At 72.8% G+C, this 43288-nt stretch carries 38 protein-coding genes and 1 rRNA gene (1 of these 39 cut by a window edge); 10 read left to right on the forward strand and 29 right to left on the reverse strand.

All coding sequences use genetic code 11. The features are described from left to right. Nucleotides 1–1162 carry the final stretch of an ABC transporter permease subunit gene (locus AB0B29_RS19200; RefSeq protein WP_362240921.1) on the forward strand. It extends 1772 nt beyond the left edge of the window, so only the last 1162 of its 2934 coding nucleotides appear in the window; the start codon falls outside the window, past its left edge; the stop codon is at nucleotides 1160–1162. Further along, nucleotides 1159–1800: an ATP-binding cassette domain-containing protein gene (locus AB0B29_RS19205; protein WP_362240923.1), complete on the forward strand. Its 642-nt coding sequence runs from the start codon at nucleotides 1159–1161 to the stop codon at nucleotides 1798–1800. The genes AB0B29_RS19200 and AB0B29_RS19205 overlap by 4 nt, the downstream gene beginning before the upstream one ends. A gap of 238 nt (nucleotides 1801–2038) precedes the next feature. Here the strand turns inward: AB0B29_RS19205 and AB0B29_RS19210 are convergent, their stop codons facing one another. After that, complete coding sequence (locus AB0B29_RS19210; RefSeq protein WP_362240926.1) at nucleotides 2039–2671, reverse strand: transglycosylase family protein; 633 nt, start codon at nucleotides 2669–2671, stop codon at nucleotides 2039–2041. Between the two features lie 543 nt (nucleotides 2672–3214). Here AB0B29_RS19210 and AB0B29_RS19215 point away from each other — a divergent pair. Together AB0B29_RS19215 and AB0B29_RS19220 are read left to right on the forward strand one after the other, a co-directional pair. Beyond that, nucleotides 3215–3997: a hypothetical protein gene (locus AB0B29_RS19215; protein WP_362240928.1), complete on the forward strand. Its 783-nt coding sequence runs from the start codon at nucleotides 3215–3217 to the stop codon at nucleotides 3995–3997. A gap of 85 nt (nucleotides 3998–4082) precedes the next feature. Continuing rightward, nucleotides 4083–4508 carry a hypothetical protein gene (locus tag AB0B29_RS19220; RefSeq protein ID WP_362240931.1) on the forward strand — a complete coding sequence of 142 codons (426 nt, stop codon included), beginning with the start codon at nucleotides 4083–4085 and terminating at the stop codon, nucleotides 4506–4508. A 61-nt stretch (nucleotides 4509–4569) separates the two neighbouring features. On the opposite strand, the gene der is transcribed toward AB0B29_RS19220, so the two are convergent. The 5 genes from der to aroH all read right to left on the reverse strand — a co-directional run bounded on the left by der (nucleotide 4570) and on the right by aroH (nucleotide 9177). Continuing rightward, a complete protein-coding gene (gene der / locus AB0B29_RS19225; protein WP_362240934.1) occupies nucleotides 4570–6063 on the reverse strand; it encodes a ribosome biogenesis GTPase Der in 1494 nt (497 codons plus the stop codon). Nucleotides 6064–6142: 79 nt separating this feature from the next. Continuing rightward, nucleotides 6143–6790 carry a lysophospholipid acyltransferase family protein gene (locus tag AB0B29_RS19230; protein ID WP_053672310.1) on the reverse strand — a complete coding sequence of 216 codons (648 nt, stop codon included), beginning with the start codon at nucleotides 6788–6790 and terminating at the stop codon, nucleotides 6143–6145. Next, nucleotides 6787–7467, reverse strand: coding sequence for a (d)CMP kinase (gene cmk, locus AB0B29_RS19235; RefSeq protein WP_362240937.1), 681 nt, complete (start codon nucleotides 7465–7467; stop codon nucleotides 6787–6789). Before cmk ends, AB0B29_RS19230 begins: the two co-directional genes overlap by 4 nt. Before the next feature lie 265 nt (nucleotides 7468–7732). Next, nucleotides 7733–8818, reverse strand: a complete 1086-nt coding sequence (locus AB0B29_RS19240; RefSeq protein WP_362240940.1) for a prephenate dehydrogenase — start codon at nucleotides 8816–8818, stop codon at nucleotides 7733–7735. Next, nucleotides 8815–9177, reverse strand: a complete 363-nt coding sequence (gene aroH / locus AB0B29_RS19245) for a chorismate mutase (protein WP_184844540.1) — start codon at nucleotides 9175–9177, stop codon at nucleotides 8815–8817. Before aroH ends, AB0B29_RS19240 begins: the two co-directional genes overlap by 4 nt. Nucleotides 9178–9355: 178 nt before the next feature. Between aroH and AB0B29_RS19250 the strand changes: the two genes are divergently transcribed. Next, a complete protein-coding gene (locus AB0B29_RS19250) occupies nucleotides 9356–9796 on the forward strand; it encodes a Rieske (2Fe-2S) protein (protein WP_362240942.1) in 441 nt (146 codons plus the stop codon). A 24-nt stretch (nucleotides 9797–9820) separates the two neighbouring features. On the opposite strand, the gene AB0B29_RS19255 is transcribed toward AB0B29_RS19250, so the two are convergent. The 11 genes from AB0B29_RS19255 to AB0B29_RS19305 form a co-directional block, all read right to left on the reverse strand. Next, nucleotides 9821–10840: an ADP-ribosylglycohydrolase family protein gene (locus AB0B29_RS19255; protein ID WP_362240944.1), complete on the reverse strand. Its 1020-nt coding sequence runs from the start codon at nucleotides 10838–10840 to the stop codon at nucleotides 9821–9823. Continuing rightward, complete coding sequence (locus AB0B29_RS19260) at nucleotides 10837–11556, reverse strand: NUDIX hydrolase (protein ID WP_362240946.1); 720 nt, start codon at nucleotides 11554–11556, stop codon at nucleotides 10837–10839. Before AB0B29_RS19260 ends, AB0B29_RS19255 begins: the two co-directional genes overlap by 4 nt. A 79-nt stretch (nucleotides 11557–11635) precedes the next feature. Beyond that, nucleotides 11636–12754, reverse strand: a complete 1119-nt coding sequence (locus AB0B29_RS19265) for a pseudouridine synthase (protein ID WP_362240948.1) — start codon at nucleotides 12752–12754, stop codon at nucleotides 11636–11638. After that, nucleotides 12754–13443 (reverse strand): SMC-Scp complex subunit ScpB, encoded by a 690-nt coding sequence (gene scpB, locus AB0B29_RS19270; protein WP_362240950.1) that lies wholly within the window; start codon nucleotides 13441–13443, stop codon nucleotides 12754–12756. Before scpB ends, AB0B29_RS19265 begins: the two co-directional genes overlap by 1 nt. Beyond that, entirely contained in the window at nucleotides 13440–14804 is a 1365-nt protein-coding gene (locus AB0B29_RS19275) for a segregation/condensation protein A (protein WP_436845861.1), read from the reverse strand. Before AB0B29_RS19275 ends, scpB begins: the two co-directional genes overlap by 4 nt. 18 nt (nucleotides 14805–14822) lie before the next feature. Continuing rightward, entirely contained in the window at nucleotides 14823–15407 is a 585-nt protein-coding gene (locus AB0B29_RS19280) for a hypothetical protein (protein WP_362240953.1), read from the reverse strand. Continuing rightward, on the reverse strand, nucleotides 15392–16519 hold the full coding sequence (locus AB0B29_RS19285) for a ParA family protein (protein ID WP_078625596.1): 1128 nt from the start codon (nucleotides 16517–16519) through the stop codon (nucleotides 15392–15394). The genes AB0B29_RS19280 and AB0B29_RS19285 overlap by 16 nt, the downstream gene beginning before the upstream one ends. A 425-nt stretch (nucleotides 16520–16944) precedes the next feature. Then, a complete protein-coding gene (gene ald / locus AB0B29_RS19290) occupies nucleotides 16945–18069 on the reverse strand; it encodes an alanine dehydrogenase (protein ID WP_362050869.1) in 1125 nt (374 codons plus the stop codon). A 138-nt stretch (nucleotides 18070–18207) separates the two neighbouring features. Next, nucleotides 18208–20247 (reverse strand): tetratricopeptide repeat protein, encoded by a 2040-nt coding sequence (locus tag AB0B29_RS19295; protein ID WP_362240955.1) that lies wholly within the window; start codon nucleotides 20245–20247, stop codon nucleotides 18208–18210. 273 nt (nucleotides 20248–20520) lie between these two features. Continuing rightward, entirely contained in the window at nucleotides 20521–21147 is a 627-nt protein-coding gene (locus tag AB0B29_RS19300; RefSeq protein ID WP_362240957.1) for an NUDIX hydrolase, read from the reverse strand. A 94-nt stretch (nucleotides 21148–21241) separates the two neighbouring features. Beyond that, the gene (locus tag AB0B29_RS19305) at nucleotides 21242–22900 is read right to left on the reverse strand and encodes a CTP synthase (RefSeq protein ID WP_362241040.1); all 1659 of its coding nucleotides are present in this window, start codon (nucleotides 22898–22900) and stop codon (nucleotides 21242–21244) included. 527 nt (nucleotides 22901–23427) lie between these two features. Between AB0B29_RS19305 and AB0B29_RS19310 the strand changes: the two genes are divergently transcribed. Continuing rightward, nucleotides 23428–25230, forward strand: coding sequence for a glycoside hydrolase family 15 protein (locus tag AB0B29_RS19310; RefSeq protein WP_362241043.1), 1803 nt, complete (start codon nucleotides 23428–23430; stop codon nucleotides 25228–25230). Between the two features lie 69 nt (nucleotides 25231–25299). Then, entirely contained in the window at nucleotides 25300–26682 is a 1383-nt protein-coding gene (locus AB0B29_RS19315) for an FAD-binding oxidoreductase (RefSeq protein ID WP_362240960.1), read from the forward strand. A gap of 211 nt (nucleotides 26683–26893) precedes the next feature. On the opposite strand, the gene AB0B29_RS19320 is transcribed toward AB0B29_RS19315, so the two are convergent. After that, nucleotides 26894–27850, reverse strand: a complete 957-nt coding sequence (locus tag AB0B29_RS19320) for an LLM class F420-dependent oxidoreductase (protein ID WP_362240963.1) — start codon at nucleotides 27848–27850, stop codon at nucleotides 26894–26896. Between the two features lie 125 nt (nucleotides 27851–27975). On the opposite strand from AB0B29_RS19320, the gene AB0B29_RS19325 reads away from it, so the two are divergent. Next, the gene (locus tag AB0B29_RS19325; RefSeq protein WP_362240966.1) at nucleotides 27976–29622 is read left to right on the forward strand and encodes a PucR family transcriptional regulator; all 1647 of its coding nucleotides are present in this window, start codon (nucleotides 27976–27978) and stop codon (nucleotides 29620–29622) included. Between the two features lie 102 nt (nucleotides 29623–29724). Here AB0B29_RS19325 and AB0B29_RS19330 read toward each other — a convergent pair whose 3' ends face one another. From AB0B29_RS19330 to AB0B29_RS19350, 5 genes are all read right to left on the reverse strand, one after another. Next, on the reverse strand, nucleotides 29725–30867 hold the full coding sequence (locus AB0B29_RS19330) for a glycosyltransferase family 4 protein (protein WP_362240969.1): 1143 nt from the start codon (nucleotides 30865–30867) through the stop codon (nucleotides 29725–29727). Between the two features lie 263 nt (nucleotides 30868–31130). Further along, complete coding sequence (gene recN / locus AB0B29_RS19335; RefSeq protein WP_362241045.1) at nucleotides 31131–32849, reverse strand: DNA repair protein RecN; 1719 nt, start codon at nucleotides 32847–32849, stop codon at nucleotides 31131–31133. Nucleotides 32850–33030: 181 nt separating this feature from the next. Further along, the gene (locus AB0B29_RS19340; RefSeq protein ID WP_053672290.1) at nucleotides 33031–33936 is read right to left on the reverse strand and encodes an NAD kinase; all 906 of its coding nucleotides are present in this window, start codon (nucleotides 33934–33936) and stop codon (nucleotides 33031–33033) included. Next, complete coding sequence (locus AB0B29_RS19345) at nucleotides 33933–34748, reverse strand: TlyA family RNA methyltransferase (protein WP_362240972.1); 816 nt, start codon at nucleotides 34746–34748, stop codon at nucleotides 33933–33935. The genes AB0B29_RS19340 and AB0B29_RS19345 overlap by 4 nt, the downstream gene beginning before the upstream one ends. A gap of 7 nt (nucleotides 34749–34755) precedes the next feature. Next, nucleotides 34756–35031: a hypothetical protein gene (locus AB0B29_RS19350; protein ID WP_362240975.1), complete on the reverse strand. Its 276-nt coding sequence runs from the start codon at nucleotides 35029–35031 to the stop codon at nucleotides 34756–34758. Nucleotides 35032–35073: 42 nt separating this feature from the next. Here AB0B29_RS19350 and AB0B29_RS19355 point away from each other — a divergent pair, with 42 nt between their 5' ends. Beyond that, entirely contained in the window at nucleotides 35074–35421 is a 348-nt protein-coding gene (locus AB0B29_RS19355) for a sterol-binding protein (protein WP_362240977.1), read from the forward strand. On the opposite strand, the gene AB0B29_RS19360 is transcribed toward AB0B29_RS19355, so the two are convergent. The 4 genes from AB0B29_RS19360 to AB0B29_RS19375 all read right to left on the reverse strand — a co-directional run bounded on the left by AB0B29_RS19360 (nucleotide 35405) and on the right by AB0B29_RS19375 (nucleotide 39565). Further along, nucleotides 35405–36328, reverse strand: coding sequence for an ABC transporter ATP-binding protein (locus tag AB0B29_RS19360; protein WP_362240980.1), 924 nt, complete (start codon nucleotides 36326–36328; stop codon nucleotides 35405–35407). The two genes, AB0B29_RS19355 and AB0B29_RS19360, sit on opposite strands and share 17 nt — an antisense overlap. Beyond that, nucleotides 36325–37362, reverse strand: a complete 1038-nt coding sequence (locus AB0B29_RS19365; RefSeq protein ID WP_362240983.1) for a FecCD family ABC transporter permease — start codon at nucleotides 37360–37362, stop codon at nucleotides 36325–36327. Before AB0B29_RS19365 ends, AB0B29_RS19360 begins: the two co-directional genes overlap by 4 nt. Beyond that, nucleotides 37359–38402 carry a FecCD family ABC transporter permease gene (locus tag AB0B29_RS19370; protein ID WP_362240986.1) on the reverse strand — a complete coding sequence of 348 codons (1044 nt, stop codon included), beginning with the start codon at nucleotides 38400–38402 and terminating at the stop codon, nucleotides 37359–37361. Before AB0B29_RS19370 ends, AB0B29_RS19365 begins: the two co-directional genes overlap by 4 nt. A gap of 131 nt (nucleotides 38403–38533) precedes the next feature. Beyond that, nucleotides 38534–39565, reverse strand: coding sequence for an HAD hydrolase-like protein (locus AB0B29_RS19375; protein ID WP_362240989.1), 1032 nt, complete (start codon nucleotides 39563–39565; stop codon nucleotides 38534–38536). A gap of 72 nt (nucleotides 39566–39637) precedes the next feature. On the opposite strand from AB0B29_RS19375, the gene AB0B29_RS19380 reads away from it, so the two are divergent. Continuing rightward, nucleotides 39638–40930 (forward strand): DUF1015 domain-containing protein, encoded by a 1293-nt coding sequence (locus tag AB0B29_RS19380; protein WP_362240992.1) that lies wholly within the window; start codon nucleotides 39638–39640, stop codon nucleotides 40928–40930. A 153-nt stretch (nucleotides 40931–41083) separates the two neighbouring features. Here the strand turns inward: AB0B29_RS19380 and AB0B29_RS19385 are convergent, their stop codons facing one another. Together AB0B29_RS19385 and rrf are read right to left on the reverse strand one after the other, a co-directional pair. Continuing rightward, entirely contained in the window at nucleotides 41084–41860 is a 777-nt protein-coding gene (locus tag AB0B29_RS19385) for a tetratricopeptide repeat protein (RefSeq protein ID WP_362241048.1), read from the reverse strand. Between the two features lie 1337 nt (nucleotides 41861–43197). Continuing rightward, nucleotides 43198–43288: ribosomal RNA gene (gene rrf, locus AB0B29_RS19390) — 5S ribosomal RNA — on the reverse strand; the annotation flags it as partial.

Here is a 43288-nt window from a genome sequence, read left to right on the forward strand (position 1 = left end):
GGCGGAACACCTGCGGCTGCGTCGCGCGCCGGCGCTGACGGAGGCGGGCCGGCGGGCCCGTGCGCTGCTGCACCCGGCGGAGGCACGGCCGGCACGGCCGGCTCCGGTGCCGAGGGGGGCGACGGGCGTGGCACGCAGCGGGGCGGGGGTGGGAGAAGCCGGCGTGCGCGATCGCCGAGACGGCGGACCCCGTCCGCAACGCCGCCCACCGGGCAGCGTCGTCCCCGGCCTGCCGAGCGCCGGCGGCACCCGGCCATCGGCTGTGCGGCCCGAGGCGACCCCGGGGCCGACTCGCGAGCCCTCCCCGGCCCCCCGGCCCACGGCGCCCCCCGAACCAACCGGCCAGATCGCGCAATCCCCCCGGCCCGAGACGGCCCCCGAGCCCTCCCGGGCCCCCCGTCGGCGCCGGGCGGTACCCGCCGGAGGCCCGCCCTCCATCGGCCCGACCGCCACGGCCCCCGCCGCCCCGCCCCTCCTCACCGCCCGTCACCTCCACGTCCGCTACGGCCACTTCACCGCCCTCGACGGGGTGGATCTGGCCCTCTCCCCCGGCCGGATCACCGCGGTCGTGGGGCCCAACGGGGCCGGGAAGAGCACCCTGTTCCACTGTCTGGCCGGGACGCTGCGGCCGGGTCGCGGGGCCGTGCGGCTCGACGGGCGGGACATCACCGCGCTGTCCGCCCAGGCCCGCACCCGCCTCGGTGTCGCACGGACCTTCCAGCAGCTGGCCGTCTTCCCCTCGCTGACCGTGGCCGAGAACGTCCGGGTGGGCGCCGAGCAGGGCCGGGTGGCCGACCCGAGCGCGGTCGAGCGCACCCTCAGGCTGTTCGGGCTCGACGGGCCGGTACGCGCCCGGCCCGCCGCCTCCCTGCCCACCGGGACGCTGCGCCGCGTCGAGCTGGCCCGGGTCCTCGCGGGCAGCCCACGTGTCCTCCTGCTGGACGAGCCCGCCGCCGGTCTCGACACCGCCGAAGTGGCGGCCCTGGCCCGGGTCCTGAAGGCCCTGGCCGCCGACGGCACCGCCCTCCTCGTCGTCGAGCACGACCTGGACCTGGTGGCCGGTCTCGCGGACGTCGTGCAGGTGATGTCCGCAGGCCGCATCGTCGCCTCGGGTCCGCCCGGGAACGTCCTGGACGTCCTGGAGCAGGGGGCCGGCCGATGACGACGCTCTCCCTGCGCCACGCACGCGTGCGCTACGGCCCCCTGGAGGCCCTGCACGGCATCACCCTCGCCGCTCACGGCCCGGGTCTCACCGTGCTGCTGGGCCGCAACGGATCCGGCCGCACCACTGCCCTCGACGCCCTGGCCGGCACGCTGCCCCTGTCGGGCGGCGCGGTGGTGTGGGACGGCACGGACGTGACCCGCGTCCCGGCGTACGAACGCGCCCGGCGCGGGTTGTGCCTGGTGCCGGAGCGGCAGGCCGTCTTCGGCTCGCTCACCGTGCGCGAGAACCTCGAACTCGCCGCGCGCGACCACGCCGTGGCCCTGGACGCCTACCCGCAGCTGCGGCCCCTGCTGGAGCGCAGGGCCGGCACCCTCTCCGGCGGCGAGCAGCGCATGCTCGCCCTCTCACGGGCGCTGCTCGCCCGCGCGCGCGTGGTGCTCGTCGACGAGCCCGCCCAGGGCATGTCCCCCGCGGTCGCGGCCCGGACGTACGCGCTGCTGGGCGCGCTCGACGCCTGTGTGGTGATCGCCGAGCAGCGGCTGCCGCCCGCCCTGCGGGGGCGGCCGGCCGTCGTCTACGAACTGCGTCGCGGGAGGGTCGTGTTCGCCGGGGAGGCGGGTGAGCTCACGGGCTGATACGCGACGCCCGCGTGCCAGACGTCGTGGGGCGGCGTACGGCCGGGCGGCCGGACGGGTCGGGCGAGTGGGCGGTCGGGCGAGTGGCATCGGGCCTGACCTCGTCCGGCCGGTCGGGCGGGTGGCATCGGGCAGAACCCCGTCCGGTCGGCCTGGGTGGCCGGACGGCAACACGCCTGAACCCCGTCCGGTCGGCCGACCGGACGGGGCCCGTGTCCCGGCGAGGGGGAGCAGCGGCTCAGAACCTGAGGCGCAGGCCGGGCACGATCACGTCGGGGTCCGCCCCGATGGCGGTCCTGTTGGCGGCGTAGAGGCGCTGCCAGGTGGTGCCCTGCCGGGCGGCGACGCCGCTCAGGGTGTCGCCCCGGCGGACGGTGTAGTCACCGCGGGAGGAGCCGCGGTCCGCGTGTTCCGCGGCGCGCGCGGGGGCCTTCGACGGCTTCGCCGCCGAGGGCTCGGTGGAGGTGACCGGGTCGGCGGCGGGTGCACCGCCGCTCGCCCCGGCGCGTGCCGAGCAGACGGGCCAGGCGCCCCATCCCTGGGCACGCTGGACCTTGGTGGCGACGGCGATCTGCTGGGACCTGCTCGCCCGGTCGGCGGTGGGCGCGTAGGCCGTGCCGCCGTAGGCGTTCCAGGTGGAGGGGGCGAACTGGAGTCCGCCGTGGTAGCCGTTGCCGGTGTTGATGTGCCAGTCGCCGCCGCTCTCGCACTGGGCGATGCGGTCCCACACTCCGCTGTCGGCAGCCGCGGCGTTTCCTGTCGCGGCCAGCAGTCCGAGGGGCGCGAGCAGTGCCGCCCCGGCGAGGACCGCCGTCGTACGAACCTGGTACTTCCGGGCGTCGGAGCGAGTGGTATCGGCACATTCGGACATGTAGGTCCCTTTCGAAACACCCGGGATCCCCCAAGGCGGAGCGCTGCTCCCGCGCCATGGGGCGCGAGGGTGGCGCTCACCCCGTCCACCGAAGCGGTGCCGTGCCCGGTTCCTGGGAACCGGGCGGCCGGTGGACGTACCCGAGCGGTGCTCGTTGCACACGGCGGAGGAATCTAAGGAGGTGGGCGGCCTGCATCAACCAGTCGCCCGTCCGGGCAGGCCAGTTCGCCGATACCTCGGGTAACGGCAATTTCCGGACACCCACTTCATTCGCGGATTTCCGGATTTGTCGACCAGCCACCCTCACGATCTGTGACCCACTTCACCCGACCAACGGCCTTTACAGTGCGGGTAGTTGACGGTGAGTGCGCGATTCCGCGCGAAGCGTGACTCCGTGCGCTGGATGGTTCGATTCCGTTCGCCCTGGGGCGTGACTCCCGCCACAGATCGCCCGTTGTCTTCTGCATGAGCCGGGACCTACCCGGACCACGGGCCGGGAGCCACCCGGCTTTGCCACACACCGCATCCCCGAGGGAGCCACCCGTGCCGCGCATGCTCGACGTCAGCGACGAGGTACGCGCCGAGATCGGCGACGAAGAAGCCGACCGCCTGCTCGCCGGAGAGACCGCCCCGGGCAGTTACGACTGCACGTCCTGCCGCACTCCGGGCGACTCCGCGCAGGAGCGCACCAGCACCGTCCTGTTCATCGGGGACGAGACCGCCGTCCTCGCCTTCGCCCACGCCGGCTGCCTGCCCTCGCAGGTCGTGCAGGTCACCGAGGAACAGCTGCGGGGCGCCGTGAAGTCCATCGCCGGCGACACGGTCGACCTGGAGCCCGACAAGGTGGTGCCCGAGCAGGCCGTGCTCGGCGTGACCAGCGGCCTCGTCCTGATCGGCGGGGAGCTGCACCCGGCCCTGGTGGTCGAGCCGACCGGGCCCATCGCCCGGCCCGGCGCGACCGGCGGCGGCGACGACTTCCTGCCGCTGCTCATCGAGCAGGGCTTCATGCCGCTGACCGAGCTGTCCGCCGTACCGCCGGTGCTGCACGGCTGGTCCGTGCTGCTCGCCGTGGGCCGGCTGCACGCGGTGCTCCAGCCGGGCGCGGCCGGCGGCCAGCCGGTGGCCTGGTGGCAGGCGCACCAGCCGCTCCAGGTGACCGAGGGGTGGCGGGCGGCCGCCAACAAGCACCAGCAGGTGCTGATGTTCGCCGCGCCGGCCGGCTCGATCGGCCGCCAGCCCCGCGAGGACCTGCTGCGGGACGCGCTGGACAAGGCGGCGGCGAACGGACAGCTGGTCGCCTCGGCGCTGCCGCTGGCCGGTACCTGAGCCGCGCGTCACCCGTCCACGCCGTCCACCTGCGAAAGCCGTACCCGGACCGCATCCCTTGACCCGCGGGGTCGTTTGGACATACGTGCACGCATACGACGTTCCCCGCCGCCAGTCCTTCTCGCCGATCCCGTCCGCGCGATCGGCTCAGGACTCCCCGTGCGGCCCATCGGCCACGCCGATCTACGACGCGCTCTACGCCGAGTACGTCAAGTCCTTCCGCGCACTGCCAGGCGACCGCAGCGGCGAGGAGAAGCTGGGCTTCACCGCCTTCGGGAACACCCCGCACGGTTCGGGCTCGTACGGAGGGACGTACGGCAGCTCGTACAGCGCCTACAGCGCGGGCGCCCAGAGCGCCCGCCACGCCGCCGGGCAGCAGCCACAGTGGCAGCGCGTCGGCACGTACGGCACCGGGACGTACGGCACGGGCACCCATGGCACCAGCGCGTACGGCACGGGGATGCACTACGTCCCGGCCGCCCTGCCGCCGGGACGGCGCGGCGGCAACTGAGCGAGCACCGGACACCGGAAAGGGCGGCCCCGTAGGGAGCCGCCCTTTCCGGTGCTTCGCGCTACTTCTTCTTGCCGCGCTTCTCGCGCACCCGCACGGAGATGTGGATCGGCGTCCCGTCGAAGCCGAACTCCTCGCGCAGGCGGCGCTCGATGAAGCGCCGGTAGCCCGCCTCGATGAAGCCGGAGGCGAACAGCACGAACCGCGGCGGCTTGGTACCCGCCTGCGTGCCGAACAGGATGCGCGGCTGCTTGCCGCCCCGGACCGGGTGCGGGTGGGCGGCGACCAGCTCACCGAGGAAGGCGTTCAGCCGTCCCGTCGGGACCCGGGTCTCCCAGCCCGCCAGGGCGGTCTCGATCGCCGGGACCAGCTTCTCCATGTGCCGGCCGGTGCGCGCCGAGACGTTGACCCGCGGCGCCCACGCCACCTGGCCGAGCTCGGTCTCGATCTCCCGCTCCAGGTAGTAGCGGCGCTCCTCGTCGAGGGTGTCCCACTTGTTGTACGCGAGGACGATCGCGCGGCCCGCCTCGACGGCCATGGTGACGATCCGCTGGTCCTGCACCGAGATGGACTCGGAGCCGTCGATCAGGATGACCGCGACCTCCGCCTTCTCGACGGCGGCGGCGGTGCGCAGCGAGGCGTAGTAGTCGGCGCCCTGCTGGAGGTGGACGCGCTTGCGGATGCCGGCCGTGTCGACGAACTTCCAGGTGACGCCGCCGAGTTCGATCAGCTCGTCGACCGGGTCGCGGGTGGTGCCCGCCAGCTCGTTGACGACGACGCGCTCCTCGCCCGCCACCTTGTTCAGCAGGGAGGACTTGCCGACGTTCGGGCGGCCGATGAGGGCGATACGCCGCGGGCCGCCGAGACCTCCCCCGCCGAAGGTCTGCCGCGGCGCGTCGGGGAGCACCTCCAGGACCTGGTCGAGCATGTCGCCGGTGCCGCGGCCGTGCAGCGCGGAGACCGGGTGCGGCTCCCCCAGGCCCAGCGACCACAGGTAGGCCGCGTCGGCCTCGCCGCTGGGGCCGTCCACCTTGTTGGCGCAGAGCACGACCGGCTTGCCGGCCTTGCGCAGCAGCCGGACGACGGCCTCGTCGGTGTCGGTGGCGCCGACCTTGGCGTCGACGACGAAGACGACCGCGTCGGCGGCCTCGATGGCGTACTCGGCCTGGGCGGCGACGGAGGCGTCGATGCCGAGGACGTCCTGCTCCCAGCCGCCGGTGTCGACGACCTTGAAGCGGCGGCCCGCCCACTCGGCCTCGTAGGTCACCCGGTCGCGGGTGACGCCGGGCTTGTCCTCGACGACCGCCTCACGGCGCCCGATGATGCGGTTCACCAGGGTCGACTTGCCGACATTCGGGCGGCCGACGACGGCGAGCACGGGAAGCGGGCCGTGACCCGCCTCCTCGATGGCGCCCTCGACGTCCTCGAGGTCGAAGCCCTCCTCCGCGGCGAGCTCCATGAACTCCGCGAACTCGGCGTCGCCGAGCGCCCCGTGGTCGTGCTCGTGGGCGCCCTCGGACGCGTCCGAGCCGTCGGGCTGGATGTGGTCGTTCATGAAGTCCGTACCTCGTCGTTCATTCGTGGTGGTCGGTGGAGTACCCGGTGGTCCGGGCTGATCCACTACTCAGTGTCGCCTAGCGCCTGGTGAGGTGCCTGGCGTTTTCCAGGTGGGCGGCCAGCTGCTTCTGGATGCGCCCGGTCGCCTCGTCCAGCGCCTTGCGGGTCCGGCGGCCGCTGCCGTCGCCCGCCTCGAAGGGCTCACCGAAGACGACGTCGACGCGGGAGCGCAGCGGCGGCAGCCCCTTTATCAACCGTCCCCGCCGCTCGGAACTTCCCAGCACGGCCACCGGCACGATCGGGGCGCCGCTGCGCACCGCGAAGTACGCGAGGCCGGCCCGCAGCGAGGCGAAGTCGCCCTCGCCCCGGGTGCCCTCCGGGAAGATGCCGAGCACGCCGCCGCTGTCCAGGACGCCCAGCGCGCGGGTGATCGCCGTGCGGTCGGTGGTGTCGCGGTCGACCTTGACCTGCCCGATGCCGAGCAGGAAGGGGTCCAGCGGACCGATGAAGGCTTCCTTCTTGATCAGGAAGTGCGTCGGCCGGGGCGCCACGCCCATGACCATGGGGCCGTCGATGTTGTGGGAGTGGTTGACCGCGAGGATCACCGGGCCGCTCGCGGGCACCCGCCAGGCGCCGAGCACGCGCGGCTTCCACAGCCCGTACATCAGGCCGACGCCGATGCGCCGCCCGACCTCGGCACCCCGCGCCGAAGGCAGCTCGGTCACTTTCCGGCCCGCTTCTCCTCGACGAGGGTGACGACGCACTCGATGACCTGGGCCAGCGTGAGCTCGGTGGTGTCCACCTCGACGGCGTCGTCCGCCTTGGCGAGCGGGGAGGTCTTGCGGCTGGAGTCGGCGGCGTCCCGCTTGATCAGGGCCTCACGGGTGCTGTGGACGTCGGAACCCTTCAGCTCACCGCTGCGGCGGGCGGCGCGGGCCTCCGGGGAGGCGGTGAGGAAGATCTTGAGGTCGGCGTCGGGCAGCACGGTCGTGCCGATGTCGCGGCCCTCGACGACGATGCCCTTCTGCGCGGCGGCGGCGATCGAGCGCTGCAGCTCGGTGATCCGGGCGCGCACCTCGGGCACCGCGCTGACCGCGCTGACCTTGGAGGAGACCTCCTGGGTGCGGATGGGAGCCGAGACGTCCACACCGTCGACCGTGATGGCGGGGCCCTCCGGGTCGGTGCCGGAGACGATCTCGGGCTTGCCCGCCACGGCGGCGATGGCGGACGGGTCGTCTATGTCGATGCCGTTGCTCACCATCCACCAGGTGATCGCCCGGTACTGGGCGCCGGTGTCCAGGTAGCTCAGCCCGAGCTGGGCCGCCACGGCCTTCGAGGTGCTCGACTTGCCGGTGCCGGCGGGGCCGTCGATGGCGACAATCACTGGCGTGGCGCTTTCCACAGTGGGGACCTTCCTGAACAGGGCTCGGCGGGGGTGAGGGCGCGAGTGCCCCGCACAAGGTTACTGGGTGCGGGTCACTCGTCCGGCCGCGCGTCCGGGACGGCCGCACAGAGCTGCCCACGGCGGCGCCCGCCCACATCCGGTCCGTGGCCGACCGCGGCGCCCAACCCCACCCAGCCCGTCCGGCGCTTGAGGACGTGGCCGTTCAGGCCGAAGCGGGGGGCCGGGGGCGGCAGCCCCCGGAACCGGCCCACCGACCGCACCCCTACTGCCGGAGAGCCCAACCCCGTTCCCGCAGCGCGGCACTCAGCACCGGGGCCGCCTTCGGCTCCACCATCAACTGCACCAGACCGGCCTGCTGCCCCGTCGCATGCTCGATGCGTACGTCCTCGATGTTGACGCCGGCCAGGCCCGCGTCGGCGAAGATCCGTGCCAGCTGCCCCGGCTGGTCGTCGATGAGCACGGCCACGACCTCGTAGGCCCGTGGCGCGGACCCGTGCTTGCCGGGGACGCGCACCTGGCCGGCGTTGCCGCGCCGCAGCAGGTCCTCGACCCCGCCGGCGCCCTCGCGACGCTTGTGGTCGTCGGACGACTGCAGGGCGCGCAGGGCCCGCACGGTCTCCTCCAGATCCGCGGCGACGTCCGTGAGCAGGTCGGCGACCGGCCCGGGGTTCGCGGAGAGGATGTCGATCCACATCCGGGGGTCGGAGGCGGCGATCCTCGTCACATCACGGATGCCCTGCCCGCACAGCCGCACGGCGGCCTCATCGGCGTGCTCCAGGCGCGCGGCGACCAGGCTGGAGACCAGGTGGGGCATGTGCGAGACGAGGGCGACGGCACGGTCGTGGGCGTCGGCGTCCATCACCACCGGCACGGCGCGGCAGTGCGAGACCAGCTCCAGGGCGAGGTTCAGCACCTCGGTGTCGGTGTCCCGGGTCGGGGTGAGCACCCAGGGGCGGCCCTCGAAGAGGTCGCCGGTAGCGGCCAGCGGGCCGGACTTCTCCCGGCCCGACATGGGATGCGAGCCGATGTAGGCGGACAGGTCGAGACCGCGTGCCTCCAGCTCACGGCGCGGCCCGCCCTTGACACTGGCGACGTCCAGGTAGCCGCGTCCCGCACCGCGCCGCAGCGCGTCGGTGAGCACGTCGGCCACGTGTGCGGGCGGGGCGGCGACGATCACGAGATCGACGGGCCCGTCCGGCGCCTCGTCCGTGCCGGCGCCGAGCGCGGCGGCCGTACGGGCCTGTTCGGGGTCCGGGTCGGCGAGGTGCACGCTGACGCCGCGCTGGGACAGGGCCAGGGCGGCGGAGGTGCCGATGAGGCCGGTGCCGATGACGAGTGCGGTCCTCACTGGGCGATGTCCTTGCGCAGGGCGGCCGCGGCGCCGAGGTAGACGTGGGCGATGCCGGCCCGGGGCCGGTCGGACTCGATGTGCGCGAGGACGCGGACGACTCGGGGCATGGCGCCCTCGATGTCCAGTTCCTGGGCGCAGATCAGCGGCACGTCGACGATGCCCAGCTTGCGGGCGGCCGCGGCCGGGAAGTCGCTGTGCAGATCGGGCGTGGCCGTGAACCAGATGCTGATCAGGTCGTCGGCGGCGAGATCGTTGCGCTCCAGGATCTCCGTGAGCAGGGCTCCGACCTGCTCGTCCATGTGCCCGGCCTCGTCCCGTTCCAGTTGGACGGCGCCCCGGACCGCTCGTACCGCCACGGCGATGCTCCTTGCTGACGTGCGTGTCGCTCTACGTCCGACCAGCCTAGTCAGCCCGCGCGACCCGGGTGCGCGTCGCCCGCCCGATGAGACGCCGGGGATGACACCTTTGGGTAAGTTCAGTGCCTAGATAACGAAAATTCCGATTTACCCCCTTCGACACGTTCGGAGTGACGACATGACCTACGAGACCACGCGCCGCGCGGTTCTCCTCGCGACCGGCGCCACGGGTGCGGCGGCACTCGTCGCGGCCTGCGGCGGGGGCGGCGACGACGGCGGTTCCGCGTCGACGGGCTCCCCCACCGGTCAGGACACGACGGGCGGCCCCGCCGGGCAGGTCCTGGCCAACCTCGACGAGATCCCGGTCGGCGGCGGCAAGATCTTCGCGGACGAGAAGGTCGTGGTGACCCAGCCGGAGCAGGGCCGGTTCAAGGCGTTCTCGGCGATCTGCACCCACCAGCGCTGCACGGTGGGGTCCGTCTCGGACGGCACGATCAACTGCCCCTGCCACGGCAGCAGATTCAAGATCGCCGACGGCGCGGTGGCCCACGGCCCGGCCACCCAGCCGCTGCCCGCCGAACAGATCACCGTGGAGGGGAACTCGATCCGCCTGGCCTGAGGGCCCGCGCCCGGCACCGGGCCGTCACGCGTCCCAGAGCGCCCCGAGGGTGAGCAGGTCGCTCCGGTACTCGACGCGGTCGGCCCACTCGGTGGGCCAGGCCTCCGCACCCAGGTACGCGCCCGCGAAGGCGCCCGTCAGGCAGGCGATCGAGTCCGAGTCGCCGGCGGTGCAGGCAGCGCGGCGCAGGGCCGTCACCGGCTCGTCGACGAAGAGCAGGAAGCACAACAGCCCGGTCACCAGGGCCTCCTCGGCGACCCAGCCCTCGCCAGTGGCCAGACACGGGTCGGTCTCCGGCGAGACGCTGCGCACGGCGTGCCGGAGGCGTTCGAGGACCTCCAGGCACTCGTCCCAGCCGCGGGCGATGAACTGCCCGGGGCTCGGGTCCCCTGCCCGCCGCCACAGGTCACCGAGCCAGCGCTCGTGGTAGTGACTGCGGTTCTCCAGGGCGTACGAGCGGAGCAGACCGATCAACCCGGTCGGCTCGGCGCCCTGCGCGAGCAGGCGAACGGCGTGTGCGGTGAGGTCGGACGCGGCGAGCGCGGTGGGGTGCCCGTGGGTGAGGGCGGACTGCAACTGGGCAGCCCCCGCGCGCTGTTCGTCACTGAGTCCGGGGACCAGGCCCAGGGGTGCGACGCGCATGTTGGCGCCGCAGCCCTTGGACTCGATCTGGCTGGCGTCCTGCCAGGGGCGGGATTCGTCCTTCAGCAGGTAGCAGGCCTTCATGCAGGTGCGGCCGGGAGCCCGGTTGTTCTCGGGGGACTGGTACCAGTCCACGAACTCCTCCCGCAGGGGCCGGGCCAGTCGCAGCGGGGTGAGCAGCCCCCGGTCCATCGCCGTCCGCACCGCCCGGCCGAGCGCCAGGGTCATCTGGGTGTCGTCCGAGACGAAGGCGCGCCTCGGCAGCTCCATCTGCCGCCACGGCCCGCACTTGGTGAGGATCGAGGGGACGTCGTTGAACTCGGTCGGAAAGCCCAGCGCATCCCCGAGCGCGAGACCCGTGAGCGCTCCGGTGGCTGCCTGCTTGTGGACGAGCGTGGTCATGCTGGGCGTCCTTCCCGGGTGGGCCGGAGGAGAGGTGGATGAAGGGCGGTGGCGGCTCCGGCGCGGTACAGCGCGGCGGGCTTGCCACGGCCGCCGGTCAGCCGCGCTGCGCCCGGGACGGCTTCGACGAAACCGGGGGTGGCGAGCACTTTGCGCCGGAAGTTGGGACGGTCGAGCTCGGTGCCCCACACGGTCTCGTAGACCTTCTGGAGCTCGCCGAGGGTGAACTCGGGCGGGCAGAAGGCGGTGGCGAGGCAGGTGTACTCGAACTTGGCGCCGACACGGTCGTGGGCGTCGGCCAGGATGCGGTCGTGGTCGAAGGCCAGCGGCCCCGCCGTACCGTAGGGCACCCAGCGGGCCTGCGCGGCGTCGCTGCCGCCGTGCGCCTCGGGTGCGTCGGGCAGCAGCGCCGCGAAGGCGACCGACACGACCCGCATCCGGGGGTCGCGGCCGGGCTCGCTGTAGGTCCGCAGCTGCTCCAAGTGCAGGCCGGACACGTCGGACAGGCCGGTCTCCTCGGCGAGTTCACGCCGGGCGGCCGTCTCCGCGGACTCGTCCGGCTGCACGAAACCGCCGGGCAGGGCCCAGCGCCCGGCGTACGGCTCCTGTCCGCGCTCGACGAGCAGCACGTGGAGCGCGCCGCCCCGGAGGGTGAACACCGCGAGGTCGACGGTCACCGCGAAGGGCTCGTGGGCGTACTTGTCGTAGCCGTCCATGACGAACACCCCCTTTTATAGTCAGCAAGACTATAAAAGGGGGTGCCGGTCGCTCACAAGCCCCGGAGAGAAGCGGTCTCTAGAGGTCGACCTCCTGCATCAGCATTCCGACCTCCGTGTTGGACAGCCGCCGCAGCCAGCCCGACTTCTGGTCGCCCAGGGTGATCGGCCCGAAGGCCACCCGGACCAGCTTGTCGACCGGGAAGCCGGCCTCGGCGAGCATCCGGCGCACGATGTGCTTGCGGCCCTCGTGGAGGGTGACCTCGACGAGGTAGTTCTTGCCGGTCTGCTGGACGACGCGGAAGTGGTCCGCGCGGGCGTAGCCGTCCTCCAGCTGGATGCCGTCCTTCAGCTGCTTGCCCAGGTCGCGCGGGATGGGGCCGACGATGTGCGCGAGGTAGGTCTTCTTCACGCCGTACTTCGGGTGCGTCAGCCGGTGGGCCAGCTCACCGTGGTTGGTGAGCAGGATGACACCCTCGGTCTCGGTGTCGAGCCGGCCGACGTGGAAGAGCCGGGTCTCGCGGTTGGTGACGTAGTCACCGAGGCACTGCCGGCCCTCCGGGTCCTCCATCGTCGACACCACACCGGCGGGCTTGTTCAGCGAGAAGAACTGGAAGCGCTGGGTGGCGACGGTCAGCCCGTCGACCTTGATCTCGTCCTTCTCCGGGTCGACACGTCGGCCCTGCTCCAGGACGATCTCGCCGTTGATCTCGACCCGGGCCTCCTCGATCAGCTCCTCGCAGGCACGGCGGGAGCCGAAGCCCGCGCGGGCGAGAACCTTCTGCAGCCGCTCGCCCTCCTGCTCGGCGCCGGGGAAGGTCTTGGGAAGCTTGACCTCCTTCTTCCCGGCGTACCGGTCGCGGTTGCGCTCCTCGACCTGCGCCTCGTACTCACGCGGGCGCGCCGGGGTCGAGCGGCCCTGCCGCTGGGGCTGCTTGGGTCCGCCCTTGGCACCGCCGCGGGCCGCGCCACCGCGCCCGGCCTTCGGGCCGTCCTTGGTCGCCCCGGGGCCCACGTCGTAGCGGCGCTCCTCCGGGCGCGGCTTCTTCGGACGGCCACTGCCCTGCTTGTCGTCGCGGTTGTTGCCGGCGCCGCGGAAGTTGCCGCGACCACCACCACTCCCGCCGCGGCCGCCGCTGTTGCCACCACGGCTCCCGCCGTTGTTTCCGCTGCTGTTCCTGCCGCTGCTGCTTCGCATCAAAGTTCCGTCTGGTCGTCTTCGTCGTCGGTACCCGGGGTGGCCGGGCGGCTGCCCGGCACGTCGTCGTCAGGCGCGTCCGGGTCGAACGACGGTACGCCTTCCTGGGTCTCGGCCTCGATCGCCTCCGCCTCCGGGAGGAAGGGCGCGAGCTCCGGGAGCTCGTCCAGACCGCGCAGGCCCATCCGCTCCAGGAAGTAGTTCGTCGTCCTGTACAGGATCGCACCTGTTTCGGGTTCCGTGCCCGCCTCCTCTATCAGTCCGCGCTGGAGGAGCGTGCGCATCACGCCGTCGCAGTTGACTCCGCGCACCGCCGAGACCCTGCTGCGGCTGACCGGCTGGCGGTAGGCGACGACGGCCAGGGTCTCCAGGGCGGCCTGGGTGAGGCGGGCCTGCTGGCCGTCCAGGACGAAGCGCTCGACGGCCGGCGCGAAGGCGGCCCGGGTGTAGAAGCGCCAGCCGTTCGCGACGTAGCGCAGCTCGAAACCGCGGCCCTGGGTGGTGTACTCGTCGGCCAGCTCGCGCAGGGCGTCCGCGACCTGGCGTCTCGGCCGCTCCAGTATCTTCGCGAGGTGCTCCTCGGTCGCGGGCTCGTCCACGACCATGAGGACGGCCTCCAGGGCGGGCTTGAGGTCGAGGCCGGCGACGGTGGGCGTCCCGGTCGGCAGGCCGGTCCTTGGCTCGCTCACGCGTTCTTCTCCTCCTTCGGCGGCTCGGGCGGCCGGTCGAACTCGTCGGTGACGGTCGGTGTCGCGTCCCCGTCGCCGCCGGTCCACCGCACGAGCAGGTCACCGAGCGCGGTCTCCTGCTCCAGGGCCACGGCCTTTTCGCGGTACAGCTCCAGCAGGGCGAGGAACCTCGCCACGACGGTCAGGGTGTCGCCGGTGTCCGCCACGAGATCCCGGAAGCGGGCCTCGCCGAGCTCTCTGAGCCGGGCCACGACGATCTGTGCCTGTTCCTGCACGCTGACCAGCGGGGCGTGGATGTGGTCCACGTAGACCTGCGGCTTGGGCCGCGGTTGCATCGCCTTCACGGCGAGCTTGGCGAAGCCCTCCGCGCCGATGCTGATGACGACGTCGGGCAGCAGCTCGGCGTGGTGCGCCTCGAGTCCGACGGTCCGGGGGTAGCGCCGGGCCTCGTCGTCGAGCCGCCCGCTGAAGATGTCGGCGATCTGTTTGTACGCCCGGTACTGCAGCAGCCGGGCGAACAGCAGGTCCCGCGCCTCGAGCAGCGCGAGATCACCCTCGTCCTCCACTTCTGCGGCGGGCAGCAGCCGCGCGGCCTTCAGGTCGAGCAGGGTGGCGGCGACGACCAGGAACTCGGTCGTCTCGTCCAGGTCCCAGTCCGGCCCCATCGCCCGGATGTACGCCATGAACTCGTCGGTCACCTTCGACAGCGCGACCTCGGTGACGTCCAGCTTGTGCCGCGAGATCAACTGCAACAGCAGATCGAAGGGCCCCTCGAAGTTGGCGAGCCGGACCGTGAAGACCCCGTCGTCGGCCGCCGCATCGGCGTCACCGGCAGGGGCCGGGGATCCCGGGACGGACGCGGAAGCCCCCTCGGGCCCAGCCACCTGCCCTGCGGGCGACGTCCCGGCACCGGTTCCACCCGACTCCCCCGCGACCACCGCTCGGGCCGCATCCGCGGGCTGCGCGAGGGGCTCGGCCAGGTCCGCAGGCCCGGGGGCCGTGGCTTTCATGGATCCGGCCCACCCGGTCACGGGCCCGGCACCGGAGAACGAGGAACTCGGCTCGACCACTGGGACGGCAGTCGCCGCATGCGGGACGCCCTCGCTCTCGGGCGACGCCCCGGTCGCGACCGTCTGCGTCCGAGACTCGGCGGGCGGAGCCGCCTCGTCGCCGTCCGCGACGGGCCGGGCCGCCTGTGTCCCGGTCCGCTCGACCGGCAGGGCCTCGGAGTCGGCCTCCTCCAGGGAGGTGGGCGACTCGACCTCTCTCGGCTCAGCCGGCGCAGCCGCCGGCCCCCTCCCCAGCGCGCGCCGGCGGCCGGCCGGGCCGCCGGGGGGAGGTGGGGAAGCGTTCGAGGTCATGGCCCCCGCAGGCTACCGCTACCGCCCGCGCAGTCGTCGTACGAGGATGCTGGCGTCCCCGCGGGTCTCCAGGTCGGCGAGGACCACCGCGACCGCCTCGCGGACGATGCGCCCGCGGTCCACGGCCAGACCGTGCTCGCCACGCAGGACGAGACGGGCGTGCTCGAGGTCCATGAGCTCCTCGGCCGAGACGTACACGGTGATCTTCTCGTCGTGCCGCTCACGGCCGCTGGGACGGCGCGAGGGGTTCCGCCCTCGCTTGCGGGGCGCGGCCGCTGCCGCACCGGCGGCAGAACCTTCCTGCGCCGCCTGCCGGCGGGCGGCGCCGGAGCGCTCGGCGCCCGCGGAACGGCTGTGGCCCTCCCCGGCCTCGGCCGGCTCCGCGTCCGCCGCGACATGTTCCGGGCCCTCGCCGTCACCGCCCTGCGCGGGCACCGCCTGCGGCGCGTCCTCTGCGGCGGCCGCCGCGTCGCCCTCCCCCGCCGGAGCGGGCACCCGGGCGTCGCCGCCTGCCTGACGCCTGGGCTGGGACGACTGAAGCGCCATCCCCCCTGTCGTACGGAAGAGTTCGTCGGCCCCCGGCAGACTCACTCGGCGTGACACCGGGCGAGCACCTCCCTGGCGAGCTGGCGGTAGGCGGCGGCACCGACGGAGTTGGAGGCGTACGTGGTGATCGGCTCACCGGCGACCGTGGTCTCCGGGAAGCGGACCGTGCGCCCGATGACCGTGTGGTAGACGTGGTCGTCGAACGCCTCGACCACACGCGCGAGCACCTCACGGCTGTGCACCGTGCGTGAGTCGTACATGGTGGCGAGGATGCCGTCGAGCTCCAGCTCCGGGTTGAGCCGTTCCTGGACCTTCTCGATGGTCTCCGTCAGCAGGGCCACGCCGCGCAGCGCGAAGAACTCGCACTCCAGCGGCACTATCACCTTGTGCGCGGCCGTCAGGGCGTTCACCGTGAGCAGGCCGAGCGAGGGCTGGCAGTCGATGACGATGAAGTCGTAGTCGGGCAGCAGCGGCTTCAGGGCGCGCTGCAGCGTCGACTCGCGGGCGACCTCGGAGACCAGCTGGACCTCGGCCGCCGACAGGTCGATGTTGCTGGGCAGCAGGTCCATGTTGGGAACCGCGGTCTTCAGCAGCACCTCGTCGGCCGCCATCCCCCGCTCCATGAGCAGGTTGTAGACGGTGAGGTCGAGTTCCATCGGGTTGACACCGAGTCCGACCGACAGCGCGCCCTGCGGGTCGAAGTCCACGAGCAGGACCCGGCGTCCGTACTCCGCGAGCGCGGCCCCCAGGTTGATGGTCGACGTGGTCTTGCCGACGCCGCCCTTCTGGTTGCACATCGCGATGATCTTCGCGGGCCCGTGCTCGGGCAGCGGGCCCGGGATCGGGAAGTACGGCAGCGGACGCCCGGTCGGACCGACGCGCTCGCGACGCTGTCGGGCGGCGTCGGGCGCGAGAGTGGCCGCGTACTCGGGGTCGGGCTCGTACTCCGCGTCGGGGTCGTAGAAGTGCCCCTCGGGCAGTTCGTCGTAGTCGGCGAAGTGGTTGTGGGGCGCGCCACTTCCGTCGCCGGCCATGGCGTTCACGTGATGGCCATCCATCTTCTGGTGTGCTGTGTGAGTCGCCTGCTGACTCTGGTGGGCTGCGAAGGTGCGCACAGCGACGGAGCCGACAGCCGCGAATCCCGCGGGCTCCTGGTCCCGTGCAGGCATTCCTGGTTGGCCACCCCCGGGAGTAAATGTCGACTCATTCACAAGTCGTCTTACCTCCTTGGTGACCAGGAAACTTCTAGACAGGTCAGCGTGGCACCATGCCGACAGCTGGCGACTCTATGGCGTGTCGGGCGTCCGCAGCAACACAATCCGCCGGACCCGGCCCGATGTGTCGGCAATGAAACATCCCGCTGTCAAGGGCGTACGGCCGTCGCACGGCAGGTTTCACCGGTGTGCGAATCGGTTGAAGGGTTACGTTCGAGGCGAGTTGCCCGAGAATCGCGAAGTGACCATACACACATCCGGCCGGACCTTGTCGGGCAAGGTCCGGCCGGGTGTGCGGCGTTGACGACACATGTTGACGTATCGCCTTTGCCGACTGGTTGGTTAGCCGACTTACCGGCCATCGGGTGCCGGTGGGCGGCTCAGCCGAGCAGCGAGGACAGCTCCACGTGCTCCACGCCGTGCGCCTCGGCGACCTCGCGGTAAACGACCTTGCCGTCATGGGTGTTGAGGCCCTTGGCCAGCGCCGGGTCGCGGCGCAGCGCCTCCGCCCAGCCATGGTTGGCCAGCTCGACGATGTACGGCAGCGTCGCGTTGGTCAGCGCGTAGGTGGAGGTGTTCGGCACCGCGCCGGGCATGTTGGCGACGCAGTAGAAGACCGAGTTGTGGACCCGGAAGGCCGGCTCGGCGTGGGTGGTCGGGCGGGAGTCCTCGAAGCAGCCGCCCTGGTCGATCGCGATGTCGACAAGGACACTTCCGGGCTTCATCCGCGAGACGAGCTCGTTGGTGACCAGCTTCGGAGCCTTGGCGCCGGGGATCAGCACGGCGCCGATGACGAGGTCGGCCTCCAGGCAGGCCTTCTCCAGCTCGAAGGCGTTGGAGACGACAGTCTGGATCTTCGTGCCGAAGACCTTGTCCGCCTCGCGGAGCTTGTTGATGTCCTTGTCGAGCAGGGTCACGTGGAAGCCCATGCCGATGGCGATCTGCGCGGCGTTCCAGCCGGAGACACCGCCGCCGATCACGACGGCACGGCCGGCCAGCACGCCGGGGACACCGCCGGGCAGCACACCGCGGCCACCGTTGGCGCGCATCAGGTGGTAGGCGCCGACCTGCGGGGCCAGCCGGCCCGCGACCTCGGACATGGGGGCGAGCAGCGGAAGCGCGCGGCTCGGCAGCTCGACGGTCTCGTAGGCGATGGCCGTGGTGCCGGACTCCAGGAGGGCGTCCGTGCACTCCTTGGAGGCGGCAAGGTGCAGGTAGGTGAAGAGCGTCTGGTCCTTGCGGAGGCGGTGGTACTCCTCGGCGATGGGCTCCTTGACCTTCAGCAGCAGGTCGGCGGCGGCCCACACCTCGTCGGCGGTGCCCAGGATCTGCGCACCCGCGGCGACGTACTCCTCGTTCGTGATCGAGGAGCCGACACCGGCGTCGCGCTCGATGACGACCTGGTGGCCGTGGCGCACCAGCTCGTGCACGCCGGCGGGGGTGATGGCCACCCGGAACTCGTTGTTCTTGACCTCGCGGGGGATGCCGACCTTCACGTCGATCACGGTCCTTGGCTCAGAGGGTATGGGGGGTCTTACTCAGACATACCCGGGCACGCGCGGGCACACCGGGAGAGACCGCAGGAGAACGTGCGGCAGAGCCAGTCTAATGAAGGTGTTCTCGCTGTCTAGCCTTTCATTGCATCAATCTTCAGCTGATGCGGTACGGATTTCGCAGGCGTCAGGCTCATTTTGAAGGTTTGAGTCGCCGAGAATCCCCTCGGCGGCGCCCCGGTGCAGCCCCGCCGACGCGGGATCACCCAGGCGTTCGAGGGTCTCGGCGACCCGCAGGTGCAGGGCCGCCTGCAGCCGCGGGTCCTCGGCGCGCCGCGCCCACTCCACGGCTTCCCGGCACGTACGCAGCGACTCCTCGGGGCGACCGGCGTACTCCTGGACCCGTGCCAGCTCGCCGAGGGCCCGGGCCTGGGCGGCCACGTCGCCGTTCTTGCGGTGCCCGGCGATCGCCGCGCGCCAGTTCCGCAGGGCCTCGCCGTAGCGGCCGGCGAGCGTGTGGGCGGCGGCGATGCGTCCGTAGAGCCGGGCGGCCTCGGCGCGCTCCCCCCGGGCGAGCCGCTCGACCAGGGCGCGGCCGAACCAGTCGGCGGCCCGGTCGAAGTCGCCGAGCTCCAGGTGCGCGCCGCCTACGGATTCCATCGCGCGGCCGGTCGCGTACGGGTCGTTCACCTCGCGCCCGGCGTCCAGCGCGGCCCGGTAGCGCGTCAGGGCATCGGCCGTGCGGCCGGTGCGGGCGTCCAGGTCGCCGAGGTTCAGCAGGGCGGCGGCCCGCTCGCGGGGCAGGTTCCGGCGCTCGGCGACGTCGAGGACCATGCCGTGGATCTCGTAGAGGTCGGGCGCGGCGGCCCGGGTGCCGATGTGCGCCGCCATCGCCCGGACCAGCTGGGACATCAGCCGCCGGGCCAGGGTGTCCAGCTCCCCGTCGGCGACCGCGAGCCGGGCCGAGGCCAGCAGGGCGGGCCGGGTCAGGCGCAGCCAGTCGGCGGCCGCTCGGGGGGTGGGGAAGCGCAGCGCGCGGGGCATGTCGAGGAGCTTCTGGCGGGCCTGCGGGCTGTCGGTCTCGGTGATCGCCCGGCAGGCCTGGAGCAGCCGGACGGTGCGCTCCAGCATGCGGGCGCGGGCCAGCTGGAGGTCGGCCGGGCGTTCGTGGTGCTCGGCGAGGATCCGCAGCTGCGGGTGCAGGCAGCCGGGCACCTCGTACTGGGGCAGCGGAGAGGCCACCGCGTGCAGGAAGCCCAGGGCGACGAAGTCGTCGAGGGTGGTGCGGGCGCTGTCGACCGAGCAGCCGACGAGCGCGGACGCGGTCTGCGGGTCGACGAGGCCGGCCGGGGCGAGGGCGAGCAGCCGCAGCATCCGGGCGGCGGTCGTGGGCAGGGCGGCATGCGCGAGCCGGAAGACCCGGGTCAGTGCGGTGCCCTCGGAGTCGTCGGCGCGCAGCTGCTTGGCCAGGTCGGAGACGGCCGCCTTGGGGCGGGCCGCGAGCCAGCCGCCCGCCAGCATCAGCGCGGCGGGCTGCCCCTGGCACTCCTCGGCGAGGCCCTCGGCGGCCCGGGGATCGACGGTGATGCGGACCGCGCCGGTGTGCCGGGTCAGCAGTTCCACGCCGGACTTGGCGTCCAGTCCGCCCAGGGTGCAGGGGCGGACGTCGGAGATGCCGGTCAGTGGGCCCTCGGAGACCGCGACGACGAGGCAGTCGGGGGTGTCGGGCAGCAGGGCGTCGACCTGCTCGGCGTCGGCCGCGTCGTCCAGCAGGAGCAGTGCCCGGCGGTCGGCCAGGACGGTGCGCAGGGCATGGGTGAGGTCGTCCTCGCAGGCCCCGGCCGGCGGCTGCTCGTCCAGGGCGGCCAGGAGGTCCCGGGCAGTGCGTCCGACGGGGACGGGGGTGCCGTCGGGTTCGGTGAGGCTCGCGCGCAGTACGCCGTCGGGGTAACGGTGTGCGACCTGCCGGACGAGTTCCCCGGCGAGTGCGGTGCGGCCCGATCCGGGCCGGCCGGCGATGAGCAGCACGCGTGCGCGGGGTGCCTTGCGACCGGCCAGGGTGTCCAGTCCGGCGCGCTCGATGTCGGCGCGCAGTTCCTTCAACTCCCGTGTGCGGCCGAGGAACTCGCTCGCCCCGGCAGCGGGCCCGGCCGGCCGCACGTCGCCTGTCTCCACGACCTGATCCGTCACGGGCCACACTCCCGTCCCACCGCACACGCAAGCCCGCCGGGACTCCGGCTCGGGCGTGTCCCAGAGCCTAGTTCACGCTCTGCTACGTCCCGGGCGGAGCACGGCGGGGACGGCGGATGCATCCCCCGATCGGATCAGCAGATCGTAGGACCGACAGCAGGAGGCCGCGCCCCGAAAGGGGCGCGGGGAACTGCGCAACAAGCCACAACGGCGCGGCACCCGACCGACGACCTCCGCGGCGCCGAGCCCCCTCACGGCACCCCAAACGAAGCGCTACGCCTGGAACGGCCGCGCCGGCCACGGCGCCTGAGCCGGACGCAGCGCGTCCAGCCCGTCACCGGACCGCGCGGCGACCAGGGACAGCACGCCCACGACGAGGCAGTTGTTGTGCAGCTCACCGGCCAGCGCACCCCGCACGAGGTCCTGGACCGGCACCCGGTCCAGTTCCATGTCGGCCTCTTCCTCCGCGACCGCGAACCGCTCACCCTCGGCCTCGGACAGGTCCCGCGCGAGGAAGATCCGCACGGCCTCGTCGCAGCCGCCGGGCGTGGTGTAGACGTCGGTCAGCACCCGCCAGTCCTCGGCCTTGACGTGCGCCTCCTCGTACAGCTCGCGCTGCGCGGCGTGCAGCGGGTTCTCCCCGGGCACGTCGAGCAGTCCGGCCGGGATCTCCCACAGCTTGTGGCGCACGGGGTGGCGGTACTGGCGCAGCACCAGCACCCGGTCGGCCTCGTCGAGGGCGAGGACGGCCACGGAGCCGGGGTGGACCTGGTAGTCACGGCCGACCACGGTGCCGTCGGGCATGACCACGTCGTCGGTGCGCACGGAGGTCTTGTTGCCCGTGAAGGGGGTCGCCGTCGCCCGGATCTCCCACTCCTCCGGGGTGTCCTTGATCGTCATGCCTGTCCTTCCACGTGCCGCACGACCTGCTGAAACGAAACCGGGGTGCACACCCTTTGAAGGGATGCACCCCGGCCACCGTACAACTGGTGTGTTACTTCGAAGTCTTCCGCTCGACCGAGGCCTTGACGAGCCCGGCGAACAGCGGGTGCGGACGCGTCGGCCGGGAGCGCAGCTCCGGGTGCGCCTGGGTCGCGACCAGGTACGGGTGGACGTCGCGCGGGTACTCGACGTACTCGACGAGCTTGCCGTCCGGGGAGGTGCCGGAGAACAGGATGCCCGCCTTCTTCTCCAGCTCGGCGCGGTAGGCGTTGTTCACCTCGTAGCGGTGCCGGTGCCGCTCCTCGACGTACTCCTTGCCGTCATACACCTCGCGCACGATCGAGCCCTCGGCCAGCTTCGCCGGGTACATGCCGAGCCGCATGGTGCCGCCCATGTCACCCTCGCCCGCGACGATGTCGAGCTGCTCGGCCATCGTGGAGATGACGGGGTGGCCGGTGGCCGGGTCGAACTCGGTGGAGTTGGCGTCGGTGATGTCGGCCAGGTTGCGCGCGGCCTCGATCACGATGCACTGCAGGCCGAGGCAGAGGCCGAGCAGCGGGATCTTGTTCTCGCGGGCGTACCTGATCGCGCCGACCTTGCCGAGCACACCACGGTCGCCGAAGCCGCCGGGGATGCAGATGCCGTCGACGTCGCCGAGCTGCTGGGCGGCACCGGCAGGGGTCTTGCAGTCGTCGGAAGTAACCCACTTGATCTTGACGCGGGCCCGGTTGGCGAAACCGCCGGCACGCAGCGCCTCGGTGACCGACAGGTAGGCGTCGGGCAGGTCGATGTACTTGCCGACCAGGGCGAGGGTGATCTCGTGGTCGGGATTGTGGACGCGGTCGAGCAGGTCGTCCCAGGTCGTCCAGTCGACGTCGCGGAACGGCAGGTCCAGCTTGCGGACGACGTAGGCGTCCAGACCCTCGCCGTGCACGGTCTTCGGGATGTCGTAGATCGAGCGGGCGTCGGGGCAGGCGACCACGGCGGCCTCGTCGACGTCGCACATCAGCGAGATCTTGCGCTTGATCGCGGTCGGTACCTCGCGGTCGCAGCGCAGCACGATCGCGTCCGGCTGGATACCGATGTTGCGCAGGGCCGCAACCGAGTGCTGGGTGGGCTTCGTCTTCAGCTCACCCGAGGGGCCGATGTACGGCAGGAGCGAGATGTGGACGACGAAGACGTTGTCACGGCCGACCTCGTGACGGACCTGGCGGACCGTCTCCAGGAACGGCAGCGACTCGATGTCGCCGACCGTGCCGCCGACCTCGGTGATCACGACGTCGACCTCGTCCGTCGCCATGCGGCGGATGCGGTGCTTGATCTCGTTGGTGATGTGCGGGATGACCTGCACCGTGTCACCCAGGTACTCGCCGCGCCGCTCCTTGGCGATCACGGTGTTGTAGACCTGGCCGGTGGTGACGTTCGCGGAGCCGTCGAGGTCGCGGTCGAGGAAGCGCTCGTAGTGGCCGATGTCCAGGTCGGTCTCGGCGCCGTCGTTGGTGACGAACACCTCACCGTGCTGGAAGGGGTTCATCGTGCCCGGGTCCACGTTCAGGTACGGGTCGAGCTTCTGCATCACGACGCGCAGGCCCCGGGCCTTGAGCAGCATGCCGAGGCTGGAGGCCGTCAGGCCCTTGCCGAGCGAGGAGGCGACACCCCCGGTGACGAAGATGTGCTTGGTCGTCGAATTACGAAATGCGGCGGGCGGCATGGCCAAGACGGGGCTCCCGTGGTCGCGGTCTGGGGGTGCGGTGCGGCTGCCCGCCGGAGATCTCCGGGGTGCCGTCGCTGCGGTTCGGGGGTTTCCTGTCGGGCAGGGGCCCACCGGTCCACGGGCTACCAGCGTATCAGCGCCGCGGGGCGATGGCTTCCGGCCACGCTCCGCGCACAACCCGACACGGAAGCGGCCACCGCCACGGGTCCCTCACCCGTTGCTCACTCGTTCGGCGTACCCACCTTGCCCGGACGAGCACCCGGATCATGGACGTGCGTCGTATCCTGCTCGGACACTCGCTGCCGAGCCCGTCCGGCCCCACGGCACCACCCCCCGCCCGTAAACACCGGAACAACGTGAGCTCGTCGGTTCGTTGAGCAAGAATTGGCGCTTTGCATCACGACTGGGCGACCTGTTTTGCTTCATCGCTCAATGACGCATTGCAAGACCTGCTGAAATCCCCCTTGACCGCACTAGCGACAGCCCCCTCGTGGGGTGACGTGGCCGTTCGACTGGAGTTGCACGTGGCCGGGCGCATCGAAGACTACGCACTCATCGGAGACATGCAGACCGCTGCCCTGGTCTGCCGGGACGGGACAGTCGACTGGCTGTGCCTGCCCCGCTTCGACTCGCACGCCATCTTCGCCGGCCTGCTGGGCAACGAGGAGCACGGCTTCTGGCGGCTCGGACCCGCCTTTGCCTCCGACCAGCAGCCCCCCACCGCCGCGCGGCGCAGCTACCGGGGCGACTCGCTGATCCTGGAGTCCGAGTGGGACACCCAGCGGGGCACGGTCCGGGTGACCGATTTCATGCCGCCGCGTGACGGCGCCCCGCAGCTGATCCGGATCGTGGAGGGCGTCTCGGGCCGGGTGCCGATGCGCTCGGCGCTCAGGATGCGGTTCTCCTACGGGCGGGTGGTGCCGTGGGTGCACAAGCACGAGGGGCGCACGGTGGCCGTCGCGGGTCCCGACTCCGTGTGGTTCGACACATCGGCGGAGACCTACGGCAAGTCGCTGACGACCTACGCGGACTTCACGGTCGCGCCGGGTGACCGGATCGCGTTCACGATCTCCTGGCAGCCCTCGCACAAGGAGCCGCCGCCGCTGCCGGAGCCGGAGCAGTCGCTGGAGGCGACGGAGGACTTCTGGCGCGAGTGGGTCGACCACTGTACGTACCACGGCCCCTACCGGGAGGCCGTGGTCCGCTCGCTGATCACGCTGAAGGCCCTGACGTACGCCCCGACCGGCGGCATCGTCGCCGCGCCGACCACCTCCCTGCCGGAGGACATCGGCGGCGTCCGCAACTGGGACTACCGCTACACCTGGCTGCGCGACGCGGCCATCACCCTGTCGTCGCTGCTGCGCACCGGCTACCGCGAGGAGGCCCGCGCCTGGCGCGAGTGGCTGCTGCGGGCGGTGGCCGGCGACCCGGAGAACCTGCAGATCATGTACGGCATCGCCGGTGAGCGCGAGCTCGGCGAGGCGGAGCTGGACTGGCTGCCGGGCTACGAGAACTCCACCCCGGTCCGGGTCGGCAACGGCGCGGCCCACCAGCTCCAGCTGGACGTCTACGGCGAGGTCACCGAGGCCCTGCACCTGGCCCACATGACGGGCCTCGCCCGCAACGACTACGCCTCCCTGCTCCAGCTGAAGCTGATCCGCTACCTGGAGGACCACTGGCAGGACCCGGACGAGGGCATCTGGGAGGTGCGCGGCCCGCGCCGCCACTTCGTGCACTCCAAGGTGATGGCCTGGGTCGCGGTCGACCGCACGATCAAGCTGATCGAGTCCGGCGACGCGGACGGCCCGCTGGAGCGCTGGCGGGAGCTGCGCGACGACATCCACCGGGACGTGTGCGAGCGGGGCTACGACAAGGAGCGCAACACCTTCACGCAGTCGTACGGCTCGAAGGAACTGGACGCCTCCCTGCTGCTGATCCCGCAGATGGGCTTCCTGCCGCCGGACGACAAGCGGGTCATCGGCACGATCGAGGCGATCCAGCGGGAGCTGTCCACGTCGGACGGCTTCATCCTGCGCTACCCGACCACCAGCGGCGACGAGAACGTCGACGGCCTGCCCGGCGACGAGGGAGCCTTCCTGGCCTGCTCCTTCTGGATGGCCGACGACCTGGCGATGATCGGCCGCGTCGACGAGGCACGCAAGCTGTTCGAGAAGCTGCTGTCGCTGCGCAACGACCTCGGTCTGCTGGCCGAGGAGTGGGACCCGCGCCTGCAGCGCCAGGTGGGCAACTTCCCGCAGGCGTTCAGCCACGTGCCGCTGATCGACACGGCACTGCGCCTGACCGCTTCGGGCGCCTACGGCGGCTGAACGGGCCCGTCGGGCCGCTCCCGCCTAGGCTGGAAGCACAAGTTTGCCCCTTTGTGAAGGGGGGCGGCCATGGCTTCCCTCTCCAGGGCGGGCGCGGCTTTCAACGCGCTCCGCGAGGAACTGACCGGGGACGTCTTCGCCCCTGGTGACCTGGGCTACGACGAGGCCCGGGCCGTCTTCAACGTCATGATCGACCGGCGTCCCGCGGTGATCGCCCAGTGCGAGACCGTGGAGGACGTGGTGCGGGCCGTGCGGGCCGCCAGGGAGGTCGACCTGCCCGTCGCGGTGCGCGGCGGGGGCCACAGCGTGGCCGGCATGGCTCTCAACGACGGCGGCATGGTGATCGATCTTCGCCGGATGCACGCGGTGGTGGTGGACCCGGCGGGGCGGACGGCCCGCGTCGCCGGCGGGGCCACGATGAGCCACCTGGACCGGGCCACCGAGCCGTACGGCCTGGCGACGACCGGGGGCCGCGCCTCCACGACCGGGGTCGGCGGCTTCGTGCTGGGCGGCGGCACCGGCTGGCTGGACCGCTGGTGCGGGCTCGCCGTCGACAACCTGCTCGCCGCCGAGCTCGTCACCGCCGACGGCGCACGCGTCCACGCGAGCGCCGACGAGAACCCGGAGCTGTTCTGGGCCCTGCACGGCGGCGGCGGGAACTTCGGCGTCGCCACGGCCCTCACGCTGCGGCTGCACGAACTGCCCGAGTTCTGCATCGCGATGGTGCTGTACCTGCCGGAGCACGGCCCGGACGTCGTGCGGACCTTCCGCGAGGTGATCACGGCAGGTCCGGACGAGGCCGGCGGCGGCGTCCTCTACTTCACCGGCCCGCCGGAGGAGTTCGTCCCCGGGCACCTGGTCGGCCGGCTGGTGTGCGGGGCGCTGCTGACGTACGCCGGCGGCGAGGACGACATGCGCAAGGTCGCCCAGCCCCTGCTCGCGCTGCCGCACGAGGCCGAGATCGTGGGGCCGATGCCGTACGCCGACGTCCAGTGCATGCTGGACGATCCGCCCGGCATGCGGAACTACTGGTCGGCGGAGTACCTCGGGTCCGCGCCCGACGACTTCGTGGACGTCTTCTGCGCCCGGGCCGCGTCCGTGCCCGTGCCGACGGGCACCCAGCACGTGCTGTTCCCACAGGGCGGGGCGATCGCGGCCGGGCCGCGCGAGTACCCGGTGCCGTACCGGGACGCGCCCTGGGCGGTCCATCCCTTCGGGATCTGGGAGGACCCGGCGGACGACGAGCGGTGCGTGCAGTGGGTCCGGGACGTGCGCGCCGACGTACGGCCATGGAGCACCGGAGCCGTATACCTCAACTTCATCGGAAACGAGGGAAGCGACCGCGTGGTGGCCGGCCTGGGTGCGGAGAACACCCGGCGGCTGGCGGAGGTGAAGCGCCAGTACGACCCGGACAACGTCTTCCGCTTCAACCACAACATCACACCGGCTTGAGGAGCCGCTTGGCTACGGCATCACACGGACCTGAGGGCTGGCTCCGACGACGGGCTCGCACGACCCGACGGGGCTGGACGGCCTCACGCGCTGGACGGCCTCACGTCGGGCCGACGGGTCGTTCAGCCCTGACGTCACGCGGGCCCGGCGGCCTTCCGGCTCCGGTCTCACGTCGGTCTCAGGGCTCTCTTCGCTCTCTTCGGCGCCGGCATCACGTCGGCCTGAGCGCCGTCAGGGTGCGCTCTCCCGCCGGGTCGCCCGCAGTGGCCGGGACCAGGGCGATCTCGTCGAGTCCGGCCTCGGCGTAGGCGGCGATGCGGGCGCGGACGGTGTCCGTGTCGCCGACCAGGGCGACCGTGCCGGCGGCCTCCGGCGGCAGGGCCCGCAGCAGGGTGTCCGGGTCGGCGCCCTTGGCGGCCAGCTCGACGACGGGGGCGAACCCCGCGTCGACGAACATGTCGCTGTAGCCCGGCACGGCGAGGTAGCCCACGAGGCTGCGCAGGACCTGATCAAGCGACTCCGGCTCCGGGTCGACGGCGGCGGGCAGCCAGGCGGCCAGCCGCGGCGGTGTACGGCCCGCCTTCTCGGCGGCGGCGAGCATTCTGGCCCGCAGCACGCAGACCTGCTCGGGCGAGACGAGGTCCAGCAGCATCCGGTCGGCGTGCGCGACGGCCGCGGCCACCGCCCGCTCCCCGAACGCCGCGACGGTGACCATGCCGCCGGGCGGCGGGAGCCGGCGCAGCAATCCGCTGCCGGGCACGATCGGCTCGCCGGGCACGCTGTGCATCAGCGTCCGCACGGCCGCCGCCGACTCCGCGAGGGCGGCGGCGGGCCGGGTACGCGGCCGGCCGTGCACGCCCTCGACGACGCGCTTGCCGGAGGTGCCCAGGGCCACCCCGACGGGCCGGCCGGTGACGGCCGCGGTCGAGGCGGCGCCCCGCACGATCGTGAGCGGGTCCCTCACCGACACCGGCACGGGCCCGGCGGTCAGCGCGACCTGCTCGGTGGCCGCGCCGATCGCGGCGGCCAGGACGAACGAGTCCCATGTGGGTCCCTCGCCCGCCCAGACCTCCCCGTACCCGAGCCGGTCGGCGAGCACCGCGATCCGCAACGGCTCCTCGACCGGACCGTCGTCCTCCCGCCCCACCGCGACCACGCTCATGTCCATGACCGCGCCCTACCCGGCCCATCACCCCGTAATCCGGGGCGATCCACGACGGGTCCCGGTCGATGATCGTCCCGCTGCTCCTCCGGAGATGTCCGCGAGGCACCCGCACGGGTAGCGTCCGGCACATGGACAGCGGGACGGACAGCGGGCACGGCACCCAGGGCGCCGGGATCACCGTGCGGCGGGCGCTGGAGCTGCCGGGGCTGCGCAGCGGGCTGCCCGAGGTGCTGGCGGGTGCCGAGCGGCTGGGGCGGACCGTGCGCTGGGTGCACGCGGGCGAGGTGCCGCACATCGCCTCGCTGCTCAAGGGCGGGGAGCTGCTGCTGACCACGGGCTACGGTCTCGGCACCCGGCCCGCCGAACAGCGGGCGTTCGTACGCACCCTGGCCGAACGGGGCATCGCGGCCCTGGTCGTGGAGCTCGGCCCGCGCTTCACCCGGCTGCCCGCGGCCCTCGTCGACACGGCGCGCGCGGCCGGGCTGCCGCTGGTGCAGCTGCACCGCGAGGTGGCGTTCGTCACGGTCACGGAGGAAGTGCACACCGAGATCGTCAACGGCCACTACGCCCTGCTGCAGCGGGCCGAGGAGGTGCACCGGCGCTGCACGCAGGCCGTGCTGGGCGGTGGCGGCGTGCCGCAGGTCCTCGGCATCCTGGCCGACTTCGCGGGCAACCCGGTGTTCCTGGAGACGGCGGACGGGCAGTTGTTGTACGCCGCCGGGGCCGGTCCCGAGGGCGCGGACCCGCTCCAGGTGTGGGAGGGGCTGCGCGGCCAGCACAAGGACGAGCCGCCGCTCGCGGGGTCGGTCCTGGTGGACGTGCCGGGCGGCGGGCCCGGCAGCGGGGGCGTCCGGGCGCGTCTGGTCCTGCTTCCGGTGCGCACTCCCCTGACTCCGGTGCACCGGATGGCGGCCGAACGGGCCGCGGGCATCCTGGCCGTGGTGCTGATGCAGGCGCGCCAGGAGGAAGAGCTGGCGGCACGCGGGCGGGGCGACTTCCTCACCGACCTCGCCGAGGGGCGGGTGACGGCCGAGGACGCCCCGGCGCAGGCGCGCGTACTGGGCTTCCGGCCGGGCGAGGGGCCGCTGCTGCCGGTGGTCATGCGGCTCGGGGAAGCCCTGTCCCCGGGCGGTGGTGGCTGGGCCGTGCCCGCCCGGGCGATCTCGGAGGAGCTGGCCTCGGTGGGCGTGCCGGTGCTGCTCGGTGTGCGGCCACTGGAGGGCCGCGTGCTGGTGCTGCTCGGGCTGCGCGCGGAGTCGGAGCGGGCGGCGGTCGCCGACCGGGTCGCGGCGGCGCTGCGGGCCGGTGCGGGCCGGGCCGGGATGCCGCGGCCGGGCGGGCAGCCGCCCGTGGTGGTCGTGGGGACGGCTGGCGGCTGGCCGGCGGTGGCCGCGGGCCTGCGGCACGCCGCCGAGACGGCCACGGCGGCCCAGGGGCTCGCGGACCGGCCCTGGTACGACGCCCGCCGGCTCGACATCGACCTGCTGCTGTGGCGGCTGCGCGACCATCCGGACCTGGCCGCCTTCGTCGACCGCGCCCTCGGCCCGCTGCTGGAACACGACCGCCGCTCCCGGCCGCCGCTGCTGCCCACGTTGACGACCTACCTCGCCCACGCGGGACGCAAGGCGGAGACGGCCCGGGAGCTGCACCTGAACCGGCAGACCCTGTACAACCGCCTGGCCCGCATCGGGGAGTTGCTCGGCACGGACCTCGACGACCCGCAGACGGTCCTGGCCCTGAGCCTGGCCCTGCGGGCCCGCAGGCACGTCCCGTAGCGCTCTGGGCGAGGGGGCACCGGCCTCGACGACCCGCAGACGGCCCTGGCCCTGAGCCTGGCCCTGCGGGCCCGCAGGCCGCGCAGGCCCGTTGGCAGCGCTCTAGCCGAGGGGGCGGGGCTGTGTCAGCTCGTCGTACACGCTCAGCACCTGGGCGACCGTCTCGTCCTCGGTCGGCCAGGTGGCGGCCTGCCGGGCGCCCCTGGCCGTCAGCAGTTCCCGGCGTGCCGGGTCGTCGAGCAGCCGTACGACGGCGTCGGCGAGGGCCTTCGCGTCGCCGTACGGGACGAGTTCGGCCGCGTCGCCGACGAGTTCGGGGATGCCGCCGACCTCCGTGGCGACGAGCGGCACGCGCGCGTGGAGGGCCTCCTGCGCGAGGACGGAGCGGGCCTCCCAGCGGCTCGGCAGCAGGGCGAGGTCGGCGGCGGCGAGCAGGTCGGCGATGTCGTCGCGCCGCCCGATGAGCCGGACCGGCAGCCCCTCCTCCTCGATGCGGCCCTGGAGTTCACCGCGCAGTGGCCCCTCCCCGGCGATCACGACCAGCGGCATGGGATCGAGCCGGCGCCAGTCGCGCGCGGCGTCCAGCAGCACGTCGTACCCGCGGTGCCGTTCGAGGGAGCCGACGGCCATCAGCAACGGCCTGCCGATGGCGCCGAGTTCGGCGCGCACCTTGGGCCGCAGCCGGTCGGGGTCGTCCGGTTCGCGGGGGCTGCGGGGGCCGGGCAGCGCGACGGCCGCGAGCCGGGCGTCGCGCGCGCCGGTGAGCCGGGCCCGGTCCACGAGCGGCGAGGTCGTGCCCAGCACGACGGTGGCCGCCTTGACCACCCTGCGCTCCAGTACCCGCAGCATGTGGGCACGGGCCCCGTCGGCGTGCGCCCGGTCGTGCCACGTCACCACCAGCGGTGTGCGCACGCGCCGCCCGCTGAGGGCGAGGGCGGCACGGAAGGAGGCGTGCAGGCCGTGCGCGTGCACCAGATCGGCGTGGGCGCAGGCCGCACGCAGGGCCGCCACCGACACCGGGTCGCTGCTGCGCGGTACGTGCACGTGGTCGGCGCCGACTCCGCTGAAGTCATAGGCGCGATCGGCCTCGTAAGGGGCGCACACCGTGACTTTCACGCCCCGGGCGACGAGCCCCGCGGCCAGCGAGCGCACATGCGCACTGCTGGCGGCATTGCCTCCGCCCAGCACCTGCACGGTGCGCAGCGGCAATTGGCCGTGCGGTGAGTGGCTGCTCACGGGGGTCACGTGGCCGGGCTCCTGGTTCGGGTCGGGCGGTCACGACGCGGTTTCGCACGCGTACTCCGCCAAGGATGCCAGGACGCAAGGGGGTTCCGGGAACGCCGGAGCCCCCGCGACGCGACAGCGGTGGCGCGGCATCGGGGGTGTGCGCCGGACTGGGTCACCCACACGAGTGAAATCGGGCGACCCGCCCGGCCTGTGCGACACCACCGCCGCGGCGCCGCTCCCGACCAGGGCCCCGCGCCACCGACCTGATCCGAACTACCGCCCTAGGCGTCAGCCCTGGCCGCCGCGAGCAGCTCCTCGGCGTGCGCCCGGGCCGTCTCGGAGTCCTCCTGGCCGGCGAGCATGCGGGACAGCTCCCGGACCCGGTCCTCGCCTTCCAGGACCTTGACGCCGGAGCGGGTGACGGACCCGTCGTTGGTCTTCTCGACCAGCAGCTGCCGGTCGGCGAAGGCGGCCACCTGTGGCAGATGCGTCACGACCACGACCTGCGCGGTCTTCGCCAGCCGGGCGAGCCGTCGGCCGATCTCGACCGCCGCCTTGCCGCCGACCCCGGCGTCGACCTCGTCGAAGAGGTACGTCGGCACGGGATCCGTCCCCGCGAACACGACCTCCACGGCCAGCATCACCCGTGACAGCTCACCGCCGGACGCGCCCTTGGCGATCGGCCGGGGCGGTGCGCCGGGGTGCGGGGCCAGCAGCAGCTCGACCTCGTCGGCGCCCGCGGGGCCGTAGGCGACCGGGCGGCCGCCGACCTCGACGCCGTCGGGGTCCTCGGTCTGCCGGATGTCGAAGGACACGCGCGCGTGCGGCATGGCGAGCGAGGCCAGCTCGGCGGTCACGGCGGCGGCGAACCGCTCGGCGGCCTCCGTGCGGGCGTCCGTCAGGGCCTGCGCCAGCCCGCCCAGTTCCGACCGCAGCGCGTCCCGCTCGGCGGTCAGCTCCCCGATCCGTTCGTCGTCGCCGTCGAGTTCGGTGAGCCGTGCGGCGCTCTGCTCGGCCCAGGACAGCACGGTGGTGATGTCCTCGCCGTACTTGCGGGTCAGCCCGGTGAGCGCGGCCCGCCGCTCCTCGACGGCCGCGAGCCGCAGCGGATCGGCGTCCAGGTCGTCGGCGTACCCCGCCAGGTCGCCCGCCGCGTCGCGCAGGAGGATCCCGATCTCCCCGACGCGGTCGGCGAGCGCGGCCAGCGCCGAGTCGTGCGACCGAACGGCGTCCAGGGCCCGCTGGGCGCCCGCGACGAGGGTCCCGGCGTCGACGCCCTCCGGATCCTCCGGGTTGCCCGCGAGGGCGGCGTGCGCGGCCGCTGCGGCGGATGCCAGCGCCTCGGCGTGCCCGAGCCGCTCGGCCTCCTCGGCCAGCTCCACGTCCTCTCCGGCCCGGGGTTCGACGGCGGCGATCTCGTCGAGTCCAAAGCGCAGCAGGTCGGCCTCCTGGGCCCGTTCCCGCGCCCGGGTGGTGATCTCGTCGAGCTCGGTGGCCACGGCCCGCAGCCGCTTGTACGCCTCGCCGTACTTGGCCAGCGGGCCTGCGACCGCGTCGCCCGCGTACCGGTCGAGCGCCTGCCGCTGCCGGGACAGCTTGAGCAGCCCCTGCTGGTCGGTCTGCCCGTGCACGGCCACCAGCTCGTCCGCGAGCTCGGCGAGCACGCCCACGGGCACGCTGCGCCCGCCCAGGTGCGCCCGCGAGCGCCCCTCGGCGGAGACGGTACGGCTGATCAGCAGGGCCCCGTCGTCCAGCTCGGCCCCGGCCTCCTCGGCGCGCACCGCGGCCGTGGCGTCGTGGGGAACGGTGATCCGCCCCTCCACGACGGCCTTTCCGGCCCCGATCCGCACGAGCGCGGGGTCTGCCCGCCCGCCCAGCAGCAACCCCAGGCTGGTGACCACCATGGTCTTGCCCGCACCCGTCTCACCGGTGACCGCGGTGAACCCGGGCGACAGCTCGACGACGGCGTCGTCGATCACGCCCAGCGACCGTATCCGCATCTCCTCCAACACGGACACGACCTTACGAGGTCCGGACCGGGGATTGCGACCGGCCCGCTCTTGTCACCCACGAGTGTGGCGGCGCCCTTCTTGGGGCGCGGGGCTGTATCGACATACGGCTCCGCCGCGTGGGCGCGACCGGCCACAGCAAGCCCGCACCCGCCGACGGCGAACAACCACGTCAGTGAGGGGCGCCCCGCCACCCGGAAACAGGCAGCGCGAACTTCGCCACCAGCCGGTCCGTGAAAGAAGCGTGGTGCAGCCGGGCCAGCCGCACCGGCACGGCCCCCCGCCGCACCTCCACCCGAGCCCCGGCCGGCAACTCCACCGTCCGCCGCCCGTCACACCACAGCACGCCCGGCGGAATGTGCGGCAGAACCTCCACGGCCAGCACCGAATCCGGCGATGTCACGAGCGGCTTCGCGAACAGCGCGTGCGCGGAGATCGGCACCATCAGCAGCGCCTCGACCTCCGGCCACACCACCGGCCCGCCCGCCGAGAAGGCGTACGCCGTCGACCCCGTGGGTGTGGCGCACACGATCCCGTCGCAGCCGAAGCCCGTGACGGGCCGGCCGTCGATCTCCAGGACGATCTCCAGCATCCGCTCGGCGGACACCTTCTGCACGGCCGCCTCGTTCAGCGCCCAGTCCGTGTGCACGATGTCGCCGTTCTGGTGCACCACGACGTCGACGGTCATCCGCTCCTCGACCTCGTACGCCTTGGTCACCACCCGGTCGACGACCTTGTCGAGGTCGTCCCGCTCGGCCTCCGCGAGGAACCCGACGCGCCCGAGGTTGACGCCGAGCATCGGCACGCCGGACGCCCGGGCGAACTCGGCGCCCCGCAGCAGCGTGCCGTCGCCGCCCAGCACGATCAGCAGCTCACACCCGTCGAGGCACTGGGGAGTGGCCTCCTTGACCAGCTCCACCTCCGACGGCAGCGGCAGGTCGCGTGCCTCGGCCTCCAGGACGCGCACGCCGAGGCCGGAGCGCAACAGCCCCTTCACGACGAGCTCGGCACTGCGCACGGCCGCGGGCCGGCCCGTGTGGGCGAGCAGGAAAACAGTACGAGCTCGGTTCTCGGTCAACGCGGCCCCTCCGCCACTGCACGGTCTGCCTCGGCCGGGTCCAGTGCCGGTGCCCCGGACCGCAGCCACAGAAAGTATTCGACATTCCCCGACGGCCCGGGCAGCGGACTGGCCGTCACGCCCTTCACCCCGAGCCCCATCCCCCAGGCCTTCTCGGCCACCCCCCGTACCGCCTCGGCCCGCAGCTGGGTGCTGCGCACCACTCCCCCGCTGCCGAGGCGCTCCTTACCGACCTCGAACTGCGGCTTGACCATCATCACCAGGTCGGCGTCCGGCTTCACGCACCGCACCAGGGCGGGCAGGACCAGCCCGAGCGGGATGAAGGACAGATCCCCCACGACAAGATCCACTGGCTCCCCATCGATCGCTTCAAGCGTCAACTCGCGTACGTTCGTACGGTCCTTGACGGTGACGCGTTCATCTTTCTGGAGGGACCACGCGAGTTGTCCGTATCCGACGTCCACGGCGACGACATGGGCGGCGCCCGCGCGGAGCAGCACGTCGGTGAAACCGCCGGTGGACGCGCCCGCGTCGAGCGCCCTGCGCCCCTCGACGGCCAGCCCCTGCGGCCCGAACACCGCGAGCGCCCCGGCCAGCTTGTGACCGCCGCGCGAGACGTAGTCGGGGTCGCTGTCGTCCTGGGCCACCAGGATCGCGGCCGCGGTCTCCACCTGCGTGGCGGGCTTCGTCGCGACGGTCTTGCCGACGGAGACCCGCCCCGCGGCGATCAGCTGCGCGGCGTGCTCACGCGAACGCGCGAGCTTGCGGCGGACCAGCTCCGCGTCCAGACGGCGACGTGCGACTCCTGCCACGTTCGGTTCAGCTCCTTGGTGCGTGCGGCGTCGGGGGCCCCGGAGGTCCCGGGCGTACGTCGAGCGCGGTGAGCGCGTCGCGCAGCCCCCGGTGTACATCCTCGTACACCTCGAGATGCCCGTCCGTGGCGAGGTGGTCCGCGTCACCGAGCCGGTCCAGGGCGGCGTCCACCCCGGCGTCACCGGTGGGCGCGCGGGGCACGTTCAGGGGAGCGGGGCCGGCAGGGTCGTACGCCGGCTCTTCCTCCGCCGCCGGCGGGGTCTCGGGAACTGCGTCGTCCATGCCCCGACGCTACCGCGAACCGCTGCGGTAACGTCGACCGCGATGGCCACGATCGAGGAGTGCCGCAGCGCACTCGACAAGCTCTCGGACAACATGCAGCGCGCCGAAGGGGACGTCCGCGACGCCGCGGCCCTGGACCGCTCGGTGAGCTGCCACATCACGGACCTCGACGTCACCTTCGCCGGCCGGATGCGCGGCGGGCGGATCGAGGTGCACGACACCGTGCCGGGGCCGCCTCCCGGCAAGGCCGAGATCAGACTCGCCATGACCGGTGACGACCTGGTGGCCCTGGTCGGCGGCGAGCTGAACTTCGCCAAGGTCTGGGGTTCGGGCCGGGTGAAGCTGCACGCCGGTGTGCGTGACCTGCTCCAGCTCAGGAAGCTTCTGTAGCCGCGGTCGTCCCAGCCGTGCTCTTCCCGGCCGTGCCCTGCCCGACCATGCTCGGTACGCGGGCCTTGCGGGCCGCCGGCACGACCAGCGGTGTACCCGTCTCCGGGTCGTCGATGACCTGGCAGCGCAGCCCGAAGACCTCCTCGACCAGCTCGGCCGTGACGATGTCCTTCGGCGCGCCCTCGGCGATGACCCGGCCCTCGCGCAGGGCGATGAGGTGGGTGGCGTAGCGGGCGGCGTGGTTCAGGTCGTGCAGCACGGCCACGAGCGTGCGCCCCTGCTCCTCGTGCAGCTCGGCGCACAGGTCCAGGACGTCGATCTGGTGCTGGATGTCCAGGTACGTCGTCGGTTCGTCGAGCAGCAGCAGGGGCGTCTGCTGGGCGAGGGCCATGGCGATCCACACGCGCTGGCGCTGGCCTCCCGAGAGCTCGTCGACATAGCGGTCGCCGAGTTCGGCGACGCCCGTGCGCCGCATGGACTCCTGCACGATCCGCTCGTCCTCGGTGGACCACTGGCGCAGGATGCCCTGGTGCGGGTAGCGCCCGCGGCCGACCAGGTCGGCGACGGTGATGCCGTCGGGCGCGACGGACGACTGGGGCAGCAGACCGAGGGTCCGCGCGACCTTCTTGGCGGGCATCGACTGGATGACGTTGCCGTCCAGCAGCACCCGGCCCTCGCTCGGCTTGAGCATCCGTGACAGCGCCCGCAGCAGCGTCGACTTGCCGCAGGCGTTGGGGCCGACGATCACCGTGAACGACTGGTCGGGTATCTCCACCGACAGCTGCTCGGCGATGACCCGCTGGTCGTAGGCGAGGGTGACGTTCTCGGCGGACAGGCGGTTCACGGTGCTCCCTTGGTTGTTCAGTCCGCTGCTGGTACTGCTCTCGGTGCTCTTGCCGGCCCTCATATCCGGCCCGCCCGGCGCTCGCTGACCAACAGCCACAGCAGGTAGACCCCGCCGAGCACACCGGTCACCACGCCCACGGGCAGCTGCTCGGCCCCGAACGCCCGCTGCGAGACCCAGTCGGCGACGACCAGCAGCGCGGCGCCCATGCACAGCGAGGCCAGCAGGTTGGGCCCGGGCGAACGGGTCAGGCGCCGGGCCAGCTGCGGCGCGGTGAGCGCCACGAAGCTGACCGGCCCGGCCGCGGCGGTGGCGGACGCGGTGAGCAGCACGGCAGCCACCATGAGCAGCAGCCGTACCCGCTCGACCCGCACCCCGAGGGCGTACGACACGTCGTCGCCCATCTCCATCATCCGCAGCCCCCGCGCGTTGACCAGGACGAGCGGCACCAGCACGGCGGTCAACGCGAGCAGCGGCCACACCTGGTCCCAGTCCCGGCCGTCGAGGGACCCCGTCATCCACACGACCGCACGGGCCGCGTCCACGATGTCGGACTTGGTCAGCAGATAGCCGTTGACCGCCGTGACGATCGCGGACACGCCGATGCCGACCAGGACCAGCCGGTAGCCGTGCACGCCCCGCCTCCAGGCGAGCAGGTAGATGGCGAGCCCGGTCACCAGGCCGCCCACCAGCGCCCCGGCGGCGACCTGGTCGGCGCTGCCCGACGTCAGCACGATCACCACGAGCGCCCCGGCCGTCGCCCCCTGCCCGAGACCGAGCACGTCCGGACTGCCCAGCGGGTTGCGGGAGACGGCCTGGAACAGCGCACCGCCCAGTCCCAGCGAGGCGCCGACCAGCAACCCGACCAGGACCCGCGGCAGCCGCAGCTCGTTGACGATGAACTCCTGGCCCGGATTGCCCTCGCCGACCAGCGTCCGCAGCACGTCGGCGGCCGGGATCGGGAAGTCGCCGGTGCCGATGAGCACGACACTCGCCACGAGCGCCGCGACGAGCAGCAGGAACACGACGATGAGGGCCCGTACGTCCAGGCGTAGCGAGAGCCCGCCGGTCCGCACGGCACGGTTGGTGGTCTTCACAGTTGCGCCGTCCTCCGCCGTCGTACCAGAAAGATGAACACCGGCCCGCCGAGGATCGCGGTGACGATGCCCACCTGGAGCTCCGAGGGCCGGGCCACGATGCGGCCGATGACATCGGCGCCGAGCAGCAGCACGGGCGACAGCACCGCCGCGTACGGCAGGATCCAGCGCAGGTCCGGCCCGGTGAACGAACGCACCACGTGCGGCACCATCAGCCCGACGAACACGATCGGCCCGCAGGCGGCGGTCGCCGCCCCGCACAGCACGGTCGCGGCCAGCATCGACAGTGCCCGGGTGCGGTTGAGGTGGGCGCCCAGCGCCTTGGCGGTGTCGTCGCCCATGGCCATCGCGTTGAGCGGGCGGGCCAGGGCCAGCGCGAGGACCGTGCCGGTCAGCAGGAACGGCAGGACCTGCGTGATGGTCGAGTTCGTCGCCGAGGCCAGCGAACCGACCGTCCAGAAGCGCATCTTGCCGAGCGCCGCCTCGTCCATGATCATCACGGCCTGGAGGTAGCCGTACAGCGCGGCACTGACGGCCGTACCGGCGAGCGCGAGCCGCACCGGCGTGGCGCCCCGGCTGCCGCCCAGGAACCAGACCAGCGCCCCGACCGCGGCCGCGCCGAGGAACGCGAACCAGACGTAGCCGGTCAGCGACGTGACCCCGAAGTACGTGATGGCCGTGACGACCGCGGCGGAGGCACCCGCGTTGATGCCGAGCAGCCCGGGATCGGCCAGCGGGTTACGCGTGAGAGCCTGCAGGACCGCCCCGGCCAGACCGAGCGCCGCGCCGGCGAGCAGCCCGAGCAGGGTCCGCGACAGCCGCTCCGCCACGACGACGTCGCCGTAGGTCCCCGAGTCCTCGAACAAGCCGTGCCAGACCTGGCCGAGGGACAGCTCTTTCGCTCCGATCGCGATACTCGCCAGCGCGACGAGCACCAGGAGCGCCAGGGACAGGAGGAGCCCGAAGGCTCGTACCGCCCGTCGGGTCGGGGGCGCGGGGGCGGGCTCCGCGCGCTGTTCGGGGGGACTCTGGACCAACACGCAGTTAGGTTAGCCTACCCTCGCATTGGAGCGAGATTCGGTGTCCCGCCCCGGCCCGGGTTCCCGGCTCACCCCCCGGTCACCCGGCGGCGACACGAGTGCCCGGCCGGGCCCCAGGCTTTGACAGGTACTCAGAGGCCCAGCCGCGCCAGCGCCTTCCCCCCGTCCAGCTCGCACACACCCTCACCGGCCGCCGTCCACGCCACGGCACACAGTGCGCGCAGCCCGTCCAGCGCCTCGCCCTCCCCGTCGAGCTCCAGCCGGTCCGCCCCGGCCGCCGCGGTCCAGCCCCCGCACCGGAACCCGCCCTCGCCCACCGCGACGACCTCCGGCTGACCGGTGAGCATCCCGCGCAGATCGGCGTCCACGAACGTCGGCCGGTGCTGCGGTGGCGCGGCCAGCAGCTGCGCGCCGTCTGTCACCCCGGTCAGGACGAGCAGCGAGTCGACCTCCCCGTTGAACGCGCCCTCGATGTCCGTGTCCAGCCGGTCCCCCACCACCAACGGCCGCTGCGCCCCGGTCCGCAGAATGGTCTCCCGGTGCATCGGGGGCAACGGCTTGCCCGCGACCTGGGGCTCCGCACCGGTGGCGATCCGGACGACCTCCACCGCGGCCCCGTTGCCCGGCGCGATGCCACGCCCGCTCGGAATCGTCAGGTCGGTGTTGGACGCGAACCACGGCACGCCCCGCGCCACCGCGTAGGAAGCCTCGGCGAACCGGCCCCACGGCAGGTCGGCCCCGCCGAACCCCTGCACCACCGCCGCCGGCTCGTCGTCCGCCGACTCCACGGGCACCAGCCCGCGTTCGCGCAGCGCCACCCGCAGCCCCTCACCGCCGATCACCAGCACCCGGGCGCCCTGCGGCACCTGCTCGCTGATCAGCCGAGCGACCGCCTGCGCCGAGGTGATGACGTCCTCCGCGTCCGTCGGTATCCCCAGTTCCGTCAGGTGCCCGGCCACGGTGTCGGGGGTCCGCAACGCGTTGTTCGTCACGTACGCCAGGCGCATCCCGCCCTCCCGGGCCGTGGCCAGCGACTCCACCGCGTGCGCGATCGCGCTCCCGCCCGCGTACACCACACCGTCCAGATCGAGCAGCGCCGTGTCGTACGCCTCGCTCAGGGCCTGCCCACTGCCCTCGGGCCTCGTCCTGACGCTTCGGCTCATCCCGCATCGCTCCTCGTTCGACGGCTTTCCCCCGATCATCCCCCATGCCACCGACAGCCGTACGATGCCGGGATGAACTCAGCAGGTCACTCGGAGGCAACGACGCACCGAGGCCTGGAACTCACCCCGTTCCGAGGCCTTCGTTACGACCCCGACCGGGTCGGCAGCCTTGCCGCCGTCACATCTCCGCCGTACGACGTCGTGGTGCGCCCCGACGGCCTGCACCACCTCGAGTCGGCCGATCCGTACAACATCGTCCGTCTGATCCTCCCCCAGGCCGCCACACCCAGCGCCCGCAACGAACGGGCCGCCGACACCCTGCGCCGCTGGCTGTCCGAGGGCATCCTGACCACCGACCCGGAACCGGGCCTCTACGTCTACGAGCAGCAGCACGGCGACGGCATGCTGCAACGCGGCATCATCGGCGCCCTGCGCGTTTCGGACCCGGGCGAGCAGCTGGTGCTGCCGCACGAGGACGTCATGCCGCACGTTGTCGCTGACCGCGCGGCCCTCATGCGGGCCACCTCGGCCAACCTCGAACCCCTCCTGCTCACCTACCGGGGCGACGGCTCGACGACCGCCACGGCGGATCTGATCGAACGCACCGCCGCCCGACCGCCGCTCCTGGCCACCACCACCGAGGACGGCTTCCGCCACCGCCTGTGGTCGGTCACCGCCCCCGAGGACCTGGCCACGATCCAGACGGACCTCGCCCGGCACCAGGCCCTGATCGCCGACGGCCACCACCGCTGGGCGACCTACCGCCGCCTGCGCGCGGAGCACCCCTCCCCCAGCCCGTGGGACCACGGCCTGGTCCTCCTCGTCGACACGGCCCGCTATCCCCTCCGGGTCCGCGCCATCCACCGCCTCCTGCACGACCTGCCGGTCGCCGCTGCGGTGGCCGCCCTGGAGGGCCACTTCCGCGTGCGCCGCCTCGACGTCCCACTCGCCGAGGCGCTGGAGACCCTGGCCGACGCGGCCTGCGCCGGCAACGCGTTCCTGCTGGCCGGCGACGGCGCCTTCCACCTCGTCGACCACCCGGACCCGGACCTGCTGGCCCGTACGATCCCCGCCGACCGCCCGGCGGCCTGGCGCACCCTGGACGCGACGGTGCTGCACACCACGCTCCTCGACCATGTCTGGCGGATCTCCGAGGACTCCCCCGCCCACATCGCCTACATCCACGACACGGCGGCGACGGTCGAGAAGGCGGAACGCGACGGCGGTACGGCCGTCCTGATGCACCCGGTCCGCGAGGAGGTCGTCCGCGAGCTGGCCCGCCAGGGCGTGACGATGCCCCGCAAGTCGACGTCGTTCGGCCCGAAACCGGCGACGGGCCTGGTCCTGCGGGCGCTGGACCTCTGACAGGACGGAAGCAGGCGCCGACACGACGTCGGCATGACGCACCGACATGGCGAAGGGGCGGAACCCGAGGCCTCACAGCCCGGGTCCCGCCCCTTCCCTTACGGACGTCAGTCCTTTCCATGGACGTCAGTCGTCAGTCGGTCCCTACGGACGTCAGTCCTTGTCGTCCTCGTCGGCCTCGACCTCGACCCCGTCCTCGACCTCGGCCGCGTCCGCCTTCGGCGGGGCCTGGGCCTCGTCGTCCTCGTCCTCGACCATGGCGTCGACGAACTCCACGCCGTCCAGCTCGGCGAGCCGGTCCGAGGCGTCGGTGCTGCCGTCACGATCAGCCTCGACGGCCTTCGCGAACCACTCACGTGCCTCGCTCTCCCGCCCTGCGGCGAGCAGCGCGTCGGCGTAGGCGTACCGCAGGCGCGCGGTCCACGGCTGCACGGAGTTCGCAGCCAGCTCGGGGCTCTGCAGCGTCACGATGGCCGCGTCCAGCTGCCCCATGTCCCGCCGGGCCCCGGCCGCGACGAGCCGCATCTCGACCTGACCGGCCTTGTCGAGCTTGTGCACCTCGGGTGCCCCGGCCATGTCCAGCGCCTTCTCGGGCCGGCCGAGCCCGCGCTCGCAGTCGGCCATGACGGGCCACAGGTCGATGTTCCCGGTCATCCGCTTGGCGGCGCGGAACTCGGCCAGTGCCTCGCCGTACTTCTGGCTGGCGTACGCGGCGAATCCGGCTGCCTCCCGCACGGCGGCGACACGCGACGCCAGCCGCAGCGCCACCCTGGAGTAGCCGTACGCGCCCTCGGGGTCCTCGTCGAGGAGCCGCGCGACCATCACGAGGTTCCTGGCGACATCGTCCGCGAGCGTCTTGGGCAGGCTCTGCAGTTCCTGCCGTACGTCCTTGTCGATCTCGTCACCCGTGACGTCCTCGGGGATCGGCAGCCGCTTGATCGGCTCCCGGTCCCGCTCGCGGTCCTCACGGAACCGGCCGGGGCCGCGCCGGTCGTCCCGGCCGCGGAAACCGCCCCGGTCGCCGTCACGCCGATCGCCGTCGCGCCGGAACCCACGGTCACCGCGGTCGTCCCGCCGGGGCCCGCGCCCACCGCGGTCGTCACGGCCGCGGAACCCACCGCGGTCGCCGCGGGTGTCATCCCTGCGGAAGTCGCCGCGGTCGCCACGGGGGCCGTCCTCGCGGCGGAAACCGGGACGTCCACCCCGGCCGCTGTCGTCGCGCCGGAAGCCGCCGCGCTCCCCACGGTCGTCACCGCGACGGACGTCCCCACGCCGGTCGTCCCCACGACGGTCATCCCGACGCTCATCCCCGCGACGCTCATCACGGCGCTCGTCACGGCCCCGGAAGCCACCGCGGTCGTCGCGCCGGAAACCGCCACGGTCACCGCGGTCGCCGTCGCGCGGCCGGTCCCGGTCATCACTGCGGAAACCGCGGTCACGGTTGTCGTCGCGGCGGAATCCACCACGGTCCCGGTCGTCGCGGCGGGGGAACCCACCGCGGTCGCCGTCGCGCCGTTCGCCACGCCGGTCATCGCGCCTGTCGTCGCGCCGGTCGTCCCTGCGGTCGTCGCGCCGGAAGGCGGGGCGCTCGCCGCGGCCGTCCCGGTCGTCACGGCGGAAGGGGGGACGCTCACCACGGTCGTCCCGACGGAACCCGCCCCGGTCACGATCGTCCCTGCGGGGCCCGCGGTCACGGTCGTCACGCCGGCCGAAGCCACCGCCACGGTTGTCGTCGCGACGGAACCCACCACGGTCACGGTCGTCTCGTCGCTCACCACGGTCGTCCCGGTCGTCACGGCGGAAGGGGGGACGCTCACCACGATCGTCCCGACGGAACCCACCCCGGTCACGATCGTCCCTGCGGGGCCCGCGGTCACGGTCGTCACGCCGGCCGAAGCCACCGCCACGGTTGTCGTCACGACGGAACCCACCGCGCTCACCGCGGTCGGGACGATCGCCGCGGTCGCCTTCGCGACGCCCGTACCCGCCACGGTCGTTGCCGCCACGGTCGTTGTCACGGCGGAAGCCTCCACGGTCTCCGCGGCCCCCGCGCTGACCGCCGCCGTCATTCCGGTCGCTCCGGTCCCCCTCCCGTCGCCGCTGGTCGCGCTCCGGTCGGTCGTCGGGAGAGTTGGTGGACATGGTGACTCCTGTCTTCGGTACCGCAAGTCATTCTCGCGCAGCCGGGTGCCCAGCGCGCACTGCAAAAACAAAAAAGGACCCTTGGTCCCAGCTGAACGCTGGGACCAAGGGTCCTTCCAAAGATTGTTCGGCGGCGTCCTACTCTCCCACAGGGTCCCCCCTGCAGTACCATCGGCGCTGTAAGGCTTAGCTTCCGGGTTCGGAATGTAACCGGGC

Source organism: Streptomyces tibetensis, assembly GCF_040647715.1.
GTDB classification, from domain to species: domain Bacteria; phylum Actinomycetota; class Actinomycetes; order Streptomycetales; family Streptomycetaceae; genus Streptomyces; species Streptomyces tibetensis_A.

What these genes read in the sequence shown, in the direction of transcription:
- AB0B29_RS19205 (WP_362240923.1), top strand. Translation starts at nt 1,159, where the DNA reads ATGACGACGCTCTCCCTGCGCCACGCACGCGTGCGCTACGGCCCCCTG.
- AB0B29_RS19210 (WP_362240926.1), bottom strand. Translation starts at nt 2,671, where the DNA reads ATGTCCGAATGTGCCGATACCACTCGCTCCGACGCCCGGAAGTACCAG.
- der (WP_362240934.1), bottom strand. Translation starts at nt 6,063, where the DNA reads ATGAACGACCACATCCAGCCCGACGGCTCGGACGCGTCCGAGGGCGCC.
- AB0B29_RS19250 (WP_362240942.1), top strand. Translation starts at nt 9,356, where the DNA reads ATGACCTACGAGACCACGCGCCGCGCGGTTCTCCTCGCGACCGGCGCC.
- AB0B29_RS19255 (WP_362240944.1), bottom strand. Translation starts at nt 10,840, where the DNA reads ATGACCACGCTCGTCCACAAGCAGGCAGCCACCGGAGCGCTCACGGGT.
- AB0B29_RS19260 (WP_362240946.1), bottom strand. Translation starts at nt 11,556, where the DNA reads ATGGACGGCTACGACAAGTACGCCCACGAGCCCTTCGCGGTGACCGTC.
- AB0B29_RS19265 (WP_362240948.1), bottom strand. Translation starts at nt 12,754, where the DNA reads ATGCGAAGCAGCAGCGGCAGGAACAGCAGCGGAAACAACGGCGGGAGC.
- AB0B29_RS19275 (WP_436845861.1), bottom strand. Translation starts at nt 14,804, where the DNA reads ATGACCTCGAACGCTTCCCCACCTCCCCCCGGCGGCCCGGCCGGCCGC.
- AB0B29_RS19285 (WP_078625596.1), bottom strand. Translation starts at nt 16,519, where the DNA reads ATGCCTGCACGGGACCAGGAGCCCGCGGGATTCGCGGCTGTCGGCTCC.
- AB0B29_RS19300 (WP_362240957.1), bottom strand. Translation starts at nt 21,147, where the DNA reads ATGACGATCAAGGACACCCCGGAGGAGTGGGAGATCCGGGCGACGGCG.
- AB0B29_RS19305 (WP_362241040.1), bottom strand. Translation starts at nt 22,900, where the DNA reads ATGCCGCCCGCCGCATTTCGTAATTCGACGACCAAGCACATCTTCGTC.
- AB0B29_RS19315 (WP_362240960.1), top strand. Translation starts at nt 25,300, where the DNA reads ATGGCTTCCCTCTCCAGGGCGGGCGCGGCTTTCAACGCGCTCCGCGAG.
- AB0B29_RS19320 (WP_362240963.1), bottom strand. Translation starts at nt 27,850, where the DNA reads ATGGACATGAGCGTGGTCGCGGTGGGGCGGGAGGACGACGGTCCGGTC.
- AB0B29_RS19325 (WP_362240966.1), top strand. Translation starts at nt 27,976, where the DNA reads ATGGACAGCGGGACGGACAGCGGGCACGGCACCCAGGGCGCCGGGATC.
- recN (WP_362241045.1), bottom strand. Translation starts at nt 32,849, where the DNA reads ATGCGGATACGGTCGCTGGGCGTGATCGACGACGCCGTCGTCGAGCTG.
- AB0B29_RS19350 (WP_362240975.1), bottom strand. Translation starts at nt 35,031, where the DNA reads ATGGACGACGCAGTTCCCGAGACCCCGCCGGCGGCGGAGGAAGAGCCG.
- AB0B29_RS19355 (WP_362240977.1), top strand. Translation starts at nt 35,074, where the DNA reads ATGGCCACGATCGAGGAGTGCCGCAGCGCACTCGACAAGCTCTCGGAC.
- AB0B29_RS19360 (WP_362240980.1), bottom strand. Translation starts at nt 36,328, where the DNA reads ATGAGGGCCGGCAAGAGCACCGAGAGCAGTACCAGCAGCGGACTGAAC.
- AB0B29_RS19375 (WP_362240989.1), bottom strand. Translation starts at nt 39,565, where the DNA reads ATGAGCCGAAGCGTCAGGACGAGGCCCGAGGGCAGTGGGCAGGCCCTG.
- AB0B29_RS19380 (WP_362240992.1), top strand. Translation starts at nt 39,638, where the DNA reads ATGAACTCAGCAGGTCACTCGGAGGCAACGACGCACCGAGGCCTGGAA.